The organism is Aureimonas sp. AU22, from assembly GCF_001463745.1.
Classification (GTDB): Bacteria; Pseudomonadota; Alphaproteobacteria; order Rhizobiales; family Rhizobiaceae; genus Aureimonas.
Map to the genome: position 1 here is coordinate 1 of NZ_BBWJ01000034.1, position 54,013 is coordinate 54,013.

55 protein-coding genes, 2 tRNA genes and 1 pseudogene (1 of these 58 cut by a window edge) are annotated in these 54,013 nt (G+C 68.3%); 35 read left to right on the top strand and 23 right to left on the bottom strand.

Translation table 11 applies throughout. The features are described 5' to 3' along the window. Positions 1 to 1,560, top strand: a 1,560-nt coding sequence (locus AUL34_RS22585) for a hypothetical protein (protein ID WP_061933993.1), incomplete at its 5' end; no start/stop codon positions are given. A gap of 87 nt (positions 1,561 to 1,647) precedes the next feature. Here the strand turns inward: AUL34_RS22585 and rpoH are convergent. Both rpoH and AUL34_RS11755 read right to left on the bottom strand, forming a co-directional pair. Continuing rightward, the gene (gene rpoH, locus AUL34_RS11750; RefSeq protein WP_061933996.1) at positions 1,648 to 2,559 is read right to left on the bottom strand and encodes an RNA polymerase sigma factor RpoH; all 912 of its coding nucleotides are present in this window, start codon (positions 2,557 to 2,559) and stop codon (positions 1,648 to 1,650) included. Between the two features lie 198 nt (positions 2,560 to 2,757). Further along, the gene (locus AUL34_RS11755; protein ID WP_061933998.1) at positions 2,758 to 3,786 is read right to left on the bottom strand and encodes an RluA family pseudouridine synthase; all 1,029 of its coding nucleotides are present in this window, start codon (positions 3,784 to 3,786) and stop codon (positions 2,758 to 2,760) included. Positions 3,787 to 3,813: 27 nt separating this feature from the next. On the opposite strand from AUL34_RS11755, the gene AUL34_RS22265 reads away from it, so the two are divergent. From AUL34_RS22265 to AUL34_RS11770, 3 genes are all read left to right on the top strand, one after another. After that, positions 3,814 to 4,191, top strand: coding sequence for a hypothetical protein (locus AUL34_RS22265; RefSeq protein WP_061934000.1), 378 nt, complete (start codon positions 3,814 to 3,816; stop codon positions 4,189 to 4,191). Positions 4,192 to 4,249: 58 nt separating this feature from the next. Next, positions 4,250 to 4,324: transfer RNA gene (locus AUL34_RS11765), tRNA-Glu, on the top strand. Positions 4,325 to 4,463: 139 nt separating this feature from the next. Next, a complete protein-coding gene (locus AUL34_RS11770) occupies positions 4,464 to 5,303 on the top strand; it encodes a TrmH family RNA methyltransferase (RefSeq protein ID WP_061934105.1) in 840 nt (279 codons plus the stop codon). On the opposite strand, the gene AUL34_RS11775 is transcribed toward AUL34_RS11770, so the two are convergent. Continuing rightward, entirely contained in the window at positions 5,242 to 6,261 is a 1,020-nt protein-coding gene (locus AUL34_RS11775) for a hypothetical protein (RefSeq protein WP_061934002.1), read from the bottom strand. The two genes, AUL34_RS11770 and AUL34_RS11775, sit on opposite strands and share 62 nt — an antisense overlap. A 196-nt stretch (positions 6,262 to 6,457) precedes the next feature. After that, positions 6,458 to 7,054, bottom strand: a complete 597-nt coding sequence (locus AUL34_RS11780) for a DUF1134 domain-containing protein (RefSeq protein ID WP_061934107.1) — start codon at positions 7,052 to 7,054, stop codon at positions 6,458 to 6,460. Positions 7,055 to 7,308: 254 nt separating this feature from the next. Between AUL34_RS11780 and chpT the strand changes: the two genes are divergently transcribed. Next, entirely contained in the window at positions 7,309 to 7,992 is a 684-nt protein-coding gene (chpT, locus tag AUL34_RS11785; RefSeq protein ID WP_061934004.1) for a histidine phosphotransferase ChpT, read from the top strand. A gap of 101 nt (positions 7,993 to 8,093) precedes the next feature. After that, positions 8,094 to 8,486: a response regulator gene (locus AUL34_RS11790; protein ID WP_061934006.1), complete on the top strand. Its 393-nt coding sequence runs from the start codon at positions 8,094 to 8,096 to the stop codon at positions 8,484 to 8,486. 73 nt (positions 8,487 to 8,559) lie between these two features. Here AUL34_RS11790 and ctrA read toward each other — a convergent pair whose 3' ends face one another. Continuing rightward, positions 8,560 to 9,255, bottom strand: a complete 696-nt coding sequence (ctrA, locus tag AUL34_RS11795) for a response regulator transcription factor CtrA (protein ID WP_061934008.1) — start codon at positions 9,253 to 9,255, stop codon at positions 8,560 to 8,562. A gap of 378 nt (positions 9,256 to 9,633) precedes the next feature. Here ctrA and AUL34_RS11800 point away from each other — a divergent pair, with 378 nt between their 5' ends. Beyond that, complete coding sequence (locus AUL34_RS11800; RefSeq protein WP_061934009.1) at positions 9,634 to 9,993, top strand: flagellar export protein FliJ; 360 nt, start codon at positions 9,634 to 9,636, stop codon at positions 9,991 to 9,993. 161 nt (positions 9,994 to 10,154) lie between these two features. Here the strand turns inward: AUL34_RS11800 and AUL34_RS11805 are convergent, their stop codons facing one another. After that, on the bottom strand, positions 10,155 to 10,445 hold the full coding sequence (locus tag AUL34_RS11805; RefSeq protein ID WP_061934010.1) for a DUF1153 domain-containing protein: 291 nt from the start codon (positions 10,443 to 10,445) through the stop codon (positions 10,155 to 10,157). 251 nt (positions 10,446 to 10,696) lie between these two features. Here AUL34_RS11805 and mnmA point away from each other — a divergent pair, with 251 nt between their 5' ends. Then, complete coding sequence (gene mnmA / locus AUL34_RS11810; RefSeq protein ID WP_061934013.1) at positions 10,697 to 11,869, top strand: tRNA 2-thiouridine(34) synthase MnmA; 1,173 nt, start codon at positions 10,697 to 10,699, stop codon at positions 11,867 to 11,869. A gap of 4 nt (positions 11,870 to 11,873) precedes the next feature. Here the strand turns inward: mnmA and AUL34_RS11815 are convergent, their stop codons facing one another. The 3 genes from AUL34_RS11815 to AUL34_RS11825 form a co-directional block, all read right to left on the bottom strand. Then, positions 11,874 to 12,827: a Gfo/Idh/MocA family protein gene (locus AUL34_RS11815; RefSeq protein ID WP_061934015.1), complete on the bottom strand. Its 954-nt coding sequence runs from the start codon at positions 12,825 to 12,827 to the stop codon at positions 11,874 to 11,876. A gap of 68 nt (positions 12,828 to 12,895) precedes the next feature. Next, on the bottom strand, positions 12,896 to 14,830 hold the full coding sequence (locus AUL34_RS11820; protein WP_061934018.1) for a bifunctional diguanylate cyclase/phosphodiesterase: 1,935 nt from the start codon (positions 14,828 to 14,830) through the stop codon (positions 12,896 to 12,898). Positions 14,831 to 14,974: 144 nt separating this feature from the next. Then, positions 14,975 to 15,051, bottom strand: a tRNA-Met gene (locus AUL34_RS11825). A 140-nt stretch (positions 15,052 to 15,191) separates the two neighbouring features. Here AUL34_RS11825 and AUL34_RS11830 point away from each other — a divergent pair. Then, positions 15,192 to 15,767, top strand: coding sequence for a DNA-3-methyladenine glycosylase (locus AUL34_RS11830; RefSeq protein WP_061934019.1), 576 nt, complete (start codon positions 15,192 to 15,194; stop codon positions 15,765 to 15,767). A 121-nt stretch (positions 15,768 to 15,888) separates the two neighbouring features. Beyond that, positions 15,889 to 16,845, top strand: coding sequence for a DMT family transporter (locus AUL34_RS11835; RefSeq protein WP_061934021.1), 957 nt, complete (start codon positions 15,889 to 15,891; stop codon positions 16,843 to 16,845). 131 nt (positions 16,846 to 16,976) lie between these two features. Here AUL34_RS11835 and AUL34_RS11840 read toward each other — a convergent pair whose 3' ends face one another. The 4 genes from AUL34_RS11840 to AUL34_RS11855 all read right to left on the bottom strand — a co-directional run bounded on the left by AUL34_RS11840 (position 16,977) and on the right by AUL34_RS11855 (position 20,874). After that, positions 16,977 to 18,206, bottom strand: a complete 1,230-nt coding sequence (locus AUL34_RS11840) for an outer membrane protein (protein WP_061934023.1) — start codon at positions 18,204 to 18,206, stop codon at positions 16,977 to 16,979. 178 nt (positions 18,207 to 18,384) lie between these two features. Then, on the bottom strand, positions 18,385 to 19,224 hold the full coding sequence (locus tag AUL34_RS11845) for a hypothetical protein (RefSeq protein ID WP_061934025.1): 840 nt from the start codon (positions 19,222 to 19,224) through the stop codon (positions 18,385 to 18,387). A 121-nt stretch (positions 19,225 to 19,345) separates the two neighbouring features. Further along, entirely contained in the window at positions 19,346 to 20,404 is a 1,059-nt protein-coding gene (locus AUL34_RS11850; protein WP_061934027.1) for a CsgG/HfaB family protein, read from the bottom strand. An 8-nt stretch (positions 20,405 to 20,412) separates the two neighbouring features. Beyond that, the gene (locus AUL34_RS11855) at positions 20,413 to 20,874 is read right to left on the bottom strand and encodes a hypothetical protein (RefSeq protein WP_061934029.1); all 462 of its coding nucleotides are present in this window, start codon (positions 20,872 to 20,874) and stop codon (positions 20,413 to 20,415) included. 335 nt (positions 20,875 to 21,209) lie between these two features. Here AUL34_RS11855 and AUL34_RS11860 point away from each other — a divergent pair, with 335 nt between their 5' ends. The 5 genes from AUL34_RS11860 (at position 21,210) to AUL34_RS11880 (ending at position 27,122) form a co-directional block, all read left to right on the top strand. After that, entirely contained in the window at positions 21,210 to 22,061 is an 852-nt protein-coding gene (locus AUL34_RS11860; RefSeq protein ID WP_061934031.1) for a DUF2793 domain-containing protein, read from the top strand. Positions 22,062 to 22,167: 106 nt separating this feature from the next. Then, the gene (locus AUL34_RS11865; RefSeq protein ID WP_156420902.1) at positions 22,168 to 23,304 is read left to right on the top strand and encodes an anhydro-N-acetylmuramic acid kinase; all 1,137 of its coding nucleotides are present in this window, start codon (positions 22,168 to 22,170) and stop codon (positions 23,302 to 23,304) included. A gap of 91 nt (positions 23,305 to 23,395) precedes the next feature. Beyond that, positions 23,396 to 23,899: a 2Fe-2S iron-sulfur cluster-binding protein gene (locus AUL34_RS11870; RefSeq protein WP_082653324.1), complete on the top strand. Its 504-nt coding sequence runs from the start codon at positions 23,396 to 23,398 to the stop codon at positions 23,897 to 23,899. Next, entirely contained in the window at positions 23,896 to 24,879 is a 984-nt protein-coding gene (locus tag AUL34_RS11875) for a xanthine dehydrogenase family protein subunit M (RefSeq protein ID WP_061934033.1), read from the top strand. Before AUL34_RS11870 ends, AUL34_RS11875 begins: the two co-directional genes overlap by 4 nt. Continuing rightward, positions 24,876 to 27,122: a xanthine dehydrogenase family protein molybdopterin-binding subunit gene (locus tag AUL34_RS11880; protein WP_244492541.1), complete on the top strand. Its 2,247-nt coding sequence runs from the start codon at positions 24,876 to 24,878 to the stop codon at positions 27,120 to 27,122. The genes AUL34_RS11875 and AUL34_RS11880 overlap by 4 nt, the downstream gene beginning before the upstream one ends. A 61-nt stretch (positions 27,123 to 27,183) precedes the next feature. Here the strand turns inward: AUL34_RS11880 and AUL34_RS11885 are convergent, their stop codons facing one another. Together AUL34_RS11885 and AUL34_RS11890 are read right to left on the bottom strand one after the other, a co-directional pair. Beyond that, positions 27,184 to 28,143 (bottom strand): sugar kinase, encoded by a 960-nt coding sequence (locus AUL34_RS11885; RefSeq protein WP_061934037.1) that lies wholly within the window; start codon positions 28,141 to 28,143, stop codon positions 27,184 to 27,186. Then, a complete protein-coding gene (locus tag AUL34_RS11890; protein WP_061934111.1) occupies positions 28,143 to 29,066 on the bottom strand; it encodes a ribokinase in 924 nt (307 codons plus the stop codon). The genes AUL34_RS11885 and AUL34_RS11890 overlap by 1 nt, the downstream gene beginning before the upstream one ends. A gap of 114 nt (positions 29,067 to 29,180) precedes the next feature. Between AUL34_RS11890 and AUL34_RS11895 the strand changes: the two genes are divergently transcribed. The 4 genes from AUL34_RS11895 (at position 29,181) to modC (ending at position 32,239) form a co-directional block, all read left to right on the top strand. Then, the gene (locus AUL34_RS11895) at positions 29,181 to 29,573 is read left to right on the top strand and encodes a winged helix-turn-helix domain-containing protein (protein ID WP_061934039.1); all 393 of its coding nucleotides are present in this window, start codon (positions 29,181 to 29,183) and stop codon (positions 29,571 to 29,573) included. A gap of 78 nt (positions 29,574 to 29,651) precedes the next feature. Then, complete coding sequence (modA, locus tag AUL34_RS11900) at positions 29,652 to 30,407, top strand: molybdate ABC transporter substrate-binding protein (protein WP_061934041.1); 756 nt, start codon at positions 29,652 to 29,654, stop codon at positions 30,405 to 30,407. Between the two features lie 6 nt (positions 30,408 to 30,413). Continuing rightward, on the top strand, positions 30,414 to 31,094 hold the full coding sequence (gene modB / locus AUL34_RS11905; protein WP_061934043.1) for a molybdate ABC transporter permease subunit: 681 nt from the start codon (positions 30,414 to 30,416) through the stop codon (positions 31,092 to 31,094). Next, positions 31,091 to 32,239 carry a molybdenum ABC transporter ATP-binding protein gene (modC, locus tag AUL34_RS11910; RefSeq protein ID WP_061934045.1) on the top strand — a complete coding sequence of 383 codons (1,149 nt, stop codon included), beginning with the start codon at positions 31,091 to 31,093 and terminating at the stop codon, positions 32,237 to 32,239. The genes modB and modC overlap by 4 nt, the downstream gene beginning before the upstream one ends. Positions 32,240 to 32,335: 96 nt before the next feature. Here the strand turns inward: modC and AUL34_RS11915 are convergent, their stop codons facing one another. Together AUL34_RS11915 and AUL34_RS11920 are read right to left on the bottom strand one after the other, a co-directional pair. After that, positions 32,336 to 35,470: an efflux RND transporter permease subunit gene (locus AUL34_RS11915; RefSeq protein WP_061934047.1), complete on the bottom strand. Its 3,135-nt coding sequence runs from the start codon at positions 35,468 to 35,470 to the stop codon at positions 32,336 to 32,338. Further along, positions 35,467 to 36,666, bottom strand: coding sequence for an efflux RND transporter periplasmic adaptor subunit (locus tag AUL34_RS11920; RefSeq protein ID WP_061934049.1), 1,200 nt, complete (start codon positions 36,664 to 36,666; stop codon positions 35,467 to 35,469). Before AUL34_RS11920 ends, AUL34_RS11915 begins: the two co-directional genes overlap by 4 nt. Positions 36,667 to 36,753: 87 nt before the next feature. Here AUL34_RS11920 and AUL34_RS11925 point away from each other — a divergent pair, with 87 nt between their 5' ends. The 4 genes and pseudogenes from AUL34_RS11925 to AUL34_RS11940 form a co-directional block, all read left to right on the top strand. Continuing rightward, a complete protein-coding gene (locus AUL34_RS11925; RefSeq protein ID WP_192845739.1) occupies positions 36,754 to 37,386 on the top strand; it encodes a TetR family transcriptional regulator in 633 nt (210 codons plus the stop codon). A gap of 102 nt (positions 37,387 to 37,488) precedes the next feature. Next, a complete protein-coding gene (locus AUL34_RS22270; RefSeq protein WP_156420899.1) occupies positions 37,489 to 37,665 on the top strand; it encodes a hypothetical protein in 177 nt (58 codons plus the stop codon). 246 nt (positions 37,666 to 37,911) lie between these two features. Further along, a complete protein-coding gene (locus AUL34_RS11935) occupies positions 37,912 to 38,316 on the top strand; it encodes a helix-turn-helix domain-containing protein (protein ID WP_082653325.1) in 405 nt (134 codons plus the stop codon). Positions 38,317 to 38,335: 19 nt separating this feature from the next. Further along, positions 38,336 to 38,776 (top strand): annotated as a pseudogene (locus tag AUL34_RS11940) (DUF6456 domain-containing protein); the annotation flags it as partial. A gap of 2 nt (positions 38,777 to 38,778) precedes the next feature. On the opposite strand, the gene AUL34_RS11945 reads toward AUL34_RS11940, so the two are convergent. Next, positions 38,779 to 39,201: a SufE family protein gene (locus AUL34_RS11945; RefSeq protein WP_061934059.1), complete on the bottom strand. Its 423-nt coding sequence runs from the start codon at positions 39,199 to 39,201 to the stop codon at positions 38,779 to 38,781. A gap of 74 nt (positions 39,202 to 39,275) precedes the next feature. Then, positions 39,276 to 39,671: a DUF5330 domain-containing protein gene (locus tag AUL34_RS11950; RefSeq protein WP_061934062.1), complete on the bottom strand. Its 396-nt coding sequence runs from the start codon at positions 39,669 to 39,671 to the stop codon at positions 39,276 to 39,278. Between the two features lie 405 nt (positions 39,672 to 40,076). On the opposite strand from AUL34_RS11950, the gene AUL34_RS11955 reads away from it, so the two are divergent. Genes AUL34_RS11955 through AUL34_RS11965 form a run of 3 tightly spaced genes read left to right on the top strand, consistent with a single transcriptional unit; the run spans position 40,077 to position 42,893 of the window. Then, entirely contained in the window at positions 40,077 to 41,804 is a 1,728-nt protein-coding gene (locus tag AUL34_RS11955) for a HAMP domain-containing sensor histidine kinase (protein ID WP_061934064.1), read from the top strand. Beyond that, entirely contained in the window at positions 41,746 to 42,549 is an 804-nt protein-coding gene (locus tag AUL34_RS11960; protein WP_061934066.1) for a peptidoglycan-binding protein, read from the top strand. Before AUL34_RS11955 ends, AUL34_RS11960 begins: the two co-directional genes overlap by 59 nt. 8 nt (positions 42,550 to 42,557) lie before the next feature. Beyond that, a complete protein-coding gene (locus tag AUL34_RS11965; protein ID WP_061934068.1) occupies positions 42,558 to 42,893 on the top strand; it encodes a DUF1491 family protein in 336 nt (111 codons plus the stop codon). A gap of 14 nt (positions 42,894 to 42,907) precedes the next feature. Here AUL34_RS11965 and AUL34_RS11970 read toward each other — a convergent pair whose 3' ends face one another. Then, entirely contained in the window at positions 42,908 to 43,942 is a 1,035-nt protein-coding gene (locus AUL34_RS11970) for a hypothetical protein (RefSeq protein ID WP_061934069.1), read from the bottom strand. A gap of 282 nt (positions 43,943 to 44,224) precedes the next feature. On the opposite strand from AUL34_RS11970, the gene AUL34_RS11975 reads away from it, so the two are divergent. After that, a complete protein-coding gene (locus tag AUL34_RS11975) occupies positions 44,225 to 44,428 on the top strand; it encodes a hypothetical protein (RefSeq protein ID WP_061934071.1) in 204 nt (67 codons plus the stop codon). 52 nt (positions 44,429 to 44,480) lie between these two features. Here AUL34_RS11975 and AUL34_RS11980 read toward each other — a convergent pair whose 3' ends face one another. Genes AUL34_RS11980 through AUL34_RS11990 form a run of 3 tightly spaced genes read right to left on the bottom strand, consistent with a single transcriptional unit; the run spans position 44,481 to position 47,800 of the window. After that, the gene (locus tag AUL34_RS11980; protein WP_061934074.1) at positions 44,481 to 45,071 is read right to left on the bottom strand and encodes a DUF1254 domain-containing protein; all 591 of its coding nucleotides are present in this window, start codon (positions 45,069 to 45,071) and stop codon (positions 44,481 to 44,483) included. After that, positions 45,064 to 45,651: a DUF1214 domain-containing protein gene (locus AUL34_RS11985; protein WP_061934075.1), complete on the bottom strand. Its 588-nt coding sequence runs from the start codon at positions 45,649 to 45,651 to the stop codon at positions 45,064 to 45,066. The genes AUL34_RS11980 and AUL34_RS11985 overlap by 8 nt, the downstream gene beginning before the upstream one ends. A 46-nt stretch (positions 45,652 to 45,697) precedes the next feature. After that, the gene (locus AUL34_RS11990) at positions 45,698 to 47,800 is read right to left on the bottom strand and encodes a transglycosylase domain-containing protein (protein WP_244492542.1); all 2,103 of its coding nucleotides are present in this window, start codon (positions 47,798 to 47,800) and stop codon (positions 45,698 to 45,700) included. Positions 47,801 to 48,024: 224 nt separating this feature from the next. Here AUL34_RS11990 and AUL34_RS11995 point away from each other — a divergent pair, with 224 nt between their 5' ends. From AUL34_RS11995 to AUL34_RS12030, 8 genes are all read left to right on the top strand, one after another. Then, positions 48,025 to 48,525, top strand: a complete 501-nt coding sequence (locus AUL34_RS11995) for a YcgN family cysteine cluster protein (RefSeq protein ID WP_061934113.1) — start codon at positions 48,025 to 48,027, stop codon at positions 48,523 to 48,525. Positions 48,526 to 48,641: 116 nt separating this feature from the next. Further along, complete coding sequence (locus AUL34_RS12000; RefSeq protein WP_061934079.1) at positions 48,642 to 49,025, top strand: hypothetical protein; 384 nt, start codon at positions 48,642 to 48,644, stop codon at positions 49,023 to 49,025. Continuing rightward, entirely contained in the window at positions 49,025 to 50,317 is a 1,293-nt protein-coding gene (locus tag AUL34_RS12005) for a DNA-packaging protein (protein WP_082653327.1), read from the top strand. Before AUL34_RS12000 ends, AUL34_RS12005 begins: the two co-directional genes overlap by 1 nt. Before the next feature lie 40 nt (positions 50,318 to 50,357). After that, positions 50,358 to 51,560 carry a phage portal protein gene (locus AUL34_RS12010; protein WP_061934081.1) on the top strand — a complete coding sequence of 401 codons (1,203 nt, stop codon included), beginning with the start codon at positions 50,358 to 50,360 and terminating at the stop codon, positions 51,558 to 51,560. A 13-nt stretch (positions 51,561 to 51,573) separates the two neighbouring features. Continuing rightward, complete coding sequence (locus AUL34_RS12015) at positions 51,574 to 51,924, top strand: DUF6107 family protein (RefSeq protein ID WP_061934083.1); 351 nt, start codon at positions 51,574 to 51,576, stop codon at positions 51,922 to 51,924. Further along, entirely contained in the window at positions 51,921 to 52,469 is a 549-nt protein-coding gene (locus AUL34_RS12020; RefSeq protein WP_061934085.1) for an HK97 family phage prohead protease, read from the top strand. Before AUL34_RS12015 ends, AUL34_RS12020 begins: the two co-directional genes overlap by 4 nt. A gap of 82 nt (positions 52,470 to 52,551) precedes the next feature. After that, positions 52,552 to 53,802 (top strand): phage major capsid protein, encoded by a 1,251-nt coding sequence (locus AUL34_RS12025; RefSeq protein WP_061934087.1) that lies wholly within the window; start codon positions 52,552 to 52,554, stop codon positions 53,800 to 53,802. Between the two features lie 62 nt (positions 53,803 to 53,864). After that, positions 53,865 to 54,013, top strand: partial view of a phage head-tail connector protein gene (locus AUL34_RS12030; RefSeq protein ID WP_192845740.1) — the 5' portion only. 403 nt of this gene lie beyond the right edge of the window; only the first 149 of its 552 coding nucleotides appear in the window; its start codon is at positions 53,865 to 53,867; its stop codon lies off the right edge, out of view.

Consider the following 54,013-nt stretch of genomic DNA (forward strand, 5'->3'; position numbering starts at 1 on the left):
GCGCCCGAGCGCGCCGCCCCGCGCCCGCCGGCGCCAAGCTTCCCACGCGCGACGCCGACGGCGCGCAGCGCAGAGCCCGGCGCGCCGCTTGGGGTGCCGGGTAGCCAGCCGCCGCACGGCGCCGCCTATCGCGCGCCCGAGGCACCTACCGAACCGCTGCGTGCCGAGCGCACGGCACCGCGTGCCGAGCCGCGATCGCCCGAGCCGTCTCGCCGCGACAGCCATCCTGCCGAAGACGAGGCTCCGCTTGTCGGCGTGGTCGGCCCGGCCGCCGAAACGCCCGCCTCCGCTCCCCCTTCCGCGCGCGAGCGTCGGCCGCAGGCCGATGCGACGACCGCCGGCGAGCCGCGCATCGGGCGCGGGGCGCTTCGACCGGCCAGCCCGGTGCCGGCGTCCGCCGACGCGCGAACGGGCACACCTTCGCCCGGCGCCATGCTGTCGGGCATCCCCGAGGCCGATCTTGCGGCGCCCCGCTATGCGCCCCGTCGCCAGGCCGCACGCAGCCGCCCGCCGCTTCTCGCGGGCGTGGCGGTGGTCGCGCTGATTGGACTCGGCGCACTCGGTTGGGTGTATCTCGACGACATCCGCTCGGTGGTGCTCGGGTCTCCGCAGACAGCTTCCGTACCTGCGGGCACCGCCCCCGGCCAGACCACCGACAGCGGGGAAGCCGCCGCGCCCGTCGGCGGCACGGCGCCCGAAACGGCGGCGCCGCCGAGCGGCGTCGTCACGGACACCGCACCCGCGACCCCTGCCACGACGCCGCCGGCGCCGGGCGGGCGTCAGTTCACGCAGCGCCTCTTGCCCGATGGTTCCGAGGTCGACGAAGGCCCGGGCGCCAGCGCACCCAACGCCTTCGAAGAAGGCACGAACGTCGCGACCGCCACCATATCGGCACCTCCGGAATCACCGCCGCCCACTGCGACGACCCCCGCCGAGACGCCGGCTGCGCCGAGCGCGACAACCGCACCGCAGGCGCCGGCCGGTGCACCAGCGGTGGCGTCCGGCACCGTGCCGGTCGGTCAGCGCGCCGTGTTCTACGAGGAGCGTTCGGCCGATCGCGAAGGCAGCCAGCAGAACGGCAACGTCGTCTGGAGCCTCGCCAGCGAGCCGCCCGCCGACGGTCAGGCGGCGGAACCGGCGATCCGCGCCGTCGTGGACGTGCCCGACACCAACCTGAAAATGACCCTGACGATCCGTCGCAACGCCGACACGACGCTGCCCGCCAGCCACGTGATCGAGATCATGTTCGACACCCCGGCCGGTTTCCCCGGCGGACAGATCGAAAACGTCCAGCGTCTGGCGCTGAAGCCGACCGAACAGGCGCGCGGCGAGCCCTTGATCGGTGTCGCCGGCAAAATCTCGGACGGGTTCTTCATCATCGCGCTGAACGACCTGCCGCAGGCCGTTCAAAGCAATCTCGCGCTGCTCGGCAGCCAGGAGTGGATCGACATCCCGATCGCCTACGCGTCCGGCCAGCGCGCGCTGATGTCGATCGAGAAGGGCATTCCGGGCGAGCGTGTGTTCCGCGAGGCGATCGAGGCCTGGAACGGGCGCACCTGAGCCGCCTTCCGCCTCTCCAGACGAAAGAAAGGCCGGTCTCGCGGGAGACCGGCCCTTCGTTGTTTCATAGCCCTGGACGGCCCGCCGTCAGGCGTGCGCGTCCTCGACGACGCGGAGCGAGCGGCGCGTGGCTTCGGCCGTGTCCTGCACGGCCTTCTGCACCTTCTCGAACGCGCGCACCTCGATCTGGCGCACTCGCTCTCGGCTGATGTCGAACTCGCCGGACAGGGCTTCCAGCGTCAGCGGGTCTTCCGCCAGCCGGCGCGCCTCGAAGATCCGACGCTCGCGGTCGTTGAGCACGTCCATCGCCCGGTGCAGCATGCCGCGGCGCTGCTGAAGCTCGTCCTGCTCGACGAGAACGTCCTCCTGGCTTTCCGACTGATCGACCAGCCAGTCCTGCCACTCGCCGGATTCGCCTTCGGTCGCACGGATCGGAGCGTTCAGCGACGCATCGCCCGACAGGCGGCGGTTCATCGACACGACCTCTTCCTCGGACACGCCGAGCGAGGTGGCGATCTGCTGCACCTGATCGGGCCGCAGGTCGCCCTCGTCGAGCGCCTGAATGCGGCTCTTCATCTTGCGCAGGTTGAAGAACAGGCGCTTCTGGTTGGCCGTGGTGCCCATCTTCACGAGGCTCCAGGACCGCAGGATGTATTCCTGGATCGAAGCCTTGATCCACCACATCGCATAGGTCGCCAGGCGGAAGCCGCGGTCGGCGTCGAAGCGCTTGACCGCCTGCATCAGCCCGACATTGCCCTCGGACACGACCTCGCCGATCGGCAGGCCGTAGCCGCGATAGCCCATCGCGATCTTCGCCACGAGGCGCAGATGGCTCGTCACCAGCTTGCCCGCCGCGTCGCGGTCGTCGTGCTCGGCATAACGCTTGGCCAGCATGTATTCTTCGTTCGGTTCCAGCATCGGGAAACGCCGGATCTCGTCGAGGTAGCGGCTCAGACCGCCTTCGCCCGACGCGATGCTGGGAAGATTGGCTCTCGCCATATGGAACCCTCCTTCTGCCCTGATCGCTCGTTTTTCCGAGCCGATCGGCTGCGGACGCCCTGAAGGCGCAGTCCGCCGAGCTTCGATATGGTGACTCTATGCCCGGATTACACGGCCCGACTGGGGCAAACGAAGGTTACATTTCGTTCACAGAAGGCACGCGTCGAAGCGTGCGGCCTCGTCGTGGTCGCGGGCGTCTCAGCCTTCCAAACGGGCGAGCGCTTCCAGAAGTTCCTGCATGTCGTCCGGCAACTCTGTCTCGAACTCCATCGGCTCTCCACTCACGGGATGCTCGAAGGCGAGGCGGAAAGCGTGAAGCGCCTGACGGGGAAAGGCCGCGACCACATCGCCCACTTCGCCGAGCTTCTTCGACTTGGTGCGGAAGTGCGCGCCGTAGACCTCGTCGCCGATCAAGGGATGGCCGATATGGCTCATGTGGACGCGGATCTGGTGGGTGCGTCCGGTTTCGAGGACGCAGGCGATCAGCGCGGCGTTGGCGCCTTCGGTGCCGAACCGCTCCAGCACCTCGAAATGCGTGACCGCATGGCGGGCGTCCGGCCGCCCGTCCTTGACGACCTGGCGTTTGGTGCGATCAGAATTGGACCGACCGAGAGAGGCTTCGACCGTGCCGACGGGGCGCGAGGGCACGCCCCAGACCACGGCTTGGTAGGCGCGCTCCATCTTGCCGTCCTGCCCGTGGGCCGCGAACTGCTTGGCGAGCGAGCGATGGGCGGCGTCGGACTTCGCCACGACCATGACGCCGCTCGTCTCCTTGTCGAGACGGTGGACGATGCCCGGCCGCTTCACCCCGCCGATGCCCGACAGCGTGTCGCCGCAATGGAAGAGGAGGGCGTTGACGAGCGTGCCGGTCCAGTTGCCGGGGCCGGGATGGACCACCAGCCCCGCCGGCTTGTCGAGGACCACGAGGTGTTCGTCCTCGTAGAGGATCGCGAGCGGGATGTCTTCGGCCACGGGTTCGGGCGCCTCGGGCTCGGGCACCGCGAGCCGCACCGTCTCGCCCGCCGCGACCTTGCGCTTGGGAAGGAGCACGGGCGTCTCGTCGACGCGCACCTGACCGTCCTCGATGAGGGACTGCAGGCGCGAGCGCGACAACTCGCCGCCGAGCGCGGTGGCCAGGAACTGGTCGAGCCGTCGTCCGGCTTCCTGCTCCGAGACGACGAACTCGCTTGCGTCCGTTTCGTCTCCCCCTGTACCAACGATCGACATCTGACACTCCAGCGGCGCGGGAAGAACGTGACGGGAAACCTAGACAACGACGGCGTACCGCCCGATCCGGCCTTCGAGAAGGTGCGGCGCAAAATGGTCCGCCTGCTGGGCGTTTCGATCGCCGTCCTGTTCGTCGGGCTTATCGCGGTTCTGAGTGCCGTTGTCTATCGCACCTCCGACGGCGAGGGCAGCCGTCGTGCCGGCGGCACGCTGCCCCCGGTGGCGATCGGTGCGGGCGCGCGAATCACAAACGCCACGCTGGACGGAGACCAGGCGCTTCTCACCGTGGAGCGGGCCGACGGGGGGCAGGACCTCCTGCTTCTCGACCTCGCCAGCGGCGCCGTGGCCTCGCGTTACCCGATCGCGGCGACGGATGCGGCGCCGGCCGCCGAAGGCGCGAACTGACCTGCAGAATCCGCTTGCCAATCCGGAAGGGGCCGACTATACACCCGATCACTGGTTCGCGCCCATCGTCTAGCGGTTAGGACGGCGCCCTCTCACGGCGCAAACAGGGGTTCGATTCCCCTTGGGCGTACCAGTTTTCTTCCTTCCGATATCTGGTTCGAACTTGCTGCCGGTTTTCTGCCGCGACCATCCCTTGCGTGCGGGCTCGGTTCGTCGGATCAGGCGGAGCGGGCGCCGTGTCCGCTGCGAGGAGAGGGCGGGACGGCATGGCGATGGAAGAGACGTGGGCGGGCTCTGGCGCCGTCATCGACATCACCGATCCCGACGACCAGCGCATCGCAGCCTTTCGCGACGTGCGTGAGCGCGACCTCACGCGGCACGGTCAGTTCATCGCTGAAGGGGCGGTGGTGCTCGATCAGATCCTCGCCTCGCACCGCTTCCGGCCGGTGGCGCTTCTGGTGCTGCGCGAGCGGTTGGCGGGTCTTGCGCCGCGCCTCGGCGCTCTGCCGCGGGAAACGCCGGTCTATCGTGCCGAGCGGGACGTCTTCGACCGGATCGCGGGCTTTCCCGTGCATCGCGGTGTCATGGCCCTTGCAGAACCCGTCTCACCGGCGGCCACGACCGATCTCGATGCGGCCTTGGCTGCGACGCTGGCGGCAAGCGGCAGCGTCGTCGTCGCCTGCGGCCTCTCCAACCACGACAACATGGGCGCGATCTTCCGCAACGCCGCGGCGTTCGGCGCCGGCGCCGTGATCCTCGACGAGCGCGCCTGCGACCCCCTCTATCGAAAGGCGATCCGGGTTTCGGTCGGAACGGTGTTCACCGTGCCCTTCGCGCGCTGGGGTGGCGCGGAAGCGATCGCGGAGCGTCTCGCCTCGCTCGGCTTCGAATGTCTGGCGCTGACGCCCGGTGCCACCGAGCCTCTTTGTTCGATTCGCGACAAGACCCCGCGCGCTCTGTTTCTCGGCGCCGAGGGGGCGGGGCTGAGCGAGGGCGTGATGGATCGCTGCCGGCCGGTGCGCATCGAGATGGCACCAGGGCTCGACAGCCTCAACGTCGCGACTTCCGCCGCGGTCGTCCTGCACCATTTGGGGTTTGCGCCGCAGCCTTGACCGGCGCCTCGTCCGCCTGAAGCCGGCGAACCCGGTCGGCGAGGAGCGGCTCGCCTCCTTGCGCGGGCGGCGCCTCGGCGATGATGCGGGCAAGCGAGGAATCCTTGCCCTCGACTTTGATGCGATCATGGATCACGCGCGCCGCAATGTCGCCGATGCGCTCGCGGATCTCGGCATGATCGGCATTCGTGGGTTTGGCCCCGCCCGTGCGCGCGATGGCCGCCCGCAAGCGGCTGCTGCCGGTCGATGGTGCCACGCCTTTGGCGTCGGTTGCGGGCGCCGATGCCGGGGGCGGCAGGGCGATCTCGTTGCCGGACTTCGAAGTCGGGGCGACCGCCACTGTCGTTGTTTGCCCAGCGGAGGAGGCAGCCGCGGTAGTAAATGATGCCGCTCCGGTGGTTTGCGCCCGGAGGGGGGCTGCGAGATCCGCAAGCCGCGCCTCCGCGCTGGCGAGGCGGAAGCGCTGTTCGTCGAAGCGTTCGCTGAGAGCTTGATGCTTGCTGGAGAGACCGGCCAGTTCCGCTTCGCGCCGATCCAGCCGCATGCCCAGGTCCTGGCGCGCCGCCAGAAGGACGTCACGCTCGGCGGTGAGCGCTTTGAGCTCCTCTTCGAGCCGACGGGTTCGGCCCGAGCCTTCCTCGATCTGCCGCGTCAGGTCGGCCTGACGGGCAAGAAGCTGGCCGTTCTCCAGGATCGCACGCCCGGCCTCGGCCCGCTCGCGAACGGCCTTCTCGTGCGCCGCGCGCTGATGCAGCGCGTCCTTGCGCATCTCGAAGGCGGCGCGTGCGCGGGCGGCGTCGATCTCGCCCTGCATCTCTCGCACGGATGTGGGGATCGATGCCTGGAACTCTCGCCGGGCGAGCCGTTGGGCGTTGCTCCAGAGGACGGGGGCGAAGACGAGGGCGACGAAACTGGCGACGAGGGCGCCGAGTGCGAAGACGAGCGCGGTTGCGATCATGGAACAGTCGACCTCGTGCCTGGCACCTGCCTATCGACCGGGCTTCCTCGGGGAGAGGCCCGGTCGCCAGCCCGCGAAGGCCGCATCCGATTGTCTTACGTCAATCCGGTGCGCCCTGCCTAGAGCATCGCAAGGCAGGGTCGGGGCGCCATTCCGGCGAGGATCGCCGCAGCATTCGCAGGCTGGCAACCCTGCCTCAGAACGGGTTCCAGGTCGCGTTCGGGGTCAGCTTGAGATAGCCGACATTGACGCCAAGCCGAGCGCCGAGGCCCGTGCGAATCGGGACGAGGGTGATGGCGTCGCGCTGCAGGAAGGTCATGCCGACGCCGCCGACCAGGTAGGCGCTGCCGCTCATGCCGATGAAGCGACCGTAGACGCCTTCGACGGACGGAAGGTTGTAGACCAGCATCATGGTGCGCGCGCCGTCGCCGCCGGCGTCGAAGCCGATGGATGGCCCCTGCCAGTAGATGCGATGCTCGCCCGCGTTCTTCGTGAAAAGCGTGCCCTCGCCGAAGCGCAAGCCGCCGATGAAGGCGCCGGAGCCCTCCTCGCCGAGGATGTAGCCGTTGGGAAGGCCGCGCTCCTGGAAGGCGCGTTCGATCACGGTGGCAAGCCCGCCCGCCGTCGCGCCGAAGAAGCGGTGCCCTTCGCCGACGATCTCTTCCATCGTGTAGCCGCCGCTCTGCGCCTGCGCGGCAGCCGGCATGGTCGTCAAGGCGAGGGTCGCCGGTAGCGCCGTGGCGGCGAGAGCGGCGAAGGCGAGGCGGCGGACCGACCGGGTCATGCGGTTCATCGGGAAATCCTTCCGAAAGCTCTGGCGACCCGCGCGCATCAGGCGACGGGGCGACGGTCTCCTCCACAACTTGCGCGCTCCATGGTTTCCGCTTTCCTAACGAGAGCCGCCTGCCGTTACGGCAGGTGTCGTTCGGATGCCACAGGCGACGGAAAGGACGACCGGGAGGCGCCTTGGCCTCGCGGCCGGGCGGGCCGGCGTGATAGGCCGGTCATGTCGCATTTTCATCGAATGTTAACCAGGACGGAACGCCGATGTCGAACCTGCCCGCCTTGTCCGCGCCGGATCTAGCGGCTCTCCTGGCCAGCCGCCTCTGCCACGACATCATCTCGCCCGTCGGCGCGATCCAGAGCGGGCTCGAGCTTCTGGACGACATGCCGGACGATCCGGAGTCAATGGCCCTGGTGCGCTCCTCCACGAAGAGCGCCGTCGCCAAGCTCCAGTTCGCGCGCATCGCCTATGGCGCGTCCGGCTCGTCCACTGCCCAGATCGACATGGGCGACGCCAAGTCGGTGGCCGAGGGCTGGATGTCCTTCGAGAAGGCCAACCTGCAGTGGACGGGCGAGCGTGCCTATGTTCCGAAGAACATCGCCAAGCTGGTGCTCAATCTCCTCGTCGTCGCCAACGCCTCCGTGCCGCGCGGGCGCGAGGTCGACGTGACGATCGAGCAGCTGGAGCCGGTCGCCCGCTTCACCATCGCCGCGCGCGGCAAGCCGCTGCGCGTGCCGGCGAAGTTCCGCGAGCTTCTGGCCGGCGAAGCGGTGCCGGAATCGATCGACGCCCATGCGATCCAGCCCTATTACGCGCTGCTGCTCGCCCGCGAGGCCGGCCTCTCCGTTCGCCTGGACCAAGGCGACGAGGAAGTGACCTTCCACGTCGAGCCCGCCGCCACGGCTGCGGAGCCGGAACAGTCGGTCGAAATCGACGGATCGCGTTGACGGATCGCTAGGCGTCTCCGTGAACCGCTCCCTAAAGATCGACTGCTAGGGTCTCTCCCATACGCCGGGCCTCGAGGTCCGGGTCGAGCGGGAGCCGTGCCATGACAACCTGCCTGGTGATCGACGAATCCAGCATCGTCGCCAAGGTCGCCGCCCGCATCCTGACGGGGATCGACCTGACGACGGTCGGCGCCGAGAGCGTGGCGGGGGCGGCGCGGCTCCTGGCCGAGCCCGGCGCTGCTGCTCCGGTACTGGTGCTGGTTTCGGCCTCTTTGCAGAACACCACGGTGGACGCGTCGGTTCGCGCCCTGCGGGCCGATCCGAGGACGGCTAAAGCCAAGATCCTCGTCTCCCTGGTGGAGTCCAATCTCGGCACCATGACCCGCGCCAAGCGCGCCGGCGCCGACGGCTTCATCTTCCGTCCCTTCGACCGCGCATCGCTGCTCGAATGGGTCGGTCCGTTCGTTCAGGCGGCCACGCCCGTCGCCGCATGACCCGGACGCGCCAAAGCCCGCCGTTCCCTTGAGGGGAGGCGGGCCTGGCGATGCGATGCTGTCGGCTGTCGGATCAGGCGGCGCGGGTGTCCGCTTCGGGCTCGCGGAGCACGTAGCCACGGCCCCAGACGGTCTCGATGTAGTTCTTGCCTTCGGTGGCGGTGGCCAGCTTCTTGCGCAGCTTGCAGATGAAGACGTCGATGATCTTCAACTCGGGCTCGTCCATGCCGCCATAGAGGTGGTTCAGGAACATTTCCTTGGTGAGCGTCGTGCCCTTGCGGAGCGAAAGCAGCTCCAGCATGGCGTATTCCTTGCCCGTCAGGTGGACCCGCTGTCCGTTGACCTCGACCGTCTTGGCGTCGAGGTTCACGGTGAGGTCGCCGGTGACGATGACCGACTGGGCATGGCCCTTCGAGCGGCGCACGATGGCGTGGATGCGGGCGACCAGCTCGTCCTTGTGGAAGGGCTTGGTCATGTAGTCGTCGGCGCCGAAACCGAGGCCGCGGACCTTGTCCTCGATGCCGGCCATGCCGGACAGGATCAGGATCGGGGTCTTGACCTTGGCAAGACGCAGCGTCCGCAGCACCTCGTAACCCGACATGTCGGGCAGGTTCAGGTCGAGAAGGATGATGTCGTAATCGTAAAGCTTCCCGAGATCCACGCCCTCTTCGCCGAGGTCCGTCGTGTAGACGTTGAAGCTCTCGGACTTCAGCATGAGTTCGATGCTCTGCGCGATCGCGCTGTCATCCTCAATCAAAAGAACGCGCATCAGTTAAATCCTCTGCATCAGCCCGGCCGGGGCGAGTCGTCCGACTAGGTTGGAGTTCGTCTTGGAGCTAGAACGCATCGTGCCCGTAAATGGTTAACAATGCCTTCCGCCCAAATCCTTTAATCAACCGAGTCTTTCGATCTGTGTTCGCATCGCGGCGAAGCTGTGTGGCATCGGTGACTGAAAACACGTTGCTCCCTCCCTTCGACTTGAACCTGATCGGTTTACCCTGCCTTAAATGATCCGTGGCTATGATTAACGGCGCGCGTAAACAGACGGTTAAGGTGTAGCCGCCGAGGCTTGCCTGAAGCCGCAGACGCTTCGCGAAACGGGGGTTCATGTTGAGAGCCTCTATGGAACACAGGAGATGAGGGCGTCATGGCCAAACGTGACAACCTGGTTCGGCTGGCGCGCTTCAAGGTTGCCGAGAAGCGCAGGCAAGCCGACCAGCTGCAGATGATGCTCAACGAGTTCGAGCGGATGGCCGGCGAGCTCGACGCCCAGATCGCCAGCGAAGAGAAGAAGTCCGGCATCACGGACCTCGCTCATTTCGCCTACCCGACCTTCGCAAAGGCCGCGCGCACCCGCCGCGACAACCTCACGAATTCGGCCGGCGATCTGCGCATCCAGATGAACGCCGCGCGAATCGCGCTGGAGGAAGCGGAGGCCGAACTGGTCAACGCCGAGAAGCTCGAGCAGCGCGATGCGGGGGAGGAGCGGCGGACCGCCGTGGCCTGACCCTCCAGGACAGCGGTACACCCCTATCGAAAGGGCCCGGCGCGAAAAATCGCCCGGGCCCTTTTTCGTGCGCCGAGTTTTCTGCCACGCGTCGCGAGCCCAAGAAAAAAGGCCGGCACCTTTCGGGCCGACCTCTCGTCATCTCGCCGCCGGGCGATCGATCAGTGAAAATCGATCTTCTTGCGGTATTCCTGCAGCTGCGTGGTGCGCAGGCCTGCAAGGCCATGGCTGTCGATAGAGGCCTGCCACGACAGAAACTCTTCGACGGTCAGGGTGTATCGCGAACAGGCTTCGTCGAGGCTGAGAAGCCCGCCGCGCACCGCCGCGACCACTTCCGCCTTGCGACGGATCACCCAACGCCTCGTGTTCGAGGGTGGCAGGTCGGCGATCGTCAGCGGACTCCCATCGGGTCCAATGACGTATTTCACTCTTGGTCTAACCTGATCGGTCATTGAACTCTCTACATTACGCAAAGACCTAATCGCCATGCCAAGCTAGACCAGCGGCTCTAAACATTCCGCTAAGCCGTTATTAGCAATTCGATAACAGGTTGAATCAAGCTTGGCCGCAGCCCAAGTTATGCTTGCGCCGGCGATCCGCCGCCGGAAACGCCGGGATTGCCGAAAGGTTGGCACGTCGGCGCGGCCGGATTAAAAGAGGCGCATACCTGCCGGATCGTCCGGCGCAGCCGAGTTTGCCTTCCATGCTGAACAGCCTCGACTTGCCGAAGGCGCCCGCCGACACGCGCGTCGTGGTCGCCATGTCGGGCGGCGTCGATTCGTCGGTCACCGCCGCCATCCTGAAGGCGGAGGGCTACGACGTCGTCGGAATCACGCTCCAGCTCTACGACGGCGGCGCTACCCCGAAGCGCGCGGGCGCCTGCTGCGCCGGGCAGGACATCGCCGACGCGCGTCGCACGGCCGAGATCGTCGGCATTCCGCACTACGTCCTCGACTACGAGGAGCGGTTCCGCGAGGCGGTCATCAACCCGTTCGCCGAAAGCTACCTGGCGGGCGAGACGCCGATCCCGTGCGTCGCCTGCAACCAGACGGTCAAGTTCCGCGACCTCCTGGCCACCGCGCGCGATCTCGGCGCCGACGCTCTGGCGACGGGGCATTACATCCTGTCTCGTCCCAACGGCGCGCATCGCAGCCTCTACCGCCCCGCCGACCTCGACCGCGACCAGAGCTACTTCCTGTATGCGACGACGCAGGAGCAGATCGACTTCCTGCGCTTTCCCCTCGGGCGGCTGACCAAGCCGGAGACGCGCGAGATCGCGGCCCGGCTTTCGCTCGGCGTCGCCTCCAAGCCCGACAGCCAGGACATCTGCTTCGTCGCCAAGGGCCGCTACAGCGACGTCATCTCGCGGCTGCGGCCCGAAGCCGGAGAGCCCGGGGAGATCGTGCATCTCGACGGCCGATCGCTCGGTCGCCACGAAGGCATCGTGCACTTCACCATCGGCCAGCGGCGTGGCCTTGGCATCGCCTCGGGCGAGCCGCTCTACGTCGTCGGCATCGATGCCGGCGCGAACCGCGTCACCGTCGGTCCCCGCTCGGCGCTGGAAACGCGACGCCTGGGGCTTCGCGCGGTCAACTGGCTGGGTTCCGCACCGATGCCGCGCCCAGGCGAGGACGGCATCGACCTTTTCGTCCGCATTCGCTCCACCCGCCCGCCCGCGCCCGCCCGCCTTTTCGGTGGGGCGGACGGCGTGCCGGTGGTGGAGCTTCTGACCGGCGAGGACGGCGTCTCGCCCGGCCAGGCCTGCGTCTTCTATGCCGGCGAAGGGGAGGGGGCGCAGGTACTCGGCGGCGGTGTGATCGCGCGCACCGAGCGGGCGCTGCCGGCGGTGGCGGCCGGCGAGAGCCTCGTCGCCTGACGCCTCAGGCCGTTTTGCGGGGCGAGGCGGCCTCCAGGATGCGCACGGTCTCGACCGCCTCGTCCGCGCCGGTGCGCGGGGCTTGGCGCGTGGCGACGCATTCGAGGAAATGGCGAAGCTCGCGATCCAGCGGCAGGCCGGGTTCGGTGTCGAGATAATCCGCATCCGCCGATTGGAAGGCGAAAGCCGCGCCGTCGCGCCAGACGCGATGCCCGTGGAAGGCGAGCTTCTGTCCCTCCGGGGCCAGATCGTCGAAGGTCAGCATGCCCTCGGTGCCGACCACCGAGAAGCGCCGGTCGCGGAACGGCGAGACGCGCGAGACGTGGATCTCCGCGCCGATGCCCGATGGGAATCGAAGGGCGATGTCGGCGACGTCGGTTTCGTCGCTGAGCACCGTGCGGCGGAGCGTTTCGATACCGGAGGGATGTTCGCCCGCGATCTGCAGTACGAGCGACAGGTCGTGCGGCGCGAGATCCCAGACCGCATCCATGCCGAGGAAGCGCCCGAGACCGAGGCGCGTCGAAATGATGTGCCGCACCGTTCCGACACGGCCCTCAGCGACGGCCGCGTCCAGACGCTCGAACACGGGGTGGAAGCGCAGGACGTGCCCGACCATCAGGATGCGGCCGGCCTCGCTCGCCGCCTCGGCGGTCAGCGCCGCGTCGGCCGGGTCGAGGCCGATCGGCTTCTCGATCAGGACGTCCTTGCCGGCGGCGAATGCGCGGCGCGCGGTCGGGCCATGCAGCGACGGCGGCAGGGCCAGCACCAGCGCATCGATCCCGGGATCGTCGAGAAGCGCGTCGAGGGTGACGGCCGGGACCGCGAAGCGCTCCGACAGGGCGGCGGCCTTCTGCGCGGATTGGTCTGACAGGGCGGCGAGCGCCCCGATCTCCTTCAGCGTGCGGACATGGTTCTGACCCCATTGTCCACAGCCGACGACGGCAACGCGCGGTGTCATGACAGCTCCATCGGCATTCTCTCAAGCGCGTTGCCTAGCTTCGCGAAGGGAGAGCCGCAAGGGCGGGGTCAGGCGCTGCGCGCCGAACGGTCGGCGGGCAGGCCCTTCATCCACTCGATCATATCGGCGGGCGGCATCGGCCGCGCGATGAGGTAGCCTTGCAGAGCATCGCAGCCCGCCGAACTCAGGAAGGCCATCTGCTCGTCGGTCTCGACGCCTTCGGCGACGCACGGCAGGTCCAGCGACCGGCACATGGCGATCACGGCGCCGAGCAGGTCGCGACGCGCCAACGCCTTCTCGCCGGACACGAAGCTGCGGTCGATCTTCACCCGGCCGATCGGCAGTTCCCGGAGATAGCTGAGGCTGGCGTGCCCGGTGCCGAAGTCGTCGATGGCGACCTGCGCGCCCATGGCGCTCAGCATGCCGAGCGCCTCGCGGGCGGCGCCGAAGTCGCGCAGCATCGCGGTTTCCGTCAGTTCGAAGACGATGCGCGAGGGCGCGACGCCGGACTGGCGAAGGGCCGATACGAGCGACAGGATCGTCCCGTGCGACGTCAGGTCGTGGGCCGACAGGTTGAAGCACACCGTGATGGAGGCCGGCAGGTCCTTCGCCGCCGCGAGCGTCAGTTCGAAGAGCTTGACCGTCAGTCGATGGACGATGCCCGTTCGTTCCGCGACGGGCACGAAGACGGCCGGGCTGACGGATCCGAGCGTCGGCGACGTCCAGCGTGCGAGCGCTTCCACCGCGGTGACGGCGTGCGTGCGCGTATCCACCACGGGCTGGAGATGGATCACGAATTCCCGGTCGAGATCGGCCGCTTGGAGCGCGGCCTCGATGGCGCGATCCGAGCGGACGGCCGCCTCGTGGGCCGCCGAGTAGAGCGTCGGCAATCCGCGGCGCGTGCTCTTCGATGTGTAAAGGGCATAGTCCGCCCGTTCGTAGAGCGCCGAAGCGCCGCCCGCCGATCCCTCGGTGGTCGCGATGCCGCAGGATGCGCCGATGGAGATCGTGACGTCGTCGGCGACATAGGGCGCCGACAGCCGCTGGCAGACACCGGTCATCAGAGCGATCGCCGTCTCGCCGTCGGCCTCGATCACGAACGCGAATTCATCGCCGCCCAGGCGTGCGACACCGCCGCGGTTGTCGAATTCCGACGCCAGCCGCGCGCCCACCTCGGCGAGGATCAGGTCGCCCACGATATGGCCGTAGGTGTCGTTGGCCGCCTTGAACCGATCGAGGTCGATGACGCCGAGCGAAAGCGGCCCGTTCGTCCCGCCGCACTCCTTCATCCGCCGTTCCAGGTCGGCGAAGAAGAGACGGCGGTTGGGCAGGCCGGTGAGCATGTCGGTATGCGCGAGGACCGTGACCTCGCGATTGAGCCGCACGGTCTCGCTTTGCGAGCGCACGAGCGTTGCGAAGGCGGAGAACCCGTTCATCAGGACCCGCATCACCACGAGCGTCACGAGAACGATGTTGAGCGCGATCGCCTTGTAGACGGTGCTCTCGAACACCAGCGTGTAGAACGCGAGGTAGGGGATCGTGGTGGCGACCGCGACCAGGATCGCGGCTTGCGGGAGATGGCTGAGGCAGAAGATGCACCCGATCACCGTGATCCCGACGAACATGGCCACATGCGCCCGCTCGTCCGGTCCGCCGTAGTCGGTGAGCTTCAGCGACCAAGTGATGTAGGCGACCGAGATGAGGCAGCCGAGCACGGTCGTGCGCCGCAGGATCGTCAGGATCGCGGCGTGGTCGAAACCCCTTCGATCGTAGCGGAGCCAGGCGACGGCACGAAAGATGCCAATGAGCGCCAGCGCGCCCGGCACCCAGATCGACATCCAGTCGGGGGCAACGCCGTGATGGGTGTAACCGAGCGCCAGCGCGTTGACGCCGAGAAGCGCATAGAGCAGGGGAACCTGCGACCGCAGCTCGAGGAACTGCTTCTCCGCCAGGTGAGGATCGACCGACGAGAGTGTCAGCCACTGTATCGCTCTGAGGAACATCGACCGCCCGGCGTCTTCCATGACGCGGCCGACGATAGAAAAGAGGTCTTAGGATTGTGTTCTGCGAGGCGATCGAAAACGCACAGCCACGACCCATGAAGCTCGGCAGCTTCCGGCGCCCCGATCATCCAGCCGAAAGAAGTTTGGTAGCAGTGGGCAGATTTGAACTGCCGACCTCCGGGTTATGAATCCGGCGCTCTCACCAACTGAGCTACACTGCCATGACGGATGGTCGGCCCTTGCCACATCCAAAGCGCCCGCCGTTGTTGAACGGCGAGTTCGGGGCGATATACGGACGCTTCGCCGCGCCTGTCAAGACGAGTCGCGTATGGGGTGCCGAGGGTTTGCGGGACGAGGGTGCATGCAGGGGCTGCCGGATGGTTTCTTCGATGCGGATGCGGTGACGCTCGCCCGGACACTGATCGGCGCGGAGCTCTTTTTCGCGGGTGCGGGCGGGCGGATCGTCGAGACGGAAGCCTACCGGGCCGACGATCCCGCCTCGCATTCGTTCCGCGGGATGACGCCGCGCAACCGCGCGATGTTCGGCCCCGTCGGCTGCGCCTACGTCTACCGGTCCTATGGAATGCACTGGTGCCTCAACGTCGTCTGCCACGCCGTTGAACCCGGCAGCGCCGTGCTCGTGCGCGCGCTGGAGCCGCTGGAGGGGCTGGACGCCATGGCGACGCGGCGCGGCACGTCGGATCCGCGGCTGCTCTGCTCCGGCCCGGGACGACTGACCCAGGCGCTCGGCATCGACGGGGGGCAGGACGGCCTCGCCCTCGACAAGCCACCCTTCGCCCTGCGTCCCGCGAGCGGACCTGTCGAGGTGTCGGCCGGGCCGCGGATCGGCATCAGCAAGGCGGTCGACATGCCCTGGCGCTTCGGTCTCGCAGGCTCCCGCTTCCTCAGTCGACCCATGCGCGCCGTGTCCTCCTGAGGGCCGCATGCCGGCACCGAAACCGGCGGAAACGATGCGTTCGCGCGTTCGGCATGGACGCTGCGGGCGGCGCCCTGTAACCCGGAGGGAAGCCACCGCAGCCAGCGACCAGCGAGTCTCCATGTCGACGCTAACCAGCGCTTCCTACCCCAGAAAGGCGGCCCTTCTGGGCGTTTGCTTCATGCTGCTCGGCTGCTTCATGTTCTCCGTCAACGACGCGATGGGCAAGTGGCTGGTCGGCACCTATTCGGTTGGCCAGGTTCTCCTGTTGCGCAGCGTTTCGGCACTCCTGCTCCTGGCTCCCTTCGTCCTTCGCGCCCGGCCGGGCAGCATCGTGCGGCCGGCGCGGCCAGGGCTTCATGTCCTGCGCGCCGCCGGTTCGGCAATGGAGACCGGCTTCTTCTACTGGGCGCTGAGCTATCTGCCGCTCGCCAACGTCATGACCTTCTATCTCGCCGGCCCGATCTACGTGACGGCGCTCTCGGCGCTGATCCTGAAGGAGCGGGTCGGCTGGGTACGCTGGAGCGCGGTGCTGATCGGTTTCGGCGGCGTCTTGATCGCGCTGGGGCCGGATCTCGCCAGCGCCGGCTGGCCCGCGCTGATCGCGGTGGCCGGGAGCTTCTGCTACGCGCTCCTGATGATCACGACGCGCATCCTGGCCGGCGCTGGGGAAACGACGCTGATCACCTGGCAGACGGTCGCGGCGCTCATGTTCGGGGCTCTTCTGGCGCCGATGCAGTGGGTGACGCCGTCCGCCTTCGACCTCGGCTTCCTGTTCCTGTTGGGCATCGTCGCGATGGCCGCGCACTCCGCGGTGAACCGTTCGCTTCTCCTGGCGCCGGCCTCGACCGTGGTGCCCTACCAGTACACGCTGATCGTCTGGGCGCTCCTGTTCGGCGCCGTGTTCTTCGACGAGACCCCGCGCGTCTCGATGCTGGTCGGCGCTGCGATCATCACGGCATCCGGGGTCTTCATCTTCCTGCGCGAGCAACGGTTGAAGGCCGGTGTGACCGCGGAAGGCGCGGCGGGCATGGTCGGCGCGCCCGACGACGTCCAGGTGCCGCGCGCGAAGGACTGACGCGCAAACGAAACCGCCGACCCGCGTGAGCGGGCCGGCGGTGGGGGCGGAGACGGAACCGGGCAGGCGATCCCGTCCCCGCATTCGGTCTCCGGCGGCAGAACGTCAGTGCCGAGGACCGAACGGGCGGATCAGTTGAAGCGGAACGAGGCCTTGGCCCAGACCGTGTGGAAGTCGAAGTCGTCGTCGGACTTCGTCGTCAGCGTCGACCCGTCGGCGAGCGGGATCACCAGTTCGGAATCGGTCGATCCGAGGTCGGTGTACAGGTACTCGAGCCCGAGGATCAGGTTGTCGGTCACCGCGTAATCGGTGCCGGCGCCCACGGCGTATCCGACGCGCGTGTCGTCGTCGCTGGCCGCCAGGCCGAATGGCGTGTTGACGATCGTGGTCTCGACGTTGCCGAAGGCGACGCCGCCCGTGCCGTAGACGAGGAAGCGGTCGAGGCCGACGCCGCCCTTGAGGCGCACGGTGGCGAGGTAGTCGAGCTCGCGCGACGCCCCGATCGTGTCCACGCCGTTGGTGATGCCCGCGCTCTTGGTGATGTCGACATAGGACAGGTCGCCGACGACGCCGAGCACGAAGGCCTGCCCGCCGAGCGCATCGCCGAGCGCGAAGTTGTAGCCCACGTGGCCGCCGCCGGCGAAGCTGTCGTCGTCCTCGGAGTAGGAGCGATGGTTGGCGCCGAAATCGTAGGCGTAGGTCTGGGCTGGCCGGCCGGGCGTCGGGGCGACGGCGGGCGAGCCGGCGGTCGCGGGCGTATCCGGGGTTGCCGGGACCGCCGGGGTGCCGGGGGTCGCTGGCACGGCCGGAGTGCCGGGCGTTCCGGGCTGGGCTGGTGTCACAATAGTCTGGAACTGGCCCGCCGCGGCAAGGGCGCCCACGCCGCCAACGGCCGCATAGGCGGCGGAGAGCTCTTCCGCGGTCAGGATGCCGTCCGTGCCATCGGGATATTCGACGGCGCAACTACCGGCCGCGATGCCCCCGACGGCCGCGCCCGTGCAGGAATATTCCAGGGTTCCGAACACGGCAGGCGTGCCAGGGGTACCTGGCGTTCCCGGCGAACCAGGGGTGCCGGGGATGGCGGGGCTGCCGGGGCTGCCGGGAATGAACGGGGTGGGTGGCAGCGCTTCGCGCCCGGGCGATGCAGCGATGCCGGGGACGAAGACGAAGCTCGACGGCATGTTCGACGAGCCGCCGTTGAAGGAGCCACCTGCCTGACCGCCGACATAGAGACCGGTCCAGGAGAAGGCCGGAGCGAGAACGGCGACCGGAGGGGGCTCCGGCGGATAGTCGACGATGTCGGCCGCGAAGGCCGGACCGGCGATCGCGCTGGCCGTCAGCGCGAGGAGGAGTTTCTTCATGACATCAGCTCCAGTCGTTTGGTTGTGTCCGACGTCATTGATGGTCCGCCGGTATCTTGGGTCCTGAGGGTGTCGAGGCCGCACCGACCCATCCGCCGGCGCGGGCCGGAGGTGGCGGCACATGGGATCGGAGGTCGGGAGGCGGAGCGGCGCACCGCCTCCCGGGACTTGGATCGCCTTAGTTCGGCAGGTCGGCCGTGATGGCCTGATTGAAGGCCGATCCGTCGAAGCCCATCGAGATCGTGCCGGTGTTCAGGGCACCGACGACGGTCGTCGACACGCCGGCGAGATCCATGCTGTTGGCAATCGCCGCGACGTTGCCGGTGATTTCGCCCACGTTGTAGGCGAGGTTGCTGGCATAGAGGTCGGTGAGCGGGCCGTTGGTCAGCGCCTCCGTGGCCGCGGTCACCGTCGTGGACGGGCCTTCGAGCGTCAGAGAGGTGAGCTGCGAGGCCGTCGCGGACGATGCCGTGTTCGACGTGTTGGCGGCGGCGGAAGTCGCCGAGCCGACCGAGGTGCTCAGGCTGCCCGTGGCGGCGGTGGTGGAGTTGCTGGCGCGCAAGGCGGTCGACGAAACCGCCGATGCGACGTCGCCCGTGTTCAGGGCGCCGACGACCGTGGTGGCGATCTCGGCGGAGCTGGCGATCTCACCGATGGTGCGGACCGCCGTCGACGTCGCGCCGAGGTCCAGGCCGAGTTCCAGTTCAGCGCCCGCGGCGATCGACAGGGCTGGAGGAGCGAGGGTCAGGCCGCCGCCGGCTGCAGCCTCGAGATTGATGTTCAGGGTCGGCGCGTCGATGTTCGCGAGGGTCTCGGCGCCGGTCTGGCCGAGAACGATGCCGCCGTTGATCGTGCCGACGTTGACGGCCTGGTTCGCCCAGTTGCCGTTGGCGAAGGTGCCCTGAAGGCCGATCAGGTTGGCGCCGATCGCGTCGGAGAGCGACTGGGCCTGGGCACCGCCGACCGTGGCGAGGCCCATGACGAACGCCGAGGCGCCGATTGCGAGTAGGGTCTTCATTTGATAGCTCCAGCTTGTTGCCCGAGATCGTCCGGCTCCCTGTCGGTCGTCTCGATGATTGGACAGGGTTTTTCGAGAGCCTGTCTCTCGGCGGGACGATTGCAGCGTCCCGTCGAATTCCTCATTGCGTCAGGATGGCCTGCGCCTTGGCCTGCGCGCTCGTGTCCTCGCCGCTGCCGTTGCTGCCTGCGAAGTTTCCGCTGGCGCCGGCATAGGGCTTCTCCTTCTGCGCTGCGGCCGGCGTTGCGGGCGCAGCAGCCTGTGGCTGAGGCATCCTCGCGGCGGCACCGGCCGAGGGAATGGGACCTGCGACACCCGGAGGCAGAGCGCCCACCGCCTTCGCGGCGGCCTTCGACGTCGCCAGCGCCTTCACGGCTTCGGCCGTCTTGGTGTGGTCGACATAGCCGTGCCCGCGATCGACGTACTCGCGGCAATCGGCGAAATTGTTCGCGTTCATCACCTGCGTCAGCAGTTCGAACGTCGAGAGGTTGAGCATCTGACGCAGCGCGAAGTGGATGGCCTCGCGTTCGCGGCCGCCGAAATCGATGCTGGTCAGCTGATCTCCGATGAACCGGCCGACCCCGATCCCCGCCTCGGACGAGAAGATCTGCTTCTGGAGCGGCACGTTGGCGACGATCAGCCCGCTGTTGGCGTCCGTCATCGCCAGATCGAGACCGATCAGAATGCGGTTCTGACGGTACTTCACGCCGACGCCGCCGACCTCGACTTCCGCTCCGCTCCCGGGGATGAAATCCAGCGAATTGATCGACCCGGTGATGTAGAAGTTCGACGGGATCTGGCGCGAGGTGTCGCGGATCCGCCATTCGGCTTCCGTGGTCATCACGCGGGGGTCGCGCCGGTTCACCACCGTCGCACCCGCCTTGAACAGCGCCGACTGGATCATGTCGCCGGCGCCCTGCGTGACGAACTTGCCGACGCCGCCGTCGGTGAAGCTTTCCTTGCCGGTCTGGTCGAGGACCGCGCCGACCGAGAACACAAGGTTCCGCGCGATCCGCCCGTTCAGACAGGTCAGCGCCTTGTCGAACGGTGTGACGATGTCGCTGATCGGCGGCCCCTGAACGAGCTTCGCGTTGCTGGTGGAGCCCGCGACACCGGGTGCCCCGGCGCAGCCCGACAGAAGGGCGAGGCAGAGAAGCGACGAGACGAGCGAGCGACGCATCAGGGGACTCAGTTACACGTCGGGGACGTGTTGAAAGGCTGGCTGTCGATGGAAACGCGCCCATCCTGACAGCCGCTCGAAACCGCCTGATTGTCGGTGGCGACGGATATGTTTCCGCGACCGGAGATGTCGATATTGTTGGTCGACGTGTTGACGGCGCCGATCGCCGTCGTCTGCTGACCGATTTCGTTGGTTTCCGAGTTGGTCTGCGTCTCGATCCGGTCGCCGTACTGGATGTGGTTCGTCGATGTGATCTGTGTCTTGCCCAGCGACTCGTAGTATCCCGACTCTTCCTTCTTGATGAGGTCGGAGCGAAGGAGCCGAAGGTTCCTGTCGGCCGTCGAGGAAAAGCTGAAGTTCCCGTTCCAGTCGGAAGAAGGGCTGACAGTACTTTGCGCAGCTGCAGGCGGCGAGGCGGACGCAAGAAGAACGACGATGCACCAGAGCTTGTGTCGTGCCCGGATCGACATGGATGTCTCGTCCCTTCTCTGGCCGAGCGCGTTCGACTTCCCGGATAGCGTTCCGGCAAGGTGATCGACACACTCGATTTTCGGGGAAGATCTGTCGCCAGACCTGCCGTTTCCTCAACGGGAGGTAGCCACAGAGAAGGCGTCGCATGCAACTATAAAGTGCATACGGTGGTGTTCCTGCAACCACTGTGTGGCAGTGGAGGCACAACCATGGCGCGAGTGCGACACGGAAGCACTGGCCGACGGCGATGCGATCGGCACGCGACACTATCCGCGGGAACTCCCCCTGCCGCTAGTGCTCATAGAATTGGGCTTTCACGAAGGAGAGCCCGGTCATGTCGCAGTCGCCCCGCCTGTCCCTGCCGCTGCTGATGCCTCAGCAGGCCCAGCGCCACCTGACGTTGAACGACGCCTTCCGTCTCCTGGATGTGCTGGTTCAGACCGCGGTCGTTTCGGCGACCCGGACGGACGAGCCGGACGCGGTGTCCGAAGGAATGCTCTTCATCCTGCCGGCCGGGGCGAGCGGTGCCCGCTGGGGCGACATGGCGGCAGGCTCGCTCGCCCTGTTCGAGAACGGTGGCTTCGTGGAAATCCGCCCGGTCGCGGGTCAGATCGCCTATGTCGCCGATCAGGGGGCGCTGGTCGTCTTCGACGGCACGGCTTGGGGAGGCGGGCCGCTCTCGCGCGACGAGTGGCCGGCGATCGGCATCAATGCCGAAGCGTCCGAGGCGAACCGGCTGACCGTCGCGGCCGATTCCGAACTCCTGACCTTCGACGCGCGCACGCCGGGATCGGGGGATGCCCGCAAGGTCGTCAACAAGCAGTCGCCGGCACATGTCGCCTCCGTCCTGTTCCAGTCCGGCTTCGCGGGGCTGGCCGAGATCGGGCTGGTCGGGGACGATGGCTTCGCCGTCCGCGTTTCGACGGACGGCGCCTTGTTCCGGCCCGCGATGAAGGCCGACCCGGCATCCGGGCATGTTTCGGTGGCTCAGGATGCCGCACCGGTCTGTGCCCTCGATGTGGGTGGCGCCGTGCGCGTCGCTTCCTATCTGAAGTCGGCGCTGCCACCGGCCGGAGCCGGGGCGGGCCAGATCGTCCTCGTGGCGAACGAGGCGGGCGGCGCGGTGCTGGCCTTCAGCGACGGCGCCAGCTGGAGACGGGTGACGGATCGCGCCATTGTGAGCTGAAGCGCGCGATGGCGGCTCGCCCGTCAGCTTGGCGCCGGGCATGGCATGGCACAGCCTCGGGCTGGCGAGCATCGAATCGCCGCGGTGCGTGCTTTGGAGACGGATGATCATGTCGGTTTGGGCGATCGGATTGATGACCGGAACGGTGCTCGACGGCAATGTCGACATCGCCATGCTCTGCACGGACGGCGAGACGATCCACGAGTTCGGACCGACGCTGCTGGCGCCTTACCCGAAGGACATTCGGCCCCTCCTGAAGGAAACGCTGGCGGCCGCGTCGCGCTGGAACTTCGAGGGACACGAACCGGTCATCTTCGATACCGCCGAGGAAGCGCTGACGATCGCCCAGTCGGACGCGGTGCAGGCATTTCTCGAAGACGAGGGATTGCCGAACGTCGATTGCGGCGTGATCGGCTTCCACGGACAGACCGTCCTGCATCGTGCGCCGACGGCCGAGCGCTTCGGTGACACGCGCCAGCTCGGCGACGGCGAGGAAATGGCGCGTCGCCTCGGCATCACCGTGGTCTACGATTTCCGGAGCCGCGACGTGGCCTTCGGCGGCCAGGGCGCACCGTTGGCGCCGATCTATCACAAGGCGCTGCTGGCTCGGATCGGGGCCGGCGAGGACACTGCCTTCCTCAATCTCGGCGGCGTCGCCAACATCACCTGGGTGTCGGCGGACGGCGAGATGCACGCCTTCGACACGGGACCCGCCAACGCACCGCTCAACGACTGGGTCCATTCCCACACGAAGCGCGAAATGGATCGCGACGGGCTTCTGGCCGCGGCCGGCCATGTGGACGAGGCGCGGCTCGCCGCGCTCCTCGAGCATCCCTATCTCGGCGCTCCTTATCCGAAGTCGCTCGACCGCAACGACTTCACGGCGCACATGGCCGACGGCCTGTCGCTGGAGGACGGAGCGGCGCTCCTGACCGCCTTCACGGCCGGCGCCGTCGGGCGGGCGCTGGACCTCCTGCCCGTGCGCCCGACACGGCTGGTCGTCGGCGGCGGCGGACGGCGCAACCCGGTGCTGATGCGCGAGATTACCAGACGGGCGGGCGCCGAGGCCGTGGACTGCGACGCGCTCGGCCTGCGCGGCGATGCCGTCGAGGCCGAGTGCTTCGCGTTTCTCGCCGTGCGCGTCCTGCGCGGGCTGCCCATCAGCTTTCCCTCGACGACGGGTGCGCCGAAGCCGCTGACGGGCGGACGAATCGCCCGGCCGATCGGGATTGCGACGACCTGACGCCGGAAAAGAGCGGCGACGTTCCTTTCCGCGCATCCAAGCCGCTCCAACTGCGTTCCCGAATTGGAAACGTTACAGAGAGCGGAACCCCATGCGACTCAAGGTCAACGGATCGGAGTACGATCTCGACGTGGACATCCGCACGTCGCTGCTCGATGCCCTGCGCGATCACCTCGCACTGACTGGATCCAAGAAAGGCTGCGACCACGGCCAGTGCGGTGCCTGCACGGTGCTGATCGACGGTCGCCGCGTGAACTCGTGCCTGACGCTCGCGGTGATGCACGAGGGTGACGAGATCACCACGATCGAGGGCCTCGGCGCCCCCGGCCACCTGCATCCGATGCAGGAGAGCTTCCTCCACCACGACGGTTACCAGTGCGGCTACTGCACGCCGGGCCAGATCGTCTCGGCCGTCGGCATGCTCGGCGAGGCGCGTGACAACTGGCCGAGCCATGCGTCGGAAACTCTGGATGGCAAGGTGGAGCTGACCGACGCCGAGATTTCCGAGCGCATGAGCGGCAATCTCTGCCGCTGCTCGGCCTATCCCAACATCGTGGACGCGATCCGCGACGCCAGCGGAAAGGGCGCGGCATGAAGACCTTCGATTATCAGCGCGCGTCCAGCGCGACCGAGGCTGCCGCCGTCGCCGCCGATGCCGCGACCAAGTTCATCGCGGGCGGCACCAACCTTCTCGACCTCATGAAGCTTCAGGTCGAGACGCCGAGCCGCCTGGTGGACATCACCCGTCTGCCGCTCAAGAGCATCGAAGCGGACGGGGAGGGGCTGCGGATCGGCGCGCTCGTCTCGAACAGCGACCTTGCCGCCGACGAGCGCATCCGGCGCGACTACGCGGTGCTCGCCCGCGCGCTCCTGTCGGGTGCGTCCGGCCAGCTGCGCAACAAGGCGACGACCGGCGGCAACCTCCTGCAGCGCACCCGCTGCGGCTATTTCTACGAGACCAGCGCTCGCTGCAACAAGCGCGAGCCAGGCTCCGGCTGCGACGGGCGGGGCGGCTTCAACCGCATCCTCGCCATTCTCGGCACGTCCGAGCACTGCATCGCGACGCACCCGTCCGACATGGCGGTGGCGATGCGCGCGCTCGACGCCGAGGTGCTCACGCTCAAGGCCGACGGAACCGAGCGGACCATTCCGATCGAGGAACTGCACCGCCTGCCCGGGGACACGCCTCATATCGAGACGATCCTCGAGCCAGGTGAACTCATCACCGCGGTTCGCCTGCCCAAGCCTCTCGCCGGGCGCCACCTGTATCGAAAGGTGCGCGACCGCGCGTCCTACGCCTTCGCGCTCTTTTCCGTCGCAGCCGTGGTGCGGATGGAGGAGGAGCGCATGGCCGACGTGCGCCTTGCCTTCGGCGGCATCGGCACCGTGCCGTGGCGCTCCAGGGGCGTCGAGGAGGTTCTGATCGGCGAAGCGCCGGGCGAGGTCGTCTTCTCGCGCGCGGCGGACCTCCTCCTGTCGGATGCCAAGGGCTACGGCGACAACGACTTCAAGATCGATCTGGTGCGCCGGACGCTTCCGGCCGTGCTCGCCGAAGCGGCGCAGGGAGGCGCATGATGGATACGACCCACAGCTTCAAGCAGGACGAGCCGATCGGCGAGACCCGCCTCGACCGCGCCGTGCAGAACGTGATCGGCAAGGGCGTCGACCGGTTCGAGGGACCGCTCAAGGTCTCGGGCCGCGCGCCCTATGCCTATGAGAATCTGCCCGGCGAGAAGGTGGCCTACGGCTACATGGTGCTGTCCACCATCGGCTCGGGCAAGGTGAAGCGGATCGACACGATGCGGGCACGCTCGTCGGCCGGCGTCCTCACCGTGGTCGTGGACAAGCGATCCCCGCGCGCGGCTGCCGATCCCAACGATCCGGCGCCCAAGCCCGCGGCGGGCGAGGTGACACATTACGGCCAGCCGCTCTGCCTCGTGGTCGCCGAGAGCTTCGAGGCGGCGCGCGACGCGGCCAAGCTCGTGGACATCGAATACGAGACGTCCGAGGGCCGCTACGACCCGGTAGCGCTGCAAGGCGAGGCACACTATCCGCCGGACGGCGCGACGCCGACGAAGTCGGAGAAGGGCGATTTCGAGGCCGCCTTCCGCAAGGCGGACGTGACGCTGGACGCGACCTACACCACCCCGAGCCAGAGCCATTCGGCGATGGAGCCGCATGCCGCCGTTGCCCATTGGGACGGCGACAAGCTCAAGCTCTACGGCTGCTACCAGCTCGTTTCCACGAATGTCGGTCAGCTCGCCAAGGCGCTCGGCATTTCGAAGTCCAAGGTCGAGATCGTCGCGCCCTATATCGGCGGCGGCTTCGGCGGCAAGCTCGGCATCGGACCGGAATCGGTCTTCGCCGCCATGGCGGCGCAGGAAACCGGCCGTCCGGTGAAGATCGCGCTGACGCGCCAGCAGGTGTTTCAGACGACCTCGCGTCGTTCCGACACGATCCAGCGCATACGCCTGGGGACCACCAAGGACGGCGTCATCACCGCGATCGGCCACGACACGATCGCCAGCAACACGCCAGGCGACGAGTTCTTCGAGCCGGCCGGCATCTCCACCGTGTTTCTCTACGGCGGCGAGAACCGGCTCATCACGCACAAGAAGACGGACGTGAACATCCTTCTGTCGTCGTCCATGCGTGCGCCGGGCGAGGCGGTCGGCATGTTGGCCCTCGAAAACGCGATGGACGAGATGGCCGAGAAGCTCGGCCTCGATCCGATCGAATTCCGCAAGCGCAACGAGCCGGACGTCGATCCCCAGGACGGACTGCCGTTCTCCTCGCGCAAGCTCGTCGAATGCATGGACGAGGGGGCCAAGCGCTTCGGCTGGGACAAACGCGCGACACAACCCGGCACGCGCCGGGAAGGCGAGTGGCTGATCGGCATCGGCATGTCGACCGCCTCGCGCAAGAACATGGTGCAGCAGTCCTCGGCCCGCGTGACGCTTTCGCCCGAAGGCACGGCGCTGGTCGAGACCAACATGACCGACATCGGCACGGGCACCTACACGATCCTGCAGCAGATCGCGGCCGAGGTGCTCGGGCTGCAGCTCGAGAAGGTGAGCGTCAAGCTCGGCCACTCCGGTGATCCCGATGCGCCGGGCTCCGGCGGCTCGTGGGGCGCTAATTCCTCGGGCTCGTCCGTCTTCGTCGCCTGCGAGGGCATCGTGGAGGCGATCGCCAAGAAGCTGAAGGTGAAACCGGACGAGCTGACCCTGAAGGACGGCACGGCGATCGCCGGCAACCGGCAGACGAGTTTCGTCGATATCCTCGCGGGCGAGCCGATCGTGGTGACCGGCACGTTCAAGCCGGGCAAGACCTCGACCAACACACACCAGGCGAGCTACGGCGCGCATTTCTGCGAGGTGGCCGTCAACGCCTACACGGGCGAGACGCGCGTGCGCCGGCTGCTCACCGTGGCGGCGGCGGGCCGCATCCTCAACGAGAAGACGGCGCGTTCGCAATGCTTCGGCGGCCAGATCTTCGGCATCGGCACGGCGCTGACCGAGGAACTCGTGGTCGACAAGCGGTCGGGCCTGATGGTGAACCACGACCTCGCCGAGTACCATCTGCCGGTGAACGCGGACGTTCCGCAGCTCGAAGTGGTGATGCTCGAGGAGCGCGACCATGCGGCGAGCCCGCTGGCCGGCAAGGGCATCGGGGAACTGGCGATCAGCGGCGTCGGGGCGGCGGTGACCAACGCCATCTACAACGCCTGCGGCGTGCGCGTTCGCGACTATCCGATGACGCTGGACAAGGTGCTGCGCGGCATGCCGCGCGCGAGCGTGGCGCAAGCGGCGGAGTGACGGCACCCGATTGTGGGCAGGAGAGGGCGCGGGGACGAGTGGTCCCCGCGCCTTCGTCGTTTCAGCCGAGCGGACCGCGCGGCCAGACAGTGCCCTCGCGCCCGACGATCGCGCCGTATTCGCCGATCACGGCGGAGGCCATGCGGTGGCCGGCTTCGGCCGCTTCGTCGAGCGTGCCGCCCTTGAGGCAGACAGCCATGGCGGCGCCGTTGAAGCTGTCGCCGGCCGCCGTCGTGTCGACGATGCGCGGTGCCTGCTGGCCCGCGACCTCGCGGACATGGCCGGGCTCGGCCACCACCGCGGGATCGCCGCCCGACTTCACGATCGCCGCCGAAGCGCCGAAGCCGAGGAGTCGCTCGGCGGCGGCGAGCGCGTCGCGATCGCCGTAGAGCGCCTGCTCGTCGTCGAGGCCGGGCATGGTGATCGTCGCCGAGCCGTGGGCGCTCGCGATCGTCTCGCGCGCGGCGTCGGCGCTTTCCCAGAGACGAGGACGATAGTTGCCGTCGAAGCCGACGATGCGCCCGGCCGCCTTCATCTCCCGCGCCAGCGAAAGGAGCCGGGCGCGGCACTCGGGCGGCAGGATCGCCAGCGAAATACCGGTGAAATAGAAGGCGTCGAAACCGGCGAGATCTCGGGCGAGCGCCGCCTCGCGCCCGTCGGTGAAGAGCCGCCGTGCGGCCGCGACCGAGCGCCAGTAGGCGAAGGAGCGCTCGCCTCGGCTGTCGCGGCTGATGGCGTAGAGGCCCGTCGTCTCGCCCTCCGCCAGATGGACGTGGGTCGTCTCGACGCCCTGGCTCTCGATGAAGGCCGGAATCTCGCGCCCGAACGGGTCGTCGCCGAGCCGCGTGACGTAGTGGACGGCGACGGACGCGTCGTCGCCCAAAGCCCGGCGGCAATACACGGCGGCGTTCAGCGTATCGCCGCCCACCGTCCGGTGCATCGTGCCGGGCGCTTCGCCGGGCTTCTCGTAAAGTTCGATCATGCACTCGCCGAGGAAGGCGATGCGTAGCGGCGGCGCCATCAGTTCGCGCCTTCGAGGAACGCGTCGATGCGGCCGGCGCTCGGCATGGCGCTGCGTGCGCCGAACGACAGGCAGGCGAGGGACGCCGCCGCCACGGCGCGGCGCACGGCAGTCGGCATATCGAGCCCGGCGTCGAGCCCGGTCGCCAGCACGCCGCACAAGGTGTCGCCGGCGCCGGTCGTATCCACCGGCTCGATGCGAGGCGCGGCGAAGCGCTCCACGGTGCCGCCGCGCGCGACGAGAAGCGCGCCTGCGCCGCCGAGCGTCGCCAGCACCGACAGGTCGGTTTCCTCCGCGACGGCCCGGGCGGTTGCCTCAGGGGCGCCGGGAACGAGGCCGAGGATGCGAGCCGCCTCGTCCAGCTCGTGTTCGTTTACGATCAGAAGATCGGTGGACTGGAGGAGGTCCTTCAACCGCTCCGGATCGACGCCCTGCGGCACGGGAGCGAGGTTGAGGATGACCCGCGCGCCGACGCCGCGTCCGGCGCGCGCGGCCGCCACCGTCTCGTCGAAGGGAAGCTCCATCTGGAGGACGAGAACGGAGGAGCCGGGCTCCCAGCGCCCCGTCAGCTGGCTGGCCGCGACCGAACGGTTGGCGCCGCTTGCCACCGTGATCGCGTTCTCGCCGTCCGCCGCCACCGAGATGAAGGCGCAGCCCGTCGGCTCGTCAAGGCGCGCGAGGCTGCCGATGTCGATGCCTTCGCGCTCCAGCGTGTTCGCCTCTCCGTCGCCGAACGCATCGCGTCCCACGGCGCCGACGAAGCGAACGCGCCCTCCCGAGCGCGCGGCGGCCACGGCCTGGTTCGCACCCTTGCCGCCGGACAGCTGCTCGTAGCCCGGTGCCAGCACCGTCTCGCCGGGTTTGGCGATGGCCGCAACCTTGCAGACCAGATCGACATTCACCGACCCGAACACGACGATCATGGCGTCCACCCTCCCGTTATCCCTCCAAGCTCCCTAGCGAAGAGGCGAAGAGCGAACAAGCGGGCATCCGGCCGGCTGCTGGACAACCGCGAGCCAAGCATCGACAAGACGGGCATGGCCAGCGACCGTCCCCCCTTCGATCTCGACCGCGTTCCGCGCCTCCGCCTCGTCTTCGGCGAGCGTCGCATCGTGGGGCCGGGGCGGGCGGATCTTCTGGAAGGCATCCGCGAGACCGGGTCCATCGCCGGGGCGGGACGGCGCATGAACATGAGCTACAAGCGCGCCTGGAGCCTGATCGAGGAACTGAACGCCACCTTCGACGCGCCGCTCGTCTCGATGAGCCGGGGCGGCAGCGGCCATGGCGGCGCGGCGCTGACCGAACTGGGAGCCGAGGTGCTCCGGCGTTATCGACGGATGCAGGAACTCAGCGACGCGGCCATCGCGGACGATCTCGAAGCCCTGGCAAGCAGGCTGGGGACCGCCGCGCATTCAAGCGATATGTCCTGACGGAAATATCGCTTGCCGAGTTGGCGGGGCCATGGCTAGCCTTGGCGATATGTCCTCTCGACCATATCGGTGGCTTTCATGATTCGTAAGCTTGCACGCGCCCTGTCGCTGTCCGTTCTGGGGATCGCGCTCCTGCCGACAGGCGCCTTCGCGGCCTCCACGCAGGTCGCTGTGGCCGCTAACTTTACCGACGCGGCCAAGGAAATCGCCGAAGCCTTCAAGGCGAAGACGGGTGACGATGCCGTTCTCTCCTTCGGCTCGACCGGCCAGTTCTACACGCAGATCACGCAAGGCGCGCCGTTCGAGGTGTTCCTCGCCGCCGACGACGTCAGGCCGAAGAAGGCGGTCGACGAAGGCTACGGCGTGGCTGGCAGCGTCTTTACCTACGCCATCGGTCAGCTCGTTCTCTATTCGAACCAAGCCGGCAAGGTGACGGGCGAGGACACGTTGAAGGGCGGCGACTTCGCCAAGATCGCCATCGCCAACCCGGAAGCCGCGCCCTACGGCGCCGCCGCGATCGAGGCGATGAAGGGGCTCGGTCTCTACGAGACGCTTCGGCCGAAGATCGTGCAGGGCACCTCGATCGCGCAGGCCTACCAGTTCGTCCAGACCGGCAATGCCGAACTCGGCTTCGTGGCGCTCGGCCAGGTGATCAACGCCAAGGGCGGCTCGCGGTGGGATGTGCCGCAGTCGCTCTACACGCCGATCCGCCAGGACGCAGTGCTTCTCAAGACGGGCGAGACGAACGAAGCGGCGAAGGCCTTCGTGGAATTCCTGAAGACGCCGGAAGCCGTCGAGATCATCAGGAAATACGGCTACCGCACCGGCGAATAGCGCTTGATGAACTGGGGCGAGCTCTGGTCGCCGATCCGGCTGACGCTGGAACTCGCGACGCTGACGACCTTGCTGCTCCTGGTGATCGGCACGCCGATCGCCTGGTGGCTGTCGCGCTCGCGCGCCTGGTGGAAGGAGGCGGTGGCGACCGTGGTGGCGCTGCCGCTCGTGCTGCCGCCGACCGTCCTCGGCTTCTACCTCCTGATCGCGCTGGGGCCGGATGGGCTCGGCGGCTGGTTCGGGCCGTTGTTCGGCCTGCGCACCTTCGCCTTCACCTTTCCGGGTCTGGTGCTCGGGTCGGTGATCTATTCCATGCCGTTCGTGGTGCAGCCGATCCGCAACGCCTTCGAGGCGGCGGGCGAGCGCCCGTGGGAGGTGGCGGCCACCCTGCGCGCCTCGCCCTGGGACCGGTTCTGGAGCGTCGCCGTGCCGCTTGCCCGGCCGGGCTTCCTGACGGGCGCCGTGCTCGGATTCTCCCATACGGTCGGCGAGTTCGGCGTGATCCTGATGATCGGCGGCAATATTCCGGGCACGACCAAGGTCCTGTCGGTCGCGATCTACGACTATGTCGAAACGCTGCAGTGGCAGAAGGCGCATGTGCTGGCGCTTGGGATGCTGGTGTTCTCCTTCCTCGTCATCTTCTCCGTCTCCCTGCTCGAGCGGCGTCGCGGGGGGGCGGCGCGATGACGGCCGGCATCATCGAGGCGGCGTTTCGTGGACGGCTCGGCGGCTTCACGCTCGACGCCGCGTTTCAGGCGCCGATGCGCGGCGTCACCGCGCTGTTCGGCCCCTCGGGATGCGGCAAGACCACGCTCCTGCGCTGCATGGCCGGCCTCCAGAGGCTCGACGGGCGTTTGAGCGTCGGCGGCGAGGTCTGGCAGGACGAGCGGACCTTTCTCCCGCCCCACCGGCGTCCGATCGGCTACGTGTTCCAGGAGGCCAGCCTCTTCGCGCATCGCTCGGTGCGTGGGAACCTCACCTACGGCTTCGATCGGGCAATGCGCGGGCGCCGGGAGGCGCCGGCGATCGGCTTCGAGGAAGTCGTCGACCTCCTCGGTCTCGATCGTCTGATCGACCGGTCGCCCGCGCACCTGTCGGGCGGCGAGCGCCAGCGCGTCTCGCTCGGACGGGCGCTCCTGTCGCAGCCGCGTCTCCTCCTGATGGACGAGCCGCTGTCGGCTCTGGATGCGATGGCGCGCCAGGAGATCCTTCCCTATTTCGAGCGTCTACACGCCCGTCTCGCCTTGCCGATCCTCCTCGTGTCGCACGACATCGCCGAGGTCGAGCGGCTGGCCGACCGGCTGGTGCTGGTGCGCGCCGGCCGGGTGGAAGCCGAGGGGTGGATCAACGACCTCCTGACCGATCCCGCGCTGCCTTTCGCCCGGGCGCGCGGCACGGCCGCCGTCCTGTCGGCACAGGTCGTCGGCCACGAGGCGGGGGACGGGCTGCTGCGGCTCGACCTCGACGGGCAGACGGTGCTGGTCGCCGCCGGGGCGCAGGCGCCCGGCGCCGCGGTTCGACTGCGGATCGCGGCTTCCGATGTCAGCCTGGCCCTCGATCGTCCGTCGCGCTCGACGATCCTCAACATCCTGCGCGCACGCATCCTCGCGATCGCGGAGGTCGGGGAGGGCGAGGCAGTGGTCACCCTCGGTCTCGGGGCGGGGGAGGGGCAGCGCCTGCAGGCGCGCATCACGCGCCGCTCGCTCGCCGCTCTGGCGCTTGCGACCGGGATGGACGTCTTCGCGCAGGTGAAGGGGGCGTCGCTGGCCGCATCGCCCGGCATCGTGGACGCGCGCCTTCTCGATGATGATCGAAGGCGGCCGGCAACCTAGCGCGTCTGGCCAAGGCGCACCGCATGACCGGCACGCGCTCCGCGCGCTGCCTCTCATGAAGAAGGGGCGCCTCTCGGCGCCCCTTCCGGCCTATCGTCAGTGGGCCGGCTTGGCCTCCGGAGGGGCCGCAGCCTGCTTCTTCGGCTTCTTGTCCCGAGCCAGGAGCTTGTAGAACAGCGGGATGAAGAAAATCGCGACGAAGGTCGCCATCAACATGCCGCCGATGACGCCGGTGCCGATCGAATGGCGGCTCGCCGAAGACGCGCCGGTCGCCAGCGCCAGCGGCACGACGCCGAGGATGAAGGCGAGCGATGTCATCACGATCGGGCGGAAGCGAAGCTTCGCGCCTTCGAGAGCCGCGTCGAACGCCGACATGCCTTCCTCGCGCTTTAGGACCGCGAACTCGACGATCAGGATCGCGTTTTTCGCGGCAAGGCCCACCAGCGTCACCAGACCGATCTGGAAGTAGGTGTCGATCTCGAGACCCCGCAGCCAGATGGCGAGCAGCGCGCCGAACATGGCGAACGGCACCGCCAGGATCACGGCGACCGGCAGCGACCAGCGCTCGTACTGGGCGGCCAGGATCAGGAACACCATCACCATGCCGAAACCGATAGCGATGGCGCCGGTGCCGCCGGCCTGGATCTCCTGGTAGGCCGAACCGGTCCAGGCGATCTCGTAGCCCTCGGGGAGGACCTCCGCCGCCGCCTCCTGCATGGCCTGCAGCGACTGGCCGGACGAGAAGCCGGGAGCCGGACCGCCGGAGACCTTGGCGGCGGTGAAGGCGTTGAACCGTTCGATGAGATCCGGGCCGATGATGCGCTTGGTGATCAGGAGCGTATCCAGCGGCACCATGGAGCCGTTGGACGCCTGCACGTAGACGAAGCGCAGGTCTTCCGGCTTCTGACGGAAGTCCGATTCGGACTGGAGCGAGACGCGGTAGTTGCGCCCCAGCAGCGTGAAGTCGTTGACGTAGAGCGACCCGAAGGTCGACTGCATGGTCTCGAAGATCGAGGCGATGGGAACCCCGAGCGCCTTGGCCTTCTCGCGGTCGACGTCGATCTGGTACTGCGGCACGCTGGCGTCGAACGTGGTGCGCACGCCGGCGAGTTCGGGACGCTTGGATGCGGCCTCGACCAGGGCGTTGGTGGCTTCGATCAGCGCCTGGCTTCCCTGACCCGTGCGGTCCTGCACGAAGAGGTCGAAGCCGCCCGTCGTCGACAGGCCCTGGATCGGCGGCGGCGAGAAGGCCAGGACCATGCCGTCCTGGATGCCGGCGTTCATGCCGATGAAGGTGCCCGGCAGGTTGCGCGCGTCGGAAGCCGGATCGATGCGCTCCCCCCAGTCCTTCAGCGTGATGAAGGCGGCGCCCGCGCTCGTCTTCTGCGAACCCGACAGAAGGTCGAAGCCCGCGAAGGCGACGACATCCTGAACGGCGGGATGCTTCATGACGTTCTGCGACAGCTCGGCCATCACGTCCGTGGTGCGCGACAGCGAACTGGCGGGCGGCAGCATGGCGACGGCGAGGTTCGTGCCCTGGTCTTCGTCCGGCACCAGCGAGGACGGAATGGTCTGGAAGAAATAGACCACGCCGCCGATCATCGCCGCGAACAGGACGATCGAGAGAAGGGCGCGACGCATGATGAACGCGACGCCGTGTCCGTAGGCGTTGGTCAGCCGGTCGAACATCCGGTTGAACCAGCGGAACGGCGCGATCGGCTCCTTGTGTTCGGACCGGAGGAGGAGACCGCACAGCGCCGGGGTCAGCGTCAGGGCGACGATGCCGGAGATCGTGACGGAGGTCGCGATGGTCACGGCGAACTGCCGGTACATCGTGCCGGTGAGCCCGCCGAGGAACGCGACGGGAATGAACACGGCGCAGAGCACGAGAACGATGGCGATCACGGGCGAGGTGACCTCGCCCATCGCCTTGGCCGTCGCTTCCTTCGGCGGCAGCTTGTCGTCGCGCATGATGCGCTCGACGTTCTCGAGCACCACGATGGCGTCGTCCACCACGATGCCGATGGCAAGGACGAGCGCGAACAGGGTGAGGAGGTTGATCGAGAAGCCGAGCGCGAGAAGCACGCCGAACGTGCCGATGATCGACACGGGCACCGCTATCATCGGGATCAGCGTCGCGCGGAAGCTCTGGAGGAACAGGTAGACCACCACGAGAACGAGCACCATCGCCTCGATGAAGGTGTGGATTACCGATTCGATCGAGGCGTTGATGAACTTCGTCGTGTCGTAGGGCACCGAGTAGGTGATGCCGTCCGGGAACTGTTCGGACAGTTCCGCCAGCCGCGTGTTCACGTCGGCCAGCACGTTCAGGGCGTTCGCGCCCGGCTGGAGGTAGAGACCGATCGGGATCGTCTCGTTGCCGTTGTAGGTGGCGTTGAACGCGTAGTCCTGCGCGCCGAGCTCGACCCGGGCGACGTCCTTCAGAAGCAGCGAGGCGCCGTTGGCGTCCGAGCGGATGATGATGTTCTCGAAGGCGTCGGCATCGGGCAGGCGGCCTGCCGTGGTCACCGAATAGGTGAAGGCGACGGGCGAGTTGGAGGGCTGCGCGCCGAACTGGCCGGCGGCGAACTGGGCGTTCTGCTCGCGGATCGCATTGGCGACGTCGCCCGGCGTGAGCTGGTACTGGGCCAGCTGGTCGGGGCGCAGCCAGATGCGCATGGAGTAGTTGCGCTGGCCGAAGAGCTGCGCGTTGCCGATGCCCGGAATGCGCTTCAGCTCGTCGAGGACGTAGAGCAGCGCGTAGTTCGACACGTAGGTCGCGTCGTAGCGCGGGTCCGACGAGGTCATCGTCGCCACGGCGAGGATCGACGAGGACTGCTTCGTCACCGTCACGCCGAGGCGCTGCACCTCGGCCGGAAGCTGCGAGATCGCCTGCTGGACACGGTTGTTGACGTTGATCGTCGCCTGGTCCGGGTCGGTGCCGGACGTGAAGGTGACGTTGATCGTCGAGGTGCCCGCCGAGGAGTTCGACGAGTTCATGTAGATCATGTCCTCGACGCCGTTCACCACCTGCTCGATGGGGGCGGCGACCGTCTGCGCGACGGTCTCGGCGGAGGCGCCGGGATAGTTCGCGGAGATCTGGACCTGAGGGGGGACGAGTTCGGGATACTGCTCGATCGGCAAGGCGCGCATGCCGGCGAGGCCCGCCAGCACGATGATGATCGAGATGACGGCCGCGAAGACCGGCCGGTCGACGAAGAAACGGTTCACTGAGCGGCTCCCGTCGCGGCCTCGGCCTGAACGCCGGGTGCGGGAGGCGCGCCCGCGGCGGCGACGCCGCCGTCAGTCGCCGCCGGCGTATCCGTCGGGGCCACGGGCGAGCCGGGCCGAACCTTGATCACGCCCACTGCGACGACGCGATCGCCGGCCTTCAGGCCGTTGGAGATCAGGAGCCGCTTGTCGAGCTCGCGACCGACCGTCACGGGGCGCACGGCAGCGACGTTCTTCTCGTCCAGCGTATAGACGAAGGTACCCTGCGGGCCCTGCATCAGCGCTTCCGTCGGGATGGTCACGGCGTTCTCCACCACGAGGCCGTTGATCTCGACGCGCACGAACTGACCCGGCAGAAGCTGGTTTCCGGGATTGGGTAGCACGGCGCGCGACAGGATCGTGCCGGTCGCCTGGTCGATGGAGGAGGAGGTGAAGTCGATCTTGCCCGTCTGGTCGTAGTCCGTGCCGTTGCCGAAGCGGACGGTGACCGTCAGCGTGTCGAGCGAGCCCTCCGCGGTTCCCTCCTCGATCATGCGGCGGATCGAGAACGCTTCCGTATCGGCCGCGGCGAAGTTGACGTAGGCCGGATCGAGCTGCGTGATGCGCGTCAGGAGGTCGCCCGACGTCAGAAGCGAGCCTTCGGGCACCTGCTCGCGGCTCGTGGTGCCGCTGGCGGGCGCTTCGACCGAGGCGTAGTCGAGCGACAGGGTAGCGGTCTGAAGACGCGCCTGCGCCTGGGCCACCGTCGCGTCGGCCAGCTCGCGCTGCGATGTCGCGTCATCGAGATTGGCGGTGGAGGTGGCGCCCGTACGCACGAGTGCCTGCGCACGCTCCTCCGTCCGGCGAGCCTGCGCCTGCTGCGCCTGTGCCTGTTGCAGTTGCGCCTCGGCGAGGGCCACTTCCGCCTCGAACGGCCGGCGATCGATCTCGAACAGGAGGTCGCCTTCCTTCACCCGCGCCCCTTCGTTGAAGGTCCGCTTCAGGACGATGCCGCCCACCCGCGCGCGCACCTCGACCTCGCGCGATGCGACGACGCGAGCGGGATATTCGTAGGTCACGGGCACGTTCTCGGGCTTCACGGTCATCACCGTCACCGCCGGCGGGGGCGGGGCGGCACCCCCGGCCTGTTGGGCGAGCGAAGGAGACGACAGCACGAGGACGACTGCCGCCGTGAGCAGAAGGTGTGGACGAGGCATCAGGAACTCCGGAAGGCCGGACCGCAGAATCCGGCTTGATCGATCGCTTACATACATTCATATATGGATGTAATCAAGGAGGCAGGCTTGCGGCGGACCAAGGCAGAAGCGCTGGAGACGCGAAGCGTCATTCTCGACGCAGCGGAACAGGTGTTCTTCGATCGGGGTGTCAGTCAGACCAGCCTGACGCACATAGCGTCGCATGCCGGGCTGACGAGGGGCGCCATCTACTGGCACTTCAGCGGCAAGAGCGACCTGTTCCTGGCGATGCACGAACGAGCCTATCTGCCGCAGCGCGTGTTCCTGGAAAGCCAGAACCTTCTGTCGGACGAGCGCCCGCTTCTGGCGCTCGAGCGGACCATGCTGGAAAGCATGCGTCGCTTCGTCACCGACGAGCGGGCCAAGCGGGTGTATTCGATCCTGGTCCTGCGCTGCGAGTACGTTGGGGAGATGGAAAGCGCGATGTGCGCCCACCGCGAGGGCGAGGATCACATGAACGACGTGATCTTCGCCGCCTTTCGGAAGGCCGCCGAACTCGGGCGGCTCCGGCCCGGTCTCGACCCTGCCATGGCGACGAACGTCTGCGTCGGATCGATGACGGGGCTTCTGACCGAATGGCTTCGCTTGAACGAGAGCTTCGATCTCGTGAAGGCCGCCGAACTGACGCTGTCTGCCCTGTTCGACAGCTTCCGAGCGGCGGAGCGCGCGGAAGCGGCCTGAGCCGAGGTCTCTGGAGACGACACATCCGAGCCGCTTCGCAGGGTGCTAGCAAACGGGACCGGGCATGGCCTCGGCCTTTGCGATCAGTCGTCGGACGGCGATGTGCCGGTTGAGATCGTAGCTGGGGGCATTGCGTCGGGCCTGACGGCGAAGGCGGCCCTCCTCGACCAGCAGCGCTTCCATCCCGCTCACGGTGCTCCCGATGATGCCCCGATGGGGCAGCGCGCCGCCTACGTGGTGCCGGAGGCGCTTGGCGAAGTCCTCGATGGCTTCCCTTAAGTGTCGTTCGAATCGCGAGATAGGGTCGTCGGTCCCGGGCATCGCTCGTCCTCCAGTTGCCCGACGAACCTGGCGCGTCCGTCCAAAGATGTGGATTATGTTCCTATTTCGCGCTGTGGATTGCGGGGAAACGCGTCAGCGAAAGCGCCCTTGCCGGTCGTATTCGCACGGTGATGGAAAGAAAATATTCCTACATGCGTTCGGGACTTGCTAGCCTTCGTTCATCCCGAGCCATGGAGTCGTGCGATGTCCCAATATCTCGATCAGACCGCAAGCCGCCGGTACCAACCCGCTCCCGGAGGAGCCGATCCCGGCGGGCGCGGCCGGCTGCAATGCCGGGTGGCGGTCGACATCGTTTCGGCCTTCCTCGGCGTTCCGGCGGCCGACATCCTGTCGGAACGCCGCGCCCAGGCGCCGATCGCCCGGGCGCGCCATGTGGCGATGTACCTGGCGCACGTCGCCTTCCAACTTTCCCTCAACGCCGTCGCCCATGGCTTCGGCCGCGACCGGACCAGCGTTTCCTATGCGGTCGGACGGATCGAGGACGAGCGGGACGATCGTGGGTTCGACGCGCTCCTGAACCGGATGGAGGCCCTGGCCCAATCGTGCCGGCGCCTGTCGGTTCCGGGCGCCGGGGAAGGGGACTTCTGATCCGATGGCGGCGACCGACGAATCTCCGCTCACCCGGCTTTCCTCCCGCAAGGGCGCGGACGGCAAGCCGTTCCTTGCCGCACACGAGGTTGCGGCCGGAGAACGCCTGCGCGCCGACTTCACGCGCGGTGGTCTCAGTCCAAGTGTCACGCAGCGTTGGGAGGACACGCCGCGATCGGGCCCCCGGTCCGGCCCAGCGGACCTTTCGGATGCGGTGCTGGATTGCCGCGCTCGGGTCCAGCATGCGCTGAAGGCCGTGGGACCCGAACTGTCAGGCGTCCTGCTGGACGTCTGCTGCTTTCTGAAGGGCACGGAGCGTGTGGAGGCGGAGCGGCAGTGGCCCGCGCGCTCGGCCAAGCTCATGCTGAAGACCGGTCTTGCCGCGCTCGCTCGTCATTACGGTCTGGTGCACGACGCGGGAGAGGCGCGCAGGGGCATACGCGCCTGGAAGGGCGGCTGACGTCAGGCGGCTTCCATCGCCGCGCGGGCGTCCGCCTGGATCCGGCGCACCATGGAGCGCAGGCCGTTCGACCGCTGCGGGGTCAGGTGGTCCTGCAGCCCGATCCTGCCGAACAGGGCTTCGGCATCGAGCGACAGGATTTCGGGCGCGGTGCGACCGGAATAGAGCGAGAGCGCAACGGCGACGAGCCCCTTCACGATATGCGCGTCCGACTGCCCCTTGAAGCGGATATGCGGCGGGGACCCGCCGTCCGCCTGGCTAATGAGCCAGACCTGGCTGACGCAACCCGGCACCTTGGTCCGCTCGTTCATCTCCGCCTCGTCCATCGCGGGGAGTTCGCGGCCGAGTTCGATGAGGTAGCGGTAGCGGTCTTCCCAGTCGTCGAGAAGCTCGAAGTCGGAGACGATCTCATCGATGTCGCGCATGATGTCCTCGTTGCCGGACCCCCGTCGCGGCCCGGCTCACATATAGGGACCGGGGCGCGACTTGTCAGGCGGGCTCAGCCCGCTGGTGCGAGATACGGGCGCGGGGGCGGGGCGGCGGGAACCCTGGCCTGATGCGCGCTCGGAGCGTCACCCGCCTTCGCCTCGGGCACTGCGGCGGAGGGCGGAGCGGGCTCGTTCGGCCGTTGGGCGGTGCCCACCGCCAGACCGTAGACGAAGGTCAGTCCTTCCGCGATCCGCGCCCCGGCGAAATGAATGGCGTCCCGCCCGCTCTCGCAGGCCATCGGGGATCGTTCGCAGAAGCCACCGAGATCGGCCACGGTCTGCTGCGCTGCGAAGAAGAGCGCCCCGGCCGAGAGGCCGGCCGGCATGCCGTCCTGGTCCTGGCGCGCCGGCGCGAGGAAGAACAGGGCAAGACCGATCAGAAAGGCGAGCTTCAGAAGAAGGCGCATGGGGGGGCGAGTGTCTCCGCGTTCCGCTTGGCCTCCCCGTACCGCCGTGCGGGCGCGACGGCTCCGGGCGTATGGGCTGCGGTCCAAGGTCTTCGTTTCCTGTTTAGCGCAAATCGTAGCGATTGCGGTAACCAGACAACCGCGATTTCGCGAGCCGAACCCGAGGAAGGCGCGCTAACACATTGTCTTGCTTGTGTTTTCAGCGAATACATTTCCTTAACCATAACGCGAAGTCGGGGGCTCTGCCTTCGCTTGGAACGCCGGTGCGGCGGCGGGGCAACGGTGTCCCGCCGCCAGGCTTATGGCTTCCTTAAAAGGTTAAGGGCCAATCTCGCCCCATGGTGATTGACGGTTCGCAGGGTCCATGACGGGCCCGTTGATCGGGCCGCCGCATGTGGATGAGTGATGGCGCAGTCGCGAAACAGCCGGGAAGCCGGACGATCGGTCGACTTCAAGATGGGACTGATCCACGGGCTGGATCGGCTCTCGGAAATGGTCGGCGCTTCGGGCGGTGCGGCGCCGATACCGCACGACCACGGGCGTCTGGCCGCCGGCCTGATCGCCGCGGGGTTCCTGTCCGCGGCGCTGTCTCCGCTGGCGCTCGTCGTGCCGGGCGGGGCGGGGCTGCTGCCGGTGCTCCTCGGTAGTGCCGTCGTGCTGCTGGCCCTCGCCGCTGCGATCAAGGCGGGCATGGAGTTCGATCTCGTGCTGGTCGGACTGCATCTGGCCGGGTCGGTGATGATCGGGGTCCTGGCGCTCGTTCTCGACAGCCTCTGGCCGCTGGTGCTGGTGGCGGTCGGCCCGGTCGAGGCCTGGAGCGCCGGAGCGCGTGTTCGCGCCAAGCTGATGATGCCGGCGATGCTGGCCGCCTTCGGTCTCACCGGTTTCCTGTCGCTGCATGGCATGGGACCGGCGGGGCAGGGGCTGGCCGGGTACACGATCGCGCTGCCGCTGTGCGCGGCCTATGCCACCTTCGTCGTCTGCCGCTGGTTCTATGGAACGCGCAAGAACACGATGCCGATGCGCGTCGAGACGCCGCTTGCGGTGCTCGACGCCGACGGAATGCTGCCGGCGAGGGCCGATGGCGCGGCGGAGCCATTCACGCAGCATCTTCATCTGCTCGACCGCGTGGTGTTCCTGCATGCGCTAAACGACATGCGTGCCGGCGGCCCGGCCCGGCGGATCGCTCTGCGCCTGCGCTCGCAGGGCGAGAGCTTCCGTGCGGTCGACTTGGCTCTCGATCCGGTTCGCAATGCGAGCGGCGTGCTTCAGGCGATCCGTGTCGTCGAACTCGGCGGGGGTGCGGCGTCTTCGCAGTCCGACGCCGCCGACGACGGCCGGCAGGCGGCATTCATCGCCACCGTTTCGCACGAGCTGCGCACGCCGCTCAACGCGATCGTCGGGTTCGCCGACATGCTGGACCAGGAAATGTGCGGCCGCTTCTCGGATCCGCGCCAGAAGGAATATGTCGGGCTGATCCGCCGTTCGAGCGAGCATCTCCTGGCGGTCGTCAACGGACTGCTCGACATGTCGAAGATCGAGGCGGGGCGCTACGAACTGCAGATGGCCGCCTTCGCTCCGGCCGAGATCGTTTCCGCGGCGACCGAAATGGTTCAGGGCGATGCCGATCGCAAAGGGCTGCGGCTGATCGTGCGCGGACCGGCTCCGACCGAGACGCTCGTCGCGGACGCCCATGCCTGCCGCCAGATCCTCGTCAATCTCCTCTGCAACGCCGTGAAATTCACCGATCGCGGCACGGTGTGCCTGACGGCGGCGCGCGATGCGGACTGGCTGACCTTCACGGTGAGCGATACCGGTATCGGGATCGCGCCGGACGACATCGCCCGCCTCGCCCGGCCCTTCGTGCAGCTTTCGCAAGGGCCCTCGCGGCGCTACGAGGGAACGGGTCTCGGCCTGTCGCTCGTGAAGGGGCTGGCCGAACTCCATCATGGCAGCCTGCACATCCGCAGCCAGCCGGACAAGGGGACCACCGTCACCGTTCGTATTCCCACCGACTGCGCCGACCGGATCCAGGCCGCCCAAACCCATTCCGAAAACATCGTAGCGTTGACCGATGCCCGCAAGAAAACCAGCTCCCTCCGCCAAGACCCGCAAGCCCGCCGCACGGCGTAAGCCGTCCGGCGGTCTCGCCGGTCAGGTCGCGCTTCTGGGCGCGCGCGCGTCGCTGGCCGGACTGGCCGCGGGAGCGCGGATTGTGGCCGCGCGGCCCGCACTGTTCGGCGGGATCGCCGTATTCTCGGTCTCGGCCGGTCTCGTGGCCGACAACGCCCTGAACCGGCAGGCCGGCCCGCACCGCCACCCCATGCTGGTGACGCGGGACGTCGAACCTCAGGCGACGGCGACGCGCACGGCGGTTCAGAAGGCCAAACCCGCGCCGATCGGCAACGATCCGCGGATCGTCGCATTCCCACTGGTTCGCGAGGTCCAGTCGCTGCTCGCCGACCAGGGCTACTACAAGGCCGAGGTGGACGGGCGCGCCGGCCAGGCGACCGATATGGCGATCCGCGCATTCCAGACGGAACGCGGCCTGCGGGTCGACGGCATGGCGACGCCTCTGCTGCTGACGCAGATCCGAGCGGCCGGTCACGCCGAAGAGATCGATCCGACGCAGGTCGCAAGCCTCGAGACGGCCGGCGTCGCCTCGGACGCATCGCAAGGCTCGGGCAGCGACCTCGTGCGCCAGATCCAGGCCGGTCTCGCCGACGCGAAGGTCGCGGACCTTCAGGCGGACGGGATCCTGGGCGAGCGGACCAAGGCGGCGATCCGCACCTTCCAGGCACTGGAAAGCCTCGACGTGACCGGCGAGCCCTCGCAGCAGGTGCTCGACCGCCTGCGTGCGATCGCGGTCGGCGGCTGATCCGCAGCATGCGACTGACAAGCGAGATGTTCGCGGCCTACGTGGTGCGCCGCGTGTTCTCAGATGGGGGCTTCGCGGCCGTGGTGCGCCGGGGCGCGGATGCGGCGGGCGCCGTGTTCGTGGTCCTGCGCGACCGGGAGGGGGCGATCCGGCTCCTCGGTCCTGCGCCGCAATCCATGGCCGACGAGAAGGGGGATCGCCGCTTCGTGGCCGAGAGCGTCGCGGACGAGGCGGCGCTCGAAACGCGCTTCGCGCGCGAGGCGCGGTTCGACCCGGACTTCTGGGTGGTGGAGCTCGAGACCGACCGCCCCGACCGCTATCTGACGATCGTCGAGGCGGACTGAAAGGGCAGGGCTTCTCAGCCCTGCGCTTCGCGCGGGGCGGGGCGCTCGGTCCGGCGGCCGAACTCGCGGCGCGCAGGCTCGAAGGAGCGGATGCCTTCCCCGGTCGACCGCTCCGCCGGCTGCAGACGCGCGGCGTTGACCATCGAGCGGCAGTCTTCCGCGCGCAGGGTGCGATAGAAGAGGGCCAGCCGGTCGAAGGCGAGGACGTCGAGGCCAACAGCCGGTTTCAGCATCATCAGGATGCTCATCGCATCGGCCGAGGGAACCTTCAGCGCCTTCAAGGCGACGGCGAGGCGCTCGCCGGTGGGATCGGCGGCGATCTCGAGGATCGTGCGTCCGTCGATCGGCAGGGCCTGCGCCAGCATGTCGTAGAAGGCTGCTTCCTGCCGCTCCATCGCGAGGAGCATCAGGGCTTCCATGTCGACCGGCCGGGTCGAGGGCGCCGTGCGGCCGGTGAGCGCCAGACGGCGCAGCGCCTCGCGCACGCCGTCGACCGATGGTCCCGATCGCCGCGTCGTCGCGCCGGCTTCCAGTAGCGGCGTCTCGGACAGAAAGTCGGGCGACAGGGATGGACTGTCCGGCAGCGGGTCGGTGCTGGCAGGCTGGGCCTCGGCGGCCTTCGCGACCTCCGGCTCGATCTCCTCGAGCTGCGGCGCCGGGCCTTCGTTGCGGCGCGTCCGGTTGTCGAGAAGGCGGGCGACCCGCTCGTCGCCGGTGCTTCGAAGCCGCGTGATGTCGCGATCCTCTAGCGCGGGACTGGAGATCAGGAAGGGGGCCGAGATCTCGATCGGTTCGGCGAGAAGGAGATCCACCAGCGAGCGGGGAACGCGGGCGGAGTGGGAGAGGGCCGCAGCCGCGTTGCGCCGCGTGTCCGCGCCGATCTTCGACCAGAGCGGCACCACCAGCCGCGCCATGTCGTCGGCCTGCCTCTGGGTGGGACGGCGTAGCGCGCCATAGGCCGTGATGGCGGCTGTGACGACCGTGTCGAACTGCTGCTGGGCCTGATGACGTTCAAGGGATCGGAAGATCCGCGGTGCGGCGTCCTTCATGGGGCTCCAGACATGTGTGCGGGTGGGATGCGGCAGTCCGATAGGATTAGATCGAATCCCTTAGCAACCTGTTAACCCTGCGAAGCCTGCCCACGCCTGACCTCCGCGGCGGCCATGGACCGACGGCGCCGCGTGCGCCGGAGTCAGCGCCGGACAAGGCGGATGGGGGAAGGTGGGACAGGGAAGACGACGGTCCGTCCGCGCGTGGCGTGATCGAGGAACCGGACGGCTCGTCGAAATCTTCCCGCAACCGAAACCTCGGGTTCGGGACGGAGGCGAGAAATGAACAACGTGCATCGACTCGTCGTCCCCATGCGGGACGAGACCCGCGGGACGCCGGCGGAAGCCACTCCGCGCACGGCGGATGTGCTGATCCTGCCCTGCATTCGCTACGAGCGGATGGATGCGCGGGACGGGCAGATGGGGCGCAGGGCCCATTCGCCCGTGCTGACCCATGAAGCGGTCTTGCAGGACCTGACCGCTTAAGCGCGGAAACGACACGCCGTTTGCGCGGCGCTCCGGGCGCTCCGACGCCGCGTCAGCCCGTGGGCGTTCCAGCCTCCTCGTCCGTGGCGGGACGGCAACCGATGGAGCGCACGAAGCGGTCGACGAAAGGGCGCTCGCTTTCACTGTCGACCAGCGAACGGACCATCACGTAGCCTTCCTCGCTCGGCATCTCGACGGAGATGGTCTGGTCGGGAAGCTCCGATCCTTCGACGCGGGCGAGGTCGAGCTGCTCGCGCGTGCCCACCAGGAGATCGAGCGCGCCTTCCAGGGCGACACGCTCGCTGATCGAGTAGAGGTTGTCGCCGTTGCGCGCATAGACCGAGGCCGTCCAGAAACCGGTGCGCTCGTCCGCGGTGACGCGCGCCGGACCGTTCTCCAGCGAGAAGCGGCAGGCGGCGTCGATGAAGGCGGGGTCGATGAAGGCGAAGCCCGGCGCGCCCGGCTGGTTTCCCGCCGCGCTCGGCCGCCCCTCGATCCGCACCACGGCGAAGAGGTCGCCGAGCCGCGACAGCCGGCCCCACGCATCGTTCTCGGCCTGCAGCGGTATCGAGAAGATGATGCCGATATGGACGATCGCCGCGCCGACGAGGCCGATCAGAAGGGCGAGAACGAGCTTACCCATCGACGAGGCAACCGGTGCGCACGATCAGAGGCATGGCGATGGGAGCGGCTCCGATGTCGGTGGAGATCGGCGTGTCGTAGAAGGTGAGCGCGAGGATGTAGCCGCCGGTGCCCTCGACCGCGAGCCAGTTGCCCGGCTGGGCACGTGGCCCCACGGCGATCGTCGCGCGGTTGTCGTCCGCGCGCATCCAGTTGAGCGATACGAGCTGCGACGGCCGGCCTTCGGCGACCGGCACCGGCCGACCGGTGTAGTCGAAGGCGGAAAGGGTCGCGATGCGGGCGGGCGGATAGGCGCCTTCCAGCCGGTAGTCGCATTCGCGGCGAAGCTCGCGGCTCTCTGTGTCCACCCTGGCCTGAAACGCGACGCCTTCGCCGAGCCCGAGCGTCAGGTCGCCGGAGCGGGCGAGGCGGGCCTTGGAGTAGGGGTCGGCCGTGGGCGAGCCCGCCGTGCGGTTGGCATGCCAGGGCCCGACCGCCTGGATGTCGGCACCCTCGTAGCTTTCGAGCATGCGGGCGGCCGACCAGGTGCCGAGACCCAGTGCCACGCCGATGGCCAGGAGAGTGAGGAGAAGGAAACGCATGGGCGGTGTATGACCCCGATCCGGCCAGGAGGCTAGAGGACCCGGATCAGCGGCTGACGCTGGGGCCTGGGCCGTCGGGCCGGGTGGCGGCGAACTTTTCCGGCCCTGTGGGCTCCAGGGTCGACAGGAGAAGCTCGAGGTCGGACAGGACGCGGCGCGTGTTGTTGTTGATGACGCTCGGCCGCGCGATCTGGGGCGCTTCGGCACCTTCCGGCTTGGGGACGTCGATGGAGCCGGGCGCGGGAATAGGATCGTCGATGTAGGGGATGGGACGCAGGTCGATGCCCTGATGCGCGGCTTCCATGAAGCGTTGCCAGGTCATGGCGGGCAGGCCGCCGCCGGTCAGCTTGTTGGTGGGCTTGAAGCTGTCGTTGCCGTACCAGACGGCGGCGGTGAAGTTGCCGGTGAAGCCGACGAACCAAGCGTCGCGGTAGCTCTGGGTGGTGCCGGTCTTGCCACCGGCGCGCGTCATCGACAGGCGGGCGCGACGGGCGGTGCCTATCTCGGGAATGCGCACGAACATCTCGTTCATACTCTTGGTCGCCTGCTCCGACAGGACGCGGCGGCGCGGGGGCATGTCGCGCTCGGCGTCCCAGAGGATGTGGCCTTCCGCGTCGGTGATCTGCTGGATCGCATGGCGGTTGGAGGTGAGACCGCCGGCCGGGAAGACGGAATAGCCGGTGGCCTGATCGAGGATCGTCACCTCGTTGGTGCCGAGCGCGATCGTCTTGTCGCCCCTCAGGGGGGTCTCGACGCCCATGTTGCGGGCGAGTTCGGCCACCTTGCCGGGGCCCGACTCCTGGCTCAGCTTGACCGCCACCGTGTTGAGCGAGCGGGCCATGGCGTCCTGGATCTGAAGGCGGCCGGCGTATTTCAGGCCGTAGTTCTGCGGCGACCAGTTGCCGACACTGACCGGGCCGTCGACGATCATGTCGGTCGGCTTGTGGCCGTTCTCCATCGCCAGCGCGTAGACATAGGCCTTGAACGAGGAGCCCGGCTGGCGAAGAGCGCGGGTCGCGCGGTTGAACTGGGACAGGCCGTAGTCCCTGCCGCCGACCATGGCGACGACCCCGCCGTCGTCGGCGATCACCGCCATAGCGCCTTCCTCGACGCCGAAGGTCTTGCCGTATTGGCGCAGGTGGAAATCGACCGATTCGTCGGCGAGCTGCTGCAGGCCCATGTCGATCGTGGTGCGCGCGACGACCGTGCGCTGCGGCAGGTCGGCTGCGATGCGCTGGATCTCGTCGAAGGCGAAGTCCAGGAAGTAGTCCGGCGACTTGATGACGGAGCGGTCCACCGCGGTCGCCGGATGGCGCCGCGCGGCGACGACCTGGCCTTCGGTCATGAAGCCGGAATCGACCATGGCCGATAGCACGACGTTGGCGCGGGCGCGGGCGGCGGGCAGGTTATTGTGGGGCGCGTATTGCGTCGGCGCCTTGAAAAGGCCGGCGAGCATCGCGGATTCGGCAAGGTTCACGTCGCGGATGTTCTTGCCGAAATAGAACTCGGCCGCCGCCGCCGCGCCGTTGGCGCCGCCGCCCATGTAGGCGCGGTCGAGATACATGCCGAGGATCTCGCGCTTGGTGAGGTTCGCCTCGAGCCAGAGCGACAGGAACGCCTCGTTGATCTTGCGCTCGAGCGATCGCTCGTTGGAGAGGAAGACGTTCTTGGCGAGCTGCTGGGTGAGCGTCGAGCCGCCCTGAACGACGCCGCCGGCGCGCGCGTTCTGGCCGAGGGCGCGGCCGAGGCCGATGAAGTCGATGCCCCAGTGCTCGAAGAAGCGACGGTCCTCGGTCGCCAGCACCGCCTTGACGAAATGGTCGGGCAGTTCGTCGATCGGGACCGCGTCGGCCTTGAGGATGCCGCGGCGGCCGATCTCGTTGCCGTGGCGGTCGAGGAAGAGGACGGAATAGTCGGCCTGCTGGGGAAGCCCGGCAACGGTCTTCTGCATGGCGGGCTGAGCGAGCACGAGCAGCACGACGAAACCGGCGAGACCGATGGTCAGCGACTCGCAGCAGAGCTCGACCACGACGCGGTTGAAACCGCGCACCCGGAAGCGGCGCGAGGCGATGGTGACCGTTTCCCAAGCGCCGGAAAAGCCATGGAAAAGCCGCCAGAGCGTGGTATCCAGCCAAGCATCGACTTCCATCAGTCGAGACGGGGCGCGCCGGCCCTTCGGCTTGGACGAGAACAGTTTCGGCACGGTCAGCCTATCCCCCCGGCGCGCCGCAACGACGCGTCGGACCATCTTACAAGAACCAGTCGGCGAGACAAACAGCCATCGAAACCGACCCCTTCTGACGATCGTCCCATGACGGGCGAAGAGGGCGGTTCCGAGGCGTGCGCGTCGGGTTCCACGGATCGCAGAGCAAGATGAACGAAACCCCCTTCTGGGCGCGCAAATCGCTGGACGAGATGACGACGGAGGAATGGGAGTCCCTGTGCGACGGGTGCGGGCGCTGCTGCCTGAACAAGCTGGAGGATTGGGACACCGGCGAGATCGTCTGGACCGAGGTCGCCTGCCACATGCTGGACGGGGGAAGCTGCCGATGCTCGGACTACGAGAACCGCCATGCCACCGTGCCGGACTGCGTCACTCTCAGCCCCGACCTCGTGCGCTCCATCGCCTGGCTGCCGCCGACGTGCGGCTACCGCCTGGTGGCGGAGGGGCACCCCCTCCGGTGGTGGCATCATCTCGTGTCGGGCGATCCGCAGACCGTGCACGAGGCGGGGATCTCGGTTCGGGGGCGGACCGTGAGCGAAGAGGGGATGGAGCCGGAGGACTACGAGGACCACCTCGCGGCCTGGCCCGGAGACGATCCGGACGAGGATCGATCCAACGATGTAGGAAAATTATCTGAAATAGGAAAATAGTCATTGACACCGTGACGGTGCCGATGTAGGGTTCAGGCATAGTCGAATTGGTGCGCTCAAGAGGCGGTCGTTTCCGGAAGGAGCGGCCGCCTTCGGCGTTTCGGAGGACAGGGCGAATGGGCAAGCCGGACGAGACGCTGCTTTCGGAGCGCCTGTTCGTGGCGCTCACCGCCGAGGTCTCGGCACTGGAGAAACGGCCGCGTCGGGTGGCCGAGAAGCCCGGCGAACCAGTGCCGAAGAAGACGTTGGCGGAGCGCGGGGCGGAGGCGAAAGCGCGGGTGGAGACGATCTCGCAGCTGACGCGCACCTTGGAGAAGCTTCTGGAGCTTCGCCAGTTGGAGGCGCTGTCGCGCGAGACCGGGCGGCGCGAGGACGAGGCGGAAGCCGGTGCCTTGCGTGCCGAGATGTTGAAGCGTCTGCGATCGATCGACGCGCAGCGCGGCGGAGCGGCGGGGCTGTTCGATGCGATCGCGGCGCCGGGCGGCGAGGCGGTGGGCTGATGGACGGGGGATTCTGGGCGGAGATCGAGCGCGAACTGGAGGGCCAGCCGGCGCATGTGCTGCGGCGGGCGCTTCCGCGCTGGGCCCTGTGCGCACGGCCCGCGCAATTGCCGCCGCCGGGCGACTGGCGGCAATGGCTGCTGATCGGCGGACGCGGGTCGGGCAAGACACGGGCCGGCGCCGAATGGGTGCGCGCGATGGCGCTGGGCGAGGCGCCGCTGGCGGGACGCGTCCATGGGCGCATCGCGCTGGTGGCAGAGACGCTGGGCGACGCGCGCGAGGTAATGGTGGAGGGCGAGAGCGGGCTGCGGGCGCTCGACTACGAAACGCGCCCCGTGTTCGAGGCCTCGCGGCGCCGGCTGGTCTTCGCCAACGGCGCGGTGGCGCAGGTGTTTTCCTCGGAGGACCCGGACGCGCTGCGCGGCTACCAGTTCGATGCGGCCTGGGGCGACGAATTGGCCAAGTGGACCTATGCGGAGGGCTGTTTCGACAATCTGCAGCTGGCGCTGCGGCTGGGCGAGAACCCCCGCATGGTGCTGACGACGACGCCGCGCGCGGTGCCGATCCTCAAACGGCTCATGGCCGAGGAGGGGACGGCGGTGACGCGGATGCGCACCGGCGAGAACGCCGGCAATCTCGCCGCCGGGTTCGTGGCGGCGATGGAGACGCGTTACGGCGGATCGCGTCTGGCACGGCAGGAACTTGACGGCGAGATGATCGAGGCGCGCGAGGACGCGCTGTTCGACCGTGGCGCGATCGACCGCATGCGGGTGCGCGCGGTGCCGTCGCTCGGCCGGATCGTGGTGGCGGTGGATCCGCCGGCCTCGTCCGGACGCACGTCGGACGCCTGCGGCATCGTGGCGGCGGGGCTGGGCGGCGATGGGACCATCTACGTGCTGGCCGATCGGAGCAGGCGCGGGCTGAAGCCGCCGGAATGGGCAGCGGCTGCCGTTTCGCTCTATCGCGAGCTGGAGGCGGACCGGATCGTCGCCGAGGTGAACCAGGGCGGCGAGATGGTGGAGGCCGTGCTGCGAACGGTGGCACCGGACGTGCCGGTGTCGAGCGTTCGGGCGACGCGCGGCAAATGGGTGCGGGCCGAACCGGTCGCGGCGCTCTACGAGCAGGGGCGCGTCCGGCATGCCGGCAGCTTTGCCGAACTGGAGGACGAGCTCTGCGATTTCGGCCCCAACGGGCTGTCGAACGGGCGCTCGCCGGACCGGCTGGACGCCATGGTCTGGGCGGTGACCGCGCTGAACCAGCCGCGCTCGGAGCCGCGTATCCGGCGGCTGTGACCGCAAAGACTTGAAGCCTTCCGTTGAACGGAGACATGAGATGGGTTTGACGACGAGGCTGAAGGCCTTGGCGGGGCTGACGCCTGCGCCGGAGGTGCGGTCGGGCTCGCCCGGCGGGGCGCTGGTGTTCACCGGCGCGGCGGACGAGGCGGACTGGACGGAGCGCTCCTACGGGTCGCTGGCGCGCGCTGGCTTCATGCGCAATCCGCTGGTCTATCGCTGCGTCAGGCTGATCGCAGAGAACGCCGCGGCTGTGCCCTTCGTTCTGTACCAGGGGCGGGAGGAGGTGGAAGCGCACGCGATTCTCGACCTTCTGCGCCAGCCGAACGGGCTGCAGGACGGCGCGGCGCTGATCGAGACGCTGGTCGGTCATCTCCTTCTGTCGGGGGCGGCGCATGTCGAGGCGAGCGTGCTGGACGGTGTGCCGCGCCAGATCCACGCGCTACGGCCGGACCAGATCCGTACGATCTCCTCCGTCGACGGCTGGCCGGAGGCGGTGGAGCAGCGGGTGGGCGGGCGCGTCCGGCGCATTCCGCTGGAGGCGGACGGCGAAAGGCCGGCGCGCGTGCTGGCGATCCGGCTGTTTCACCCTTTGAGCGAAGCGGACGGGTTCGCGCCGGTGAGCGCGGCGCAGACGGCGCTCGACCTCCACAATGCGGCGACGCGCTGGAACAAGGCGCTGCTCGACAATTCGGCCCGGCCCTCCGGCGCGCTAGTCTATCAGCCCGGCGACGGCGGCAACCTGTCGAGCGACCAGTTCGAGCGGCTGAAGACCGAGTTGGAGAGCGGCTATGCGGGCGCTGCGCGGGCCGGGCGGCCCATGCTGCTGGAGGGCGGGCTCGACTGGAAGGCGATGGCGCTCTCCCCCCGCGACATGGATTTCATGGAAGCGCGCAACGGCGCGGCGCGGGACGTGGCGATTGCCTTCGGTGTTCCGCCGATGCTGCTCGGCATCCCGGGCGATGCGACCTACGCCAACTACGCCGAGGCGAACCGGGCGCTGATCCGGCTGACCGTGCTGCCGCTGGTGGCGCGGCTCTCGGCGGCGCTCGGCAACTGGCTCGGCGGCTTCTTCGAGGACGAGCGGGACTTGCGGCTCGGTTTCGACGCGGACCGGATCGAGGGTCTGTCGGTGGAGCGCGAGGCGCTCTGGGCACGGCTCGGGGCGGCGAGCTTCCTCGACGACGACGAGAAGCGCGAGGCCGTGGGCTATGGGGCGCGCAGCCGACGCACGGCGACATGACGGGGGAACGACGATGGATACGATGACGGGGGATGTGGCGTCCCCGCTGGCGCTGTTCGGCGCCAAGCTGGCGGGGGCGGTGGGAGGATCGGTGATTTCCATCGCCTACCTCCTGCCGAACGGGCGGCGTGAGGCGATGGCTCGCTTCCTGACGGGGGCGGTGACGGGGGTCGTGTTCGGTGGCCCGGCGGGGATCGCGCTCGGGGACCATCTGCGCCTCGGCGGCCGGATCGGAGCCACCGAACTGATGCTGATCGGTTCGGCGGCGGTGAGCCTGTCGGCCTGGTGGGCGCTCGGCGCGCTGCAAAGGTTTGCCGAAGGCCTGTGGGTGCGGCCGGCGCGGGCGGGGGAGGCGGTGCAATGATGCGTGTTCCATCGATCAAGCGGACGATGCCGCTGCCGGCGATCGACGAGGACGAGCCGGGCGTCATCCGGGGGTATGCCAGCCTCTTCGACCGGACGGACCGGTCGGGCGATCGCATCCAGCGCGGGGCCTTCGCCCGGTCGCTGGAGGAGCGGACGGCCGCCGGCATCCGCATGCTCTGGCAGCACGATCCCGGCGAGCCGATCGGACGCTGGACGGTCCTGCGCGAGGACGCGCGGGGGCTCTACGCGGAGGGGCGGCTGGAGCTCGGCAGCCAACGTGGACGCGAGGCGCTGGCGCTCCTGCGGGGCGGGGCGATCGACGGTCTGTCGATCGGTTTCCGGACCCGGCGCGCGCAGCCGCTGCGCGACGTGGCGCGACGGCTGCTGACGGACATCGATCTCTGGGAGATCTCGCTCGTGACCTTTCCCATGCAGGAAGCGGCGCGGGTGCGCGAAGTGCGTGGGATCGCGGTGGATTTCGCAAGGGCGCTGCGCGAGGCGGCGTGGCGGATCGCGCCTCGAGGGCTGGCCGTCGGCGCCTGAGAGCCAGAAGTTTTCGACTTTCCTGAGCCCCGCGTCCGGACCACCGGCACGGGGTTCGCTTTTTCCAGCCTGAGGAGACGACATGCAGACCTTCAACCAGGGCGCGCCGGAGACGAAAGCCAACGGGGGACGCGAGGGCGCCGAGGCGCTGAACGACTTCATGGGGGCTTTCGACGCCTTCCGCGAGGCCAACGACGACCGCCTGTCGCAGATCGAGAAGCGCATGAGCGCCGACGTCCTGACCGGCGAGAAGGCCGACCGCATCGCCAAGGCGATGGACGAGCACGAGAGGCGGCTGGAGCGTCTCGTGCTGAAGGGCATGCGCCCGCCAGCCGGCGGTGGCGAGACGGCGAGCGCCGAGCCGAGCGAGCATCGCTCCGCCTTCGAGGCCTATGTGCGCGGCGGTGACGAGACGCGCCTGCGGCGGCTGGAGGAGAAGGCGATGTCGGGCCTCGTCGGCGCCGACGGGGGCTTCCTGGTGCCGAGCGAAACGGAGACGGAGATCGGTCGGCGACTGGCCGCCGTCTCGCCCATCCGCGGGATCGCCACCGTGCGCACCGTGTCGTCGGCAGTGCTGCGCAAGCCCTTCGCGGTGAACGGGGCGCAGACGGGTTGGGTGGGCCAGGCCGATGCCCGGCCGCAGACGAACGCGCCGCAGCTCGCCGAGCTGAGCTTCCCGACGATGGAGCTCTACGCGATGCCGGCGGCGACCAACGCGCTGCTCGACGACTCCGCCGTCGATATCGACGCCTGGATCGGCGAGGAGGTCGAGCAGGCCTTCGCGGCGCAGGAGGGCGCGGCTTTCGTGAGCGGCGACGGGGTGTCGAAGCCGAAGGGCTTCATGAGCTATCCGACCGTTGCCGAGAGCGCTTTTGCCTGGGGCAGCGTCGGCACGATCTCGACGGGGGCGAACGGCGGGTTCCTTGCCGGGGCTGCGGGCGACGCGCTGATCGACCTGATCTATGCGCTGAAGGCGGGCTACCGTCAGAACGCCAGCTTCGTGATGAACCGCCGCACGCAGAGCGCGGTGCGCAAGCTGAAGGATGGCGACGGAAACTACCTCTGGGCGCCGCCCTCGGCGGTGGGCGCGCGGGCGACGCTGATGGGCTTTCCCGTTGTGGAGGCCGAGGCGATGCCGGACATCGAGACGGGCGCAAAGGCCATCGCCTTCGGCGACTTCGGCCGCTTCTATCTCGTGGTCGACCGGCAGGGCGTGCGGGTGCTGCGCGATCCCTACAGCGCCAAGCCCTACGTCCTTTTCTACACGACCAAGCGCGTGGGCGGCGGCATCCAGGACTTCGATGCGGCCAAGCTCCTGAACTTCGCGGCCTGACGATGCCGGGACCGGGCGGCGACGCCCGGTCCCTCGATTTCTCATGCGGAACGGGACGCACGATGATCTGGATCGACAACGGGCAGCCGGTCGCCGAGCCGGTGACGCTGGCTGAAGCAAAAGCGCAGATGCGCGTCGAACGCGACGACGAGGATGGGGCGATCGCGGGTTTCATCCGCGCCGCGCGCGAGACGATCGAAGCGCGCACTGG

Excerpts from the sequence above, each read along its gene's own strand:
- rpoH (WP_061933996.1), bottom strand. The coding sequence starts at position 2,559 with ATGGCGAGAGCCAATCTTCCCAGCATCGCGTCGGGCGAAGGCGGTCTG.
- AUL34_RS11755 (WP_061933998.1), bottom strand. The coding sequence starts at position 3,786 with ATGTCGATCGTTGGTACAGGGGGAGACGAAACGGACGCAAGCGAGTTC.
- AUL34_RS11770 (WP_061934105.1), top strand. The coding sequence starts at position 4,464 with ATGGAAGAGACGTGGGCGGGCTCTGGCGCCGTCATCGACATCACCGAT.
- AUL34_RS11775 (WP_061934002.1), bottom strand. The coding sequence starts at position 6,261 with ATGATCGCAACCGCGCTCGTCTTCGCACTCGGCGCCCTCGTCGCCAGT.
- AUL34_RS11780 (WP_061934107.1), bottom strand. The coding sequence starts at position 7,054 with ATGAACCGCATGACCCGGTCGGTCCGCCGCCTCGCCTTCGCCGCTCTC.
- chpT (WP_061934004.1), top strand. The coding sequence starts at position 7,309 with ATGTCGAACCTGCCCGCCTTGTCCGCGCCGGATCTAGCGGCTCTCCTG.
- AUL34_RS11790 (WP_061934006.1), top strand. The coding sequence starts at position 8,094 with ATGACAACCTGCCTGGTGATCGACGAATCCAGCATCGTCGCCAAGGTC.
- ctrA (WP_061934008.1), bottom strand. The coding sequence starts at position 9,255 with ATGCGCGTTCTTTTGATTGAGGATGACAGCGCGATCGCGCAGAGCATC.
- AUL34_RS11800 (WP_061934009.1), top strand. The coding sequence starts at position 9,634 with ATGGCCAAACGTGACAACCTGGTTCGGCTGGCGCGCTTCAAGGTTGCC.
- AUL34_RS11805 (WP_061934010.1), bottom strand. The coding sequence starts at position 10,445 with ATGACCGATCAGGTTAGACCAAGAGTGAAATACGTCATTGGACCCGAT.
- mnmA (WP_061934013.1), top strand. The coding sequence starts at position 10,697 with ATGCTGAACAGCCTCGACTTGCCGAAGGCGCCCGCCGACACGCGCGTC.
- AUL34_RS11815 (WP_061934015.1), bottom strand. The coding sequence starts at position 12,827 with ATGACACCGCGCGTTGCCGTCGTCGGCTGTGGACAATGGGGTCAGAAC.
- AUL34_RS11820 (WP_061934018.1), bottom strand. The coding sequence starts at position 14,830 with ATGTTCCTCAGAGCGATACAGTGGCTGACACTCTCGTCGGTCGATCCT.
- AUL34_RS11830 (WP_061934019.1), top strand. The coding sequence starts at position 15,192 with ATGCAGGGGCTGCCGGATGGTTTCTTCGATGCGGATGCGGTGACGCTC.
- AUL34_RS11835 (WP_061934021.1), top strand. The coding sequence starts at position 15,889 with ATGTCGACGCTAACCAGCGCTTCCTACCCCAGAAAGGCGGCCCTTCTG.
- AUL34_RS11840 (WP_061934023.1), bottom strand. The coding sequence starts at position 18,206 with ATGAAGAAACTCCTCCTCGCGCTGACGGCCAGCGCGATCGCCGGTCCG.
- AUL34_RS11845 (WP_061934025.1), bottom strand. The coding sequence starts at position 19,224 with ATGAAGACCCTACTCGCAATCGGCGCCTCGGCGTTCGTCATGGGCCTC.
- AUL34_RS11850 (WP_061934027.1), bottom strand. The coding sequence starts at position 20,404 with ATGCGTCGCTCGCTCGTCTCGTCGCTTCTCTGCCTCGCCCTTCTGTCG.
- AUL34_RS11855 (WP_061934029.1), bottom strand. The coding sequence starts at position 20,874 with ATGTCGATCCGGGCACGACACAAGCTCTGGTGCATCGTCGTTCTTCTT.
- AUL34_RS11860 (WP_061934031.1), top strand. The coding sequence starts at position 21,210 with ATGTCGCAGTCGCCCCGCCTGTCCCTGCCGCTGCTGATGCCTCAGCAG.
- AUL34_RS11870 (WP_082653324.1), top strand. The coding sequence starts at position 23,396 with ATGCGACTCAAGGTCAACGGATCGGAGTACGATCTCGACGTGGACATC.
- AUL34_RS11875 (WP_061934033.1), top strand. The coding sequence starts at position 23,896 with ATGAAGACCTTCGATTATCAGCGCGCGTCCAGCGCGACCGAGGCTGCC.
- AUL34_RS11880 (WP_244492541.1), top strand. The coding sequence starts at position 24,876 with ATGATGGATACGACCCACAGCTTCAAGCAGGACGAGCCGATCGGCGAG.
- AUL34_RS11885 (WP_061934037.1), bottom strand. The coding sequence starts at position 28,143 with ATGGCGCCGCCGCTACGCATCGCCTTCCTCGGCGAGTGCATGATCGAA.
- AUL34_RS11890 (WP_061934111.1), bottom strand. The coding sequence starts at position 29,066 with ATGATCGTCGTGTTCGGGTCGGTGAATGTCGATCTGGTCTGCAAGGTT.
- AUL34_RS11895 (WP_061934039.1), top strand. The coding sequence starts at position 29,181 with ATGGCCAGCGACCGTCCCCCCTTCGATCTCGACCGCGTTCCGCGCCTC.
- modA (WP_061934041.1), top strand. The coding sequence starts at position 29,652 with ATGATTCGTAAGCTTGCACGCGCCCTGTCGCTGTCCGTTCTGGGGATC.
- modB (WP_061934043.1), top strand. The coding sequence starts at position 30,414 with ATGAACTGGGGCGAGCTCTGGTCGCCGATCCGGCTGACGCTGGAACTC.
- modC (WP_061934045.1), top strand. The coding sequence starts at position 31,091 with ATGACGGCCGGCATCATCGAGGCGGCGTTTCGTGGACGGCTCGGCGGC.
- AUL34_RS11920 (WP_061934049.1), bottom strand. The coding sequence starts at position 36,666 with ATGCCTCGTCCACACCTTCTGCTCACGGCGGCAGTCGTCCTCGTGCTG.
- AUL34_RS11935 (WP_082653325.1), top strand. The coding sequence starts at position 37,912 with ATGTCCCAATATCTCGATCAGACCGCAAGCCGCCGGTACCAACCCGCT.
- AUL34_RS11945 (WP_061934059.1), bottom strand. The coding sequence starts at position 39,201 with ATGCGCGACATCGATGAGATCGTCTCCGACTTCGAGCTTCTCGACGAC.
- AUL34_RS11950 (WP_061934062.1), bottom strand. The coding sequence starts at position 39,671 with ATGCGCCTTCTTCTGAAGCTCGCCTTTCTGATCGGTCTTGCCCTGTTC.
- AUL34_RS11955 (WP_061934064.1), top strand. The coding sequence starts at position 40,077 with ATGGCGCAGTCGCGAAACAGCCGGGAAGCCGGACGATCGGTCGACTTC.
- AUL34_RS11960 (WP_061934066.1), top strand. The coding sequence starts at position 41,746 with ATGCCCGCAAGAAAACCAGCTCCCTCCGCCAAGACCCGCAAGCCCGCC.
- AUL34_RS11965 (WP_061934068.1), top strand. The coding sequence starts at position 42,558 with ATGCGACTGACAAGCGAGATGTTCGCGGCCTACGTGGTGCGCCGCGTG.
- AUL34_RS11970 (WP_061934069.1), bottom strand. The coding sequence starts at position 43,942 with ATGAAGGACGCCGCACCGCGGATCTTCCGATCCCTTGAACGTCATCAG.
- AUL34_RS11975 (WP_061934071.1), top strand. The coding sequence starts at position 44,225 with ATGAACAACGTGCATCGACTCGTCGTCCCCATGCGGGACGAGACCCGC.
- AUL34_RS11980 (WP_061934074.1), bottom strand. The coding sequence starts at position 45,071 with ATGGGTAAGCTCGTTCTCGCCCTTCTGATCGGCCTCGTCGGCGCGGCG.
- AUL34_RS11985 (WP_061934075.1), bottom strand. The coding sequence starts at position 45,651 with ATGCGTTTCCTTCTCCTCACTCTCCTGGCCATCGGCGTGGCACTGGGT.
- AUL34_RS11990 (WP_244492542.1), bottom strand. The coding sequence starts at position 47,800 with ATGGAAGTCGATGCTTGGCTGGATACCACGCTCTGGCGGCTTTTCCAT.
- AUL34_RS11995 (WP_061934113.1), top strand. The coding sequence starts at position 48,025 with ATGAACGAAACCCCCTTCTGGGCGCGCAAATCGCTGGACGAGATGACG.
- AUL34_RS12000 (WP_061934079.1), top strand. The coding sequence starts at position 48,642 with ATGGGCAAGCCGGACGAGACGCTGCTTTCGGAGCGCCTGTTCGTGGCG.
- AUL34_RS12005 (WP_082653327.1), top strand. The coding sequence starts at position 49,025 with ATGGACGGGGGATTCTGGGCGGAGATCGAGCGCGAACTGGAGGGCCAG.
- AUL34_RS12010 (WP_061934081.1), top strand. The coding sequence starts at position 50,358 with ATGGGTTTGACGACGAGGCTGAAGGCCTTGGCGGGGCTGACGCCTGCG.
- AUL34_RS12015 (WP_061934083.1), top strand. The coding sequence starts at position 51,574 with ATGGATACGATGACGGGGGATGTGGCGTCCCCGCTGGCGCTGTTCGGC.
- AUL34_RS12020 (WP_061934085.1), top strand. The coding sequence starts at position 51,921 with ATGATGCGTGTTCCATCGATCAAGCGGACGATGCCGCTGCCGGCGATC.
- AUL34_RS12025 (WP_061934087.1), top strand. The coding sequence starts at position 52,552 with ATGCAGACCTTCAACCAGGGCGCGCCGGAGACGAAAGCCAACGGGGGA.